This window comes from Streptomyces sp. NPDC094147 (assembly GCF_044764265.1).
Taxonomy (GTDB): Bacteria; Actinomycetota; Actinomycetes; order Streptomycetales; family Streptomycetaceae; genus Streptomyces.
Map to the genome: position 1 here is coordinate 56,187 of NZ_JBIWHT010000009.1, position 56,833 is coordinate 113,019.

The 56,833-nt window shown below is 71.4% G+C and carries 50 protein-coding genes, 1 tRNA gene and 2 pseudogenes (2 of these 53 only partly in view); 36 read left to right on the forward strand and 17 right to left on the reverse strand.

Going from position 1 to position 56,833, the window contains the following annotated elements; all coding sequences use genetic code 11:
* From ACIQ8J_RS16230 to ACIQ8J_RS16260, 7 genes are all read left to right on the forward strand, one after another.
* Positions 1 to 98 carry the end of an ester cyclase gene (locus ACIQ8J_RS16230; RefSeq protein ID WP_403271363.1) on the forward strand. The gene continues 337 nt to the left of window position 1, outside the view, so 98 of the gene's 435 nt are visible here — the last part of the coding sequence; its start codon lies beyond the left edge, outside the window; its stop codon occupies positions 96 to 98.
* 153 nt (positions 99 to 251) lie between these two features.
* Positions 252 to 1,370, forward strand: coding sequence for an MFS transporter (locus ACIQ8J_RS16235; protein ID WP_403271365.1), 1,119 nt, complete (start codon positions 252 to 254; stop codon positions 1,368 to 1,370).
* Positions 1,367 to 3,667, forward strand: coding sequence for a molybdopterin oxidoreductase family protein (locus tag ACIQ8J_RS16240; protein ID WP_403271367.1), 2,301 nt, complete (start codon positions 1,367 to 1,369; stop codon positions 3,665 to 3,667). Before ACIQ8J_RS16235 ends, ACIQ8J_RS16240 begins: the two co-directional genes overlap by 4 nt.
* An 8-nt stretch (positions 3,668 to 3,675) precedes the next feature.
* Positions 3,676 to 4,278, forward strand: coding sequence for a 4Fe-4S dicluster domain-containing protein (locus ACIQ8J_RS16245; RefSeq protein WP_403271369.1), 603 nt, complete (start codon positions 3,676 to 3,678; stop codon positions 4,276 to 4,278).
* Entirely contained in the window at positions 4,275 to 4,943 is a 669-nt protein-coding gene (locus ACIQ8J_RS16250) for a ubiquinol-cytochrome c reductase iron-sulfur subunit (protein ID WP_403271371.1), read from the forward strand. The genes ACIQ8J_RS16245 and ACIQ8J_RS16250 overlap by 4 nt, the downstream gene beginning before the upstream one ends.
* A gap of 80 nt (positions 4,944 to 5,023) precedes the next feature.
* The gene (locus ACIQ8J_RS16255; RefSeq protein WP_403271647.1) at positions 5,024 to 5,425 is read left to right on the forward strand and encodes a hypothetical protein; all 402 of its coding nucleotides are present in this window, start codon (positions 5,024 to 5,026) and stop codon (positions 5,423 to 5,425) included.
* A gap of 45 nt (positions 5,426 to 5,470) precedes the next feature.
* Positions 5,471 to 5,674 carry a hypothetical protein gene (locus ACIQ8J_RS16260; RefSeq protein ID WP_403271373.1) on the forward strand — a complete coding sequence of 68 codons (204 nt, stop codon included), beginning with the start codon at positions 5,471 to 5,473 and terminating at the stop codon, positions 5,672 to 5,674.
* A gap of 23 nt (positions 5,675 to 5,697) precedes the next feature.
* Here ACIQ8J_RS16260 and mscL read toward each other — a convergent pair.
* From mscL to ACIQ8J_RS16290, 6 genes and pseudogenes are all read right to left on the reverse strand, one after another.
* A pseudogene (gene mscL, locus ACIQ8J_RS16265) lies at positions 5,698 to 6,147 on the reverse strand (large conductance mechanosensitive channel protein MscL); the annotation flags it as partial.
* Between the two features lie 123 nt (positions 6,148 to 6,270).
* Positions 6,271 to 6,834: a hypothetical protein gene (locus ACIQ8J_RS16270; protein ID WP_403271375.1), complete on the reverse strand. Its 564-nt coding sequence runs from the start codon at positions 6,832 to 6,834 to the stop codon at positions 6,271 to 6,273.
* A gap of 226 nt (positions 6,835 to 7,060) precedes the next feature.
* Positions 7,061 to 7,894 carry an S-methyl-5'-thioadenosine phosphorylase gene (locus tag ACIQ8J_RS16275; protein WP_403271377.1) on the reverse strand — a complete coding sequence of 278 codons (834 nt, stop codon included), beginning with the start codon at positions 7,892 to 7,894 and terminating at the stop codon, positions 7,061 to 7,063.
* Between the two features lie 76 nt (positions 7,895 to 7,970).
* A complete protein-coding gene (locus ACIQ8J_RS16280) occupies positions 7,971 to 8,273 on the reverse strand; it encodes an FmdB family zinc ribbon protein (RefSeq protein WP_403271379.1) in 303 nt (100 codons plus the stop codon).
* Between the two features lie 68 nt (positions 8,274 to 8,341).
* Positions 8,342 to 9,613, reverse strand: a complete 1,272-nt coding sequence (locus ACIQ8J_RS16285; protein ID WP_403271381.1) for an MFS transporter — start codon at positions 9,611 to 9,613, stop codon at positions 8,342 to 8,344.
* Between the two features lie 274 nt (positions 9,614 to 9,887).
* Entirely contained in the window at positions 9,888 to 11,471 is a 1,584-nt protein-coding gene (locus ACIQ8J_RS16290) for a potassium/proton antiporter (RefSeq protein WP_403271649.1), read from the reverse strand.
* Between the two features lie 238 nt (positions 11,472 to 11,709).
* On the opposite strand from ACIQ8J_RS16290, the gene ACIQ8J_RS16295 reads away from it, so the two are divergent.
* Positions 11,710 to 14,457, forward strand: coding sequence for a penicillin acylase family protein (locus ACIQ8J_RS16295; protein ID WP_403271382.1), 2,748 nt, complete (start codon positions 11,710 to 11,712; stop codon positions 14,455 to 14,457).
* Between the two features lie 9 nt (positions 14,458 to 14,466).
* On the opposite strand, the gene ACIQ8J_RS16300 is transcribed toward ACIQ8J_RS16295, so the two are convergent.
* Positions 14,467 to 15,060, reverse strand: coding sequence for a 5-formyltetrahydrofolate cyclo-ligase (locus ACIQ8J_RS16300; protein ID WP_403271384.1), 594 nt, complete (start codon positions 15,058 to 15,060; stop codon positions 14,467 to 14,469).
* 92 nt (positions 15,061 to 15,152) lie between these two features.
* Between ACIQ8J_RS16300 and galU the strand changes: the two genes are divergently transcribed.
* The 7 genes from galU (at position 15,153) to ACIQ8J_RS16335 (ending at position 20,705) form a co-directional block, all read left to right on the forward strand.
* Positions 15,153 to 16,064 (forward strand): UTP--glucose-1-phosphate uridylyltransferase GalU, encoded by a 912-nt coding sequence (gene galU, locus ACIQ8J_RS16305; protein ID WP_403271386.1) that lies wholly within the window; start codon positions 15,153 to 15,155, stop codon positions 16,062 to 16,064.
* Positions 16,061 to 17,362, forward strand: a complete 1,302-nt coding sequence (glp, locus tag ACIQ8J_RS16310; RefSeq protein WP_403271388.1) for a gephyrin-like molybdotransferase Glp — start codon at positions 16,061 to 16,063, stop codon at positions 17,360 to 17,362. The genes galU and glp overlap by 4 nt, the downstream gene beginning before the upstream one ends.
* 59 nt (positions 17,363 to 17,421) lie before the next feature.
* On the forward strand, positions 17,422 to 17,925 hold the full coding sequence (gene moaC / locus ACIQ8J_RS16315; RefSeq protein ID WP_399054707.1) for a cyclic pyranopterin monophosphate synthase MoaC: 504 nt from the start codon (positions 17,422 to 17,424) through the stop codon (positions 17,923 to 17,925).
* 92 nt (positions 17,926 to 18,017) lie between these two features.
* A complete protein-coding gene (locus ACIQ8J_RS16320; protein ID WP_403271651.1) occupies positions 18,018 to 18,524 on the forward strand; it encodes a molybdenum cofactor biosynthesis protein B in 507 nt (168 codons plus the stop codon).
* Entirely contained in the window at positions 18,521 to 19,147 is a 627-nt protein-coding gene (locus ACIQ8J_RS16325) for a GNAT family N-acetyltransferase (protein ID WP_403271653.1), read from the forward strand. Before ACIQ8J_RS16320 ends, ACIQ8J_RS16325 begins: the two co-directional genes overlap by 4 nt.
* Positions 19,148 to 19,299: 152 nt before the next feature.
* Entirely contained in the window at positions 19,300 to 20,556 is a 1,257-nt protein-coding gene (gene glpR, locus ACIQ8J_RS16330) for a gephyrin-like molybdotransferase receptor GlpR (RefSeq protein ID WP_403271390.1), read from the forward strand.
* Between the two features lie 75 nt (positions 20,557 to 20,631).
* A tRNA-Ala gene (locus tag ACIQ8J_RS16335) sits at positions 20,632 to 20,705 on the forward strand.
* 264 nt (positions 20,706 to 20,969) lie between these two features.
* Here the strand turns inward: ACIQ8J_RS16335 and ACIQ8J_RS16340 are convergent.
* Together ACIQ8J_RS16340 and ACIQ8J_RS16345 are read right to left on the reverse strand one after the other, a co-directional pair.
* A complete protein-coding gene (locus ACIQ8J_RS16340) occupies positions 20,970 to 22,709 on the reverse strand; it encodes a hypothetical protein (protein WP_403271392.1) in 1,740 nt (579 codons plus the stop codon).
* A 56-nt stretch (positions 22,710 to 22,765) separates the two neighbouring features.
* Complete coding sequence (locus ACIQ8J_RS16345) at positions 22,766 to 23,698, reverse strand: hypothetical protein (protein WP_403271394.1); 933 nt, start codon at positions 23,696 to 23,698, stop codon at positions 22,766 to 22,768.
* A 72-nt stretch (positions 23,699 to 23,770) separates the two neighbouring features.
* On the opposite strand from ACIQ8J_RS16345, the gene ACIQ8J_RS16350 reads away from it, so the two are divergent.
* Positions 23,771 to 24,085 (forward strand): helix-turn-helix domain-containing protein, encoded by a 315-nt coding sequence (locus tag ACIQ8J_RS16350; protein WP_403271396.1) that lies wholly within the window; start codon positions 23,771 to 23,773, stop codon positions 24,083 to 24,085.
* Positions 24,086 to 24,288: 203 nt separating this feature from the next.
* On the opposite strand, the gene ACIQ8J_RS16355 is transcribed toward ACIQ8J_RS16350, so the two are convergent.
* From ACIQ8J_RS16355 to ACIQ8J_RS16365, 3 genes are all read right to left on the reverse strand, one after another.
* A complete protein-coding gene (locus tag ACIQ8J_RS16355) occupies positions 24,289 to 24,828 on the reverse strand; it encodes a hypothetical protein (RefSeq protein ID WP_403271398.1) in 540 nt (179 codons plus the stop codon).
* Between the two features lie 218 nt (positions 24,829 to 25,046).
* The gene (locus tag ACIQ8J_RS16360) at positions 25,047 to 25,715 is read right to left on the reverse strand and encodes a hypothetical protein (protein WP_403271400.1); all 669 of its coding nucleotides are present in this window, start codon (positions 25,713 to 25,715) and stop codon (positions 25,047 to 25,049) included.
* Positions 25,716 to 25,948: 233 nt separating this feature from the next.
* Positions 25,949 to 26,434, reverse strand: a complete 486-nt coding sequence (locus ACIQ8J_RS16365) for a GNAT family N-acetyltransferase (RefSeq protein WP_403271402.1) — start codon at positions 26,432 to 26,434, stop codon at positions 25,949 to 25,951.
* A gap of 58 nt (positions 26,435 to 26,492) precedes the next feature.
* Here ACIQ8J_RS16365 and ACIQ8J_RS16370 point away from each other — a divergent pair, with 58 nt between their 5' ends.
* The 4 genes and pseudogenes from ACIQ8J_RS16370 to ACIQ8J_RS16385 form a co-directional block, all read left to right on the forward strand.
* Complete coding sequence (locus tag ACIQ8J_RS16370) at positions 26,493 to 27,296, forward strand: exodeoxyribonuclease III (RefSeq protein WP_403271404.1); 804 nt, start codon at positions 26,493 to 26,495, stop codon at positions 27,294 to 27,296.
* A gap of 162 nt (positions 27,297 to 27,458) precedes the next feature.
* Complete coding sequence (locus tag ACIQ8J_RS16375) at positions 27,459 to 27,806, forward strand: hypothetical protein (RefSeq protein ID WP_403271406.1); 348 nt, start codon at positions 27,459 to 27,461, stop codon at positions 27,804 to 27,806.
* The gene (locus ACIQ8J_RS16380) at positions 27,803 to 28,126 is read left to right on the forward strand and encodes a hypothetical protein (RefSeq protein WP_403271408.1); all 324 of its coding nucleotides are present in this window, start codon (positions 27,803 to 27,805) and stop codon (positions 28,124 to 28,126) included. Before ACIQ8J_RS16375 ends, ACIQ8J_RS16380 begins: the two co-directional genes overlap by 4 nt.
* A gap of 19 nt (positions 28,127 to 28,145) precedes the next feature.
* Positions 28,146 to 28,448: pseudogene (locus ACIQ8J_RS16385) on the forward strand (UTRA domain-containing protein); the annotation flags it as partial.
* An 88-nt stretch (positions 28,449 to 28,536) separates the two neighbouring features.
* On the opposite strand, the gene ACIQ8J_RS16390 reads toward ACIQ8J_RS16385, so the two are convergent.
* A complete protein-coding gene (locus ACIQ8J_RS16390) occupies positions 28,537 to 29,157 on the reverse strand; it encodes a MerR family transcriptional regulator (protein ID WP_403271654.1) in 621 nt (206 codons plus the stop codon).
* A gap of 229 nt (positions 29,158 to 29,386) precedes the next feature.
* On the opposite strand from ACIQ8J_RS16390, the gene ACIQ8J_RS16395 reads away from it, so the two are divergent.
* Genes ACIQ8J_RS16395 through ACIQ8J_RS16405 form a run of 3 tightly spaced genes read left to right on the forward strand, consistent with a single transcriptional unit; the run spans position 29,387 to position 32,723 of the window.
* Positions 29,387 to 30,916 (forward strand): flavin-containing monooxygenase, encoded by a 1,530-nt coding sequence (locus ACIQ8J_RS16395; RefSeq protein WP_403271410.1) that lies wholly within the window; start codon positions 29,387 to 29,389, stop codon positions 30,914 to 30,916.
* Positions 30,913 to 31,851, forward strand: coding sequence for an alpha/beta fold hydrolase (locus ACIQ8J_RS16400; protein WP_403271412.1), 939 nt, complete (start codon positions 30,913 to 30,915; stop codon positions 31,849 to 31,851). The genes ACIQ8J_RS16395 and ACIQ8J_RS16400 overlap by 4 nt, the downstream gene beginning before the upstream one ends.
* Positions 31,848 to 32,723 (forward strand): SDR family oxidoreductase, encoded by an 876-nt coding sequence (locus ACIQ8J_RS16405; protein WP_403271414.1) that lies wholly within the window; start codon positions 31,848 to 31,850, stop codon positions 32,721 to 32,723. The genes ACIQ8J_RS16400 and ACIQ8J_RS16405 overlap by 4 nt, the downstream gene beginning before the upstream one ends.
* Before the next feature lie 33 nt (positions 32,724 to 32,756).
* Here the strand turns inward: ACIQ8J_RS16405 and ACIQ8J_RS16410 are convergent, their stop codons facing one another.
* The gene (locus ACIQ8J_RS16410; protein WP_403271416.1) at positions 32,757 to 36,056 is read right to left on the reverse strand and encodes a S41 family peptidase; all 3,300 of its coding nucleotides are present in this window, start codon (positions 36,054 to 36,056) and stop codon (positions 32,757 to 32,759) included.
* A 151-nt stretch (positions 36,057 to 36,207) separates the two neighbouring features.
* Here ACIQ8J_RS16410 and ACIQ8J_RS16415 point away from each other — a divergent pair, with 151 nt between their 5' ends.
* Positions 36,208 to 36,786, forward strand: a complete 579-nt coding sequence (locus ACIQ8J_RS16415; protein WP_403271656.1) for a TetR/AcrR family transcriptional regulator — start codon at positions 36,208 to 36,210, stop codon at positions 36,784 to 36,786.
* Between the two features lie 117 nt (positions 36,787 to 36,903).
* Positions 36,904 to 39,135 carry an MMPL family transporter gene (locus ACIQ8J_RS16420; RefSeq protein WP_403271417.1) on the forward strand — a complete coding sequence of 744 codons (2,232 nt, stop codon included), beginning with the start codon at positions 36,904 to 36,906 and terminating at the stop codon, positions 39,133 to 39,135.
* Between the two features lie 142 nt (positions 39,136 to 39,277).
* Here ACIQ8J_RS16420 and ACIQ8J_RS16425 read toward each other — a convergent pair whose 3' ends face one another.
* Positions 39,278 to 39,679 (reverse strand): SsgA family sporulation/cell division regulator, encoded by a 402-nt coding sequence (locus tag ACIQ8J_RS16425; protein WP_403271419.1) that lies wholly within the window; start codon positions 39,677 to 39,679, stop codon positions 39,278 to 39,280.
* A 215-nt stretch (positions 39,680 to 39,894) separates the two neighbouring features.
* On the opposite strand from ACIQ8J_RS16425, the gene ACIQ8J_RS16430 reads away from it, so the two are divergent.
* Positions 39,895 to 41,064 (forward strand): serine hydrolase domain-containing protein, encoded by a 1,170-nt coding sequence (locus tag ACIQ8J_RS16430; RefSeq protein WP_403271421.1) that lies wholly within the window; start codon positions 39,895 to 39,897, stop codon positions 41,062 to 41,064.
* Entirely contained in the window at positions 41,061 to 41,843 is a 783-nt protein-coding gene (locus ACIQ8J_RS16435) for an SDR family NAD(P)-dependent oxidoreductase (protein ID WP_403271423.1), read from the forward strand. The genes ACIQ8J_RS16430 and ACIQ8J_RS16435 overlap by 4 nt, the downstream gene beginning before the upstream one ends.
* A gap of 89 nt (positions 41,844 to 41,932) precedes the next feature.
* Here the strand turns inward: ACIQ8J_RS16435 and ACIQ8J_RS16440 are convergent, their stop codons facing one another.
* Positions 41,933 to 43,561: a penicillin-binding transpeptidase domain-containing protein gene (locus ACIQ8J_RS16440; RefSeq protein WP_403271425.1), complete on the reverse strand. Its 1,629-nt coding sequence runs from the start codon at positions 43,559 to 43,561 to the stop codon at positions 41,933 to 41,935.
* A 131-nt stretch (positions 43,562 to 43,692) separates the two neighbouring features.
* Positions 43,693 to 45,510 (reverse strand): dolichyl-phosphate-mannose--protein mannosyltransferase, encoded by a 1,818-nt coding sequence (locus ACIQ8J_RS16445; RefSeq protein ID WP_403271427.1) that lies wholly within the window; start codon positions 45,508 to 45,510, stop codon positions 43,693 to 43,695.
* A 272-nt stretch (positions 45,511 to 45,782) separates the two neighbouring features.
* Here ACIQ8J_RS16445 and rsmI point away from each other — a divergent pair, with 272 nt between their 5' ends.
* The 9 genes from rsmI to ACIQ8J_RS16490 all read left to right on the forward strand — a co-directional run.
* Positions 45,783 to 46,670, forward strand: a complete 888-nt coding sequence (gene rsmI, locus ACIQ8J_RS16450) for a 16S rRNA (cytidine(1402)-2'-O)-methyltransferase (protein ID WP_403271429.1) — start codon at positions 45,783 to 45,785, stop codon at positions 46,668 to 46,670.
* Between the two features lie 192 nt (positions 46,671 to 46,862).
* Positions 46,863 to 47,228 carry a hypothetical protein gene (locus ACIQ8J_RS16455; protein WP_403271431.1) on the forward strand — a complete coding sequence of 122 codons (366 nt, stop codon included), beginning with the start codon at positions 46,863 to 46,865 and terminating at the stop codon, positions 47,226 to 47,228.
* A gap of 32 nt (positions 47,229 to 47,260) precedes the next feature.
* Positions 47,261 to 48,136 carry a TatD family hydrolase gene (locus ACIQ8J_RS16460; RefSeq protein ID WP_403271433.1) on the forward strand — a complete coding sequence of 292 codons (876 nt, stop codon included), beginning with the start codon at positions 47,261 to 47,263 and terminating at the stop codon, positions 48,134 to 48,136.
* A 136-nt stretch (positions 48,137 to 48,272) separates the two neighbouring features.
* On the forward strand, positions 48,273 to 49,619 hold the full coding sequence (locus tag ACIQ8J_RS16465; RefSeq protein ID WP_403271435.1) for a ubiquitin-like domain-containing protein: 1,347 nt from the start codon (positions 48,273 to 48,275) through the stop codon (positions 49,617 to 49,619).
* The gene (gene rsmA, locus ACIQ8J_RS16470; RefSeq protein WP_403271437.1) at positions 49,616 to 50,476 is read left to right on the forward strand and encodes a 16S rRNA (adenine(1518)-N(6)/adenine(1519)-N(6))-dimethyltransferase RsmA; all 861 of its coding nucleotides are present in this window, start codon (positions 49,616 to 49,618) and stop codon (positions 50,474 to 50,476) included. Before ACIQ8J_RS16465 ends, rsmA begins: the two co-directional genes overlap by 4 nt.
* A complete protein-coding gene (locus ACIQ8J_RS16475; protein ID WP_403271439.1) occupies positions 50,473 to 51,363 on the forward strand; it encodes a 4-(cytidine 5'-diphospho)-2-C-methyl-D-erythritol kinase in 891 nt (296 codons plus the stop codon). The genes rsmA and ACIQ8J_RS16475 overlap by 4 nt, the downstream gene beginning before the upstream one ends.
* Before the next feature lie 103 nt (positions 51,364 to 51,466).
* Positions 51,467 to 53,272, forward strand: coding sequence for an ABC-F family ATP-binding cassette domain-containing protein (locus ACIQ8J_RS16480; RefSeq protein ID WP_403271440.1), 1,806 nt, complete (start codon positions 51,467 to 51,469; stop codon positions 53,270 to 53,272).
* Between the two features lie 306 nt (positions 53,273 to 53,578).
* A complete protein-coding gene (locus ACIQ8J_RS16485; RefSeq protein WP_403271442.1) occupies positions 53,579 to 55,273 on the forward strand; it encodes a PQQ-binding-like beta-propeller repeat protein in 1,695 nt (564 codons plus the stop codon).
* A gap of 46 nt (positions 55,274 to 55,319) precedes the next feature.
* Positions 55,320 to 56,833 carry the 5' portion of a PQQ-binding-like beta-propeller repeat protein gene (locus ACIQ8J_RS16490; protein ID WP_403271443.1) on the forward strand. The gene runs 346 nt beyond the window's last position, so 1,514 of the gene's 1,860 nt are visible here — the first part of the coding sequence; the start codon lies at positions 55,320 to 55,322; its stop codon lies off the right edge, out of view.

Sequence of the window (56,833 nt, forward strand, 5' to 3'; positions counted from 1 at the left end):
AGGACGGCAAGCTCGCCGAAAAGTGGTCGGACAAGGACCTCCTCCGCCTCCTTCAGGAGCTGGGTGTCGTCCCGGCTTTCGGCGGGGAAGCGGGTTAGCGGGTTGGCTCAGGGCGGCGCCGCGCTCCCAGCGCGCCGCCTGTCGCACCAGCCGTCGCTCGGAGGGTGTGCCGGGGCCTTCGGGGTGGGCTCACTCACCCTGTTGACCATTAAAACGGGTGATATTCGCCTAAATATCCCTAACGTGGCGGAGTGACCGAGCCACCCGCACCCCTCGCCGCACCACCGGACGCGTCCTTGCCGGATGCGCCGCCACCGGTGCCGGTCCTGGCCGCCGCGTCCGCCCCGCGTTCCGTGGCGCTGCGCGCGTCGCTGGCCGGCACAGCCGTCTCCCTCCTTCTCGTCCTGGCCATCGTGTTCGGCAGCCGGCTGCTCAAGGACTTCGACTCCGCGCTCCTTCCGTACGCGGTCGCCACCGTGTTTCTGGCCTTCGGTGTCGCCTACCGCTACACCGTGTGGATCTCCTCTCCCGGCGCACGCCGCCTCTTCAAGCAGGGCTGGCGCAGCCTGTTCTCGGCCGCCAACTTCCGCAAGGCACCCACCGCCCTGCCGAGGATGATCGCCACCTATCTCGGCTTCCAGAAGTTCCTCGGCGCGCGTTCGCACGCCCGCTGGGCCGCCCACCAGCTGATCTTCTGGGGCTGCATCCTGGCCGCCGCGATCACTTTCCCCCTCACCTGGGGCTGGTTCACCTTCACCGCGGTCTCCGGCGCGGGCCCCGGCTACGAGATGCGCATCTGGGGGTTCAAGGTCCTCGGCTTCGACTCGCTGAGCTTCGTCGGCTGGCTGATGTTCCACGGCCTGGACATCGCCGCCGTCCTGGTGATCCCCGGCGCCTCGTACTTCCTGTGGCGGCGGATGAGGGACCGCGGGGCCATCACCGGCCAGCGCTTCGCCTACGACCTCGTCCCGCTGATCGCGCTGATCGTCATCTCCGTGACGGGGCTCCTCCTCACCTTCTCGTCGATCTTCCTGCACGGCGGCGGCTACCAGTTCCTGGCGGTGCTGCACATGGTGGCCGTGGTGTTCACCCTCATCTACATCCCGTTCGGGAAGTTCTTCCACATCGTGCAGCGGCCCGCCGCGGTCGGCATGCAGCTCTTCAAGTACACGGGCCGCCAGGACGAGCGGGTGTTCCCCTGCAAGCGCTGCGGTGAGCCCATCGACACCGCCCCGTACGTCGAGAACCTGCAGGGCACCATGCGCGACCTGAAGCTCGGCTTCGACGCCTGGGCCGCGTACTGCCCGCGCTGCAAGCGGGTGCTGCGCGGCTCCGCATACCTCGGCCATGTCAAGAAGGGCTTCAAGTGAGCAGCCGGCCCCTCCCGCTCGACCCTTCGATCGCCCCGCCCGGCACCCGCAACTTCCGCGACGCGGGCGGCATCCCCGCCGACCAGTGGCACGCCGACCAGAACGGCGAGACCCTCGTCCCCACCCACTGCTGCTTCTGCGGAGTGCAGTGCGGCATGTATCTGCGCGTCGACAGAGCGGGCAAGGTGTTCGGGGTCGAGCCACGCAACCACGACATCAACCGGATGCGGCTGTGCCCCAAGGGCATCAACGCCTACCAGCAGGTCAACCACCCCGACCGGCTGACCGCCCCGCTGATGCGCCGCTCCCGCGACGAGCCGTTCCGCGAGGTCTCCTGGGAGGAGGCGCTGGACTTCACGGTCGCCGAGATCCGCCGCATCCAGGCCGCCCACGGCAACGACGCCTTCGGGCTGCTCGGCGGTGCGAGCCTGTTCTCCGAGAAGACGTACCTGGTCGGCAAGTTCGGCCGCGTTGCGCTGAAGACGCGGCACGTGGACTACAACGGCCGGCTGTGCATGGTCTCCGCCGCCGGTGCCAACAAACTCGCCTTCGGCATCGATAGGGCCGGCAACCCGTTCTCCGACATCCTCCTCACCGACTGCCTGCTGATCGCCGGGTCCAACGTCGGGGAGTGCTTCCCCGTCATGACCCAGTACCTGTGGGGCGCCAGGGACCGCGGCGCCAGTCTCATCGTGGTCGATCCGCGCGAGACGGCCATCGCGCGCACCGCCGACATCCACGTCGCCCTCAAACCCGGCACCGACGCGGCCTTCTTCAACGCCGTACTGAACGTCGTCATCCACGAGGGACTCGCCGACGAGCGGTTCCTCGCCGAGCACACCACCGGCTGGGACGAGGTGCGCGCCGCCGTCACCCCCTACACCCCCGAGCGGGCCGCCGACATCTGCGGCATCCCCGCCTCCCAGGTCGTCCAGGTCGCCCGGGTCTTCGCGGGCGCCCCCCGGGCGATGGCCTGGCACGCCCGGGGCATCGAGCACCACTCCCAGGGCGTCGAGAACTGCCTGACCGTCATCAACCTCTGCACGGCCACCGGCAACCTCGGCAAGCCCGGCGCCGGTTACGGCACCATCACCGGCCAGGGCAACGGCCAGGGCGGCCGGGAGCACGGCCAGAAGGCCGATCTGCTGCCCGGCGGACGGTCGATCACCAACCCGGAGCACCGGCGGCAGATCTGCGAGATCTGGGGCATCGAGGAGTCCGAACTCCCGCCCGCGGGCACCTCGATGATGGAAATGGTCTGGCAGATGCAGCGCCAGGAGATCCGCGGCCTGATCGGCATCTGCAACAACCCGTTCGTCTCCCTGCCCAACTACGGGACGGTCAAGGACGGTTACGACACTCTGGAGTTCCACGCTCAATTCGACTTCTTCCTCTCCGAGACAGCGGCCAACGCGCACGTCGTCTTCCCCGTCACCACCTGGGCCGAGGACGAGGGGGTGATGGCCAACGCCGAGGCCAGGGTGGTCAAGCACAACAAGGCACAGGAGCCACCGGGCGGGGTGCGCACCGACACCTGGGTGATGTGCCAGCTCGCCCAACGCCTGGGTGTGGGCGACAAGTTCGCCTTTCCGGGCTCGCGCGAGGTGTTCGAGGAGCTGCGGAGCGCGTCGGCCGGAACGGTCAACGACTACTACGGCATCACCTACGAGCGCCTTGAGGAGACCGGCGGTATCGCCTGGCCCTGCCCCTCCACCGACCATCCGGGCACGCCCCGCCTGTTCGAGGGCGGGAAGACCTTCCACCCGGACGGCACGGTGCACATGCAGGTCGTCGAATGGCATCCGCCGATGGACCCGTACGACGAAGAGCACCCGATGTCGCTGACCACGGGCCGCACCGTGGCGCACTTCCTGTCCGGCAACCAGACCCGCCGGCTCGGCGCGCTGGTCGAGCAGACGCCGCGCCCCTGGGTGGAGGTCCACCCCTCGCACGGCTTCCGCAACGGCGACCCGGTCCGGGTCGTCACCCGGCGCGGCAGCGAGGTCTTCCCCGCTCTGGTCACCGAGGCCATCCGTCCCGACACCGTGTTCATCCCGTACCACTGGCCCGTTCCCACGGCCGCCAACGCGCTCACCATCGACGCCCTCGACCCCCGTTCCAAGATTCCCGAGTACAAGGTGTGCGCCTGCCGCATCGAGGCCGCCGAGCGGATCGACGAGGTGCCGGCGCCGCCGACCGCTCCGGGCCGGCAGGCGTATCCGGCCACCCAGGTCTCGCGCACCGACCCCCTGCCGCCCACGTCGCCGCAGGGCCGCGGCACCGCGGAGAGGAGCTGACGCCCGCCATGATGGGCAGAACGATCTTCATCGACCCGGGCCGCTGCATCGGCTGCCAGGCCTGTGTCTCCGCCTGCCGCGAGTGCGACTCGCACCGCGGCAAGTCCATGATCCATCTCGACTATCCCGACGAGGGCCATTCCGTCGCCTCCCTTCCCACCGTCTGCATGCACTGCGAGGACCCGGTCGCGCCGTGCGCCGAGGTCTGCCCCGCCGACGCGATCCTGGTGACCGCGGACGGAGTGGTGCAGCAGGCCGACACCACCCGCTGCATCGGCTGCGCGAACTGCGTCAACGCCTGCCCCTTCGGCGTACCGAAGATCGACCTCCAGGCGAAGCTGCAGATGAAGTGCAACCTCTGCTACGACCGCACCGCCTACGGCCTCGCCCCCATGTGCGCCACGGTCTGCCCGACCGGTGCGCTGTTCTACGGAACGCTCGAAGAGCTCCAGGCCGAGCGCCCCGGTGTGCGGGTCGCCGACTCCTTCTCCTTCGGCGATGTCGTCGTCTCCACCGGCGTGGCCATGGTCGTCCCCGCCGACAAGGTCCAGTGGCCGGTGCCCGGCGGCCTCCCGATCGTCGAGGTGAACGGGAAGGACGTCAGCCGATGAGCGTCACCGACCAGCCGCCGGGCTCCGACCACGGCACCGATCCGGCCCAGGCCGCCCTCCACGACCGCATCGCCGCCGACTCCCTCACCACCCGCCGCGACTACCTCCGCATCGTCGCCACCGTCTCCGGCGGCCTCGCCGTCGGCGGGGTCGCCGTGGCCGGGGGAGTGCTGCACCGGCACGGTGACAGCGACGCCCCGCCCGACCCCAAGCGGATCGCGGCCACGCTGGCCCCCGGCGAGTCCCTCGCCTTCCGCTTCCCCGGCGACGGCGACCGCGCGGTCGCCGTCCGCCTCCAGGACGGCACCCTCGTCGGCTACTCCGCCGTCTGTACGCATCTGGCCTGCGGGGTGCTGTGGCGCGGGGACCGGGGCAGCGAGGGCGAGCTGTACTGCCCCTGCCACGAGGGGGTCTTCGACGCCCGTACCGGTGAGGTCACCGCCGGCCCGCCGCCGCGTCCGCTGCCCAGGGTGCTGCTCGTCGAGCAGGCCGACGGCAGCGTCTGGGCGGTGGCCACGGCCCGCTCCGGGGAGAGCGTCGAGGGCGCCATGTGCAGGCAGTTCGCCGACAAGCGGCCCGACATGGCGGCCCGTATGGGCTGCCCCGGAGCGAACGCCGGATCGGCCGAGAACGCCAAGGCGGCCCAGAGGAGTGGACGGACATGAGCACCGACGGACACCTCGGGGCCGGCGCCGGTGGTGGCCCTGGCCCCGACGGGCGCCCCGGCCCGCGCGCCGGCGGGCACATCGGTCCGGGGCTCGGCGGGTCCTCCGGCCCCGCCGACGGACCCGCCGTCCCCCCGCGGCCCTCGTACACCCCGGGATCCGCGCAGCCCCGGCTCAACAGGCCGGTGCAGGAGCGCTATCCGCAGATCCGCGCGACCAGCGGTTACGGCGATCCCCGGATCAGGCACACCGGGCCCGGTCCGGGCGCGGGCAGTGAGCAGGAGCCGGAGCGGTCCTCGAAGCTGACGGCCCGGCTGACTCTGGCGATCACTGTCGTCATCGGCCAGCTCTGGGGCCTGACCGTGGTGGTCGACGAGTGGATGAAGGGCAATACCGGTACCGCCTGGTGGGGCGCCGGATTCCTCGGCCTGTCGTTCCTCGTGGTCCTCGGCCTCTGGCTGCTCGACCCGAAGGACCGCTGACCGGGCCGCCGCGTACACCGCCGCCACCCGCCGTACCCTTGACGTATGAGCACCGCCCCCGCCCCCGGACCGCGCGACTGGGAACCAGCGCCCAAGGAGCAGTCCAAGCCGACGCTGATCTTCGATGATCCGCTGGACCAGCAATCCGCGGACGACACGGACCGCGGGTGGGGCGAGCGGCCCGCTTCCGCGGGCAGCGCCGCCGATCTGGCGCGCTTCCTCGACGAGAAGCCGCCTCACCACATCTGAGCCGTACGGACCGCGCAGCGCTAGCCCGCGGCGCCCGAGCCGCGCTGGGCGATCAGGACGTCGCGGATCTCCTTGAGCACCTCCAGCTCGCTGATCTCCATGGTTTCCCGCACGCCTTCCTTCGCCTTCTCGTGCGCGGCCCGCCTGGCCAGGAACTTGGCCATCGGCAGCACCATCAGGAAGTACACGACGGCGGCCGTGATGATGAAGCTGAGCACCGCGCTCAGCACCCCGCCCCACAGGATCTGGATGCCGGAGTTCGCGGTGCAGGGCCCTTTCAGGCAGGAGCTGTAGCTCTCCAGGTCCTTGGTGCCGAACGCGCCGACCAGCGGGTTGATCACGCCCTTCACGACCGAGTTCACGATGTTGGTGAACGCGGCGCCGATGACCACGGCGACGGCCAGGTCGATCACATTGCCGCGTGTCAGGAAGGCCTTGAAGCCGGCCAGTACACCTGTCTTGTCCTCGCTCACCAATGAGCCTTTCTTCGCATGTGCGGGGGGTCGGGCAAATTCCTGCGCCACCTTGGGCAGCGCACACCCGCGCTGTCCAATCCGCACACGTAAATGGGGGACTTGACCGTTCGGCCGTGCGAATCAGCACAAGGTCACCGCCAGCCGGGAGGCGCTGCCCGCGCCGGCCAGTGCCGTGGCGGTCTCGCGCGGCACGGCAAGGAGGACGAGCGCTCCCGTCTCCGCGGAGGTGTCACGCGCAGCCGGAACTCCGGTCACCCGCACGTCCGTTGCCACCCTGCGGGCCTCGCCTCCGCCGCCCGAGGGGGAGCCGGCGGCGGCGATCACATCGACCCGGTCGCCGGGGTGCAGCAGCCGTACGGTTTCGGCGTCCGCGATCCGTACCGGTGCCGACACCATCGCGGCCGGCCGCGTGGGCCCGCGCTCCGGTGGCGCGGGTGCGGCGACCGGGTGCGGACGTTCTGCGGCCTGCGGGCTGGACACGGCGAGGGCCGCGGCCGTCACGGCGAGGCCGGCCGCCATGGCGCGCCGTCGCTTGCGCAGCGTGCGCCGCAGCCGGTGCCGTCCGCCGCGCACCCGCAGGGGAGGGAAGAACGGCACCCCGCCGGGCTCCGGCGCGGGCACGGGAGGCAGGTAGGGGAGCGGGCGGGGAGCGGGGGAGTCGGGCGATGCGGGGGTCGTGGACATGGCGGTCGCTGCCGATCGTGAGGAGCGAGTGCTGCTCGGACGCTGTCCACGATCCCCCGCCCGGCGGGATCGTGCCGGGGCCTGTGGACCACCGGCCGCTTGTGGACAACTCGCTCACCCGGAAGGGGAGTTCAGCCTGGCGGTCGCCCGAAGTCAGACCCCGCCCGGACCGGCTCCGGCCGGGCCTGCCCGCCCGGACCGGCCCCGTCCAGGACCGTCCTGCCCGTCACGGCAGCTCGATGCCCAGGTCCCAGCCCTCATGCGCCCGCCCGCACAGGCAGTTGCGGTCCTCGGCCGCCGGGAGGGCGGCGACCGCGTCGAAGAGGACCTCGCGCAGGCGCGCCACGTTCTCGCCGAACACCTTCAGGACCTCCGCGTGCGAGACGCCCTCGCCGGTCTCGGCGCCCGCGTCCAGGTCGGTCACCAGGGACAACGAGGTGTAGCAGAGCCCCAGTTCGCGGGCCAGGACGGCCTCGGGGTGCCCGGTCATGCCGACCACCGACCAGCCCATCGCCGCATGCCACCGCGATTCGGCGCGGGTCGAGAAGCGCGGGCCCTCGACGACGACCATCGTGCCGCCGTCCACGGCCTCCCAGCCGCGCCCGCCCGCCGCGGTCAGCGCGGCCTTGCGGCCGTCGGGGCAGTACGGGTCGGCGAACGTGGTGTGCACGACGTTGGGGACCGTGCCGTCCGGCAGGGGCAGCCCGTCGAAGAAGGTCTGGGTGCGAGCCTTCGTACGGTCCACCAGCTGGTCCGGCACGAGGAGCGTGCCCGGCCCGTACTCCTGGCGCAGGCCGCCCACCGCGCACGGTCCGAGGACCTGGCGCACGCCGACCGAGCGCAGCGCCCACAGGTTGGCACGGTAATTGATGCGGTGCGGCGGCAAGTGGTGGCCGCGGCCGTGGCGGGGGAGGAAGGCCACCCGCCGGCCGGCGATCTCGCCGAGGAAGAGTGAGTCGCTGGGGACGCCGTAGGGAGTGTCCACCTGGACCTCGGTGACGTCCTCAAGGAACGAGTAGAAGCCCGAGCCGCCGATGACGCCGATCTCTGCGTTAGCCATGCCGGTCACATTAACCGGGGGCGCTTATGCCAGAACCCCCGCCGTCGTGACGGCGGGGGTTCTGCGCGGGTGTGGGTCAGGCGGCCGGGCTCGAGCTGGACGAGGACGAGCCGGAGCTCGACGTCGAGGCGGCCGGCTTGGAGTCCGAACCGGACGAGCCCGACGACTTCGACGTCGACGCGGGCGAGCTGCTGGACGACGCGCCGCGGCTGTCGTTGCGGTAGAAGCCGGAGCCCTTGAAGACGATGCCGACCGCCGAGAACACCTTCTTCAGGCGTCCGTCGCAGTTCGGGCACACGGTCAGGGCGTCATCGGTGAACTTCTGCACCGCCTCGAGGCCCTCGCCGCACTCGGTGCACTGGTACTGGTAGGTCGGCACTTGTCTTCCTCCTGGCACTCTCACTCATTGAGTGCTAACGACGGTCCATAGTGACGTATTCCCGGGAATCAGTCCACCGTGACGGGGACACGGTGACCCACGCCACGCGCCACGGTACGTGCCGGGGCGCGCGGGGCGAGCCGGGAGCGCAGCGCGAGCAGCGTGACCAGGGCCAGCGCCGTGCCCGCCATCGGCACCAGGAATCCGGCGGTCGAACCGTGGGCGTCGGTCAGGCGTCCCGCCACGGTGACGGCGGCGGCCTGGCCCAGCGCGACCGCGCCGGTCAGCCAGGTGAACGCCTCGGTGCGCGAGGTGGCCGGAACCAGCGATTCGACCAGCGTGTAGCCGGTGATCAGGGCGGGCGCGATGCACAGGCCGACGATCAGGCCGAGGCCGCCGAGCAGCAGCGCGGAGTGCGCCGCCCACAGGCCGGAGGCCGCCAGGGTCAGCGCCGCGTAACCGGCGATCAGCCGGGTGCGGGGCGCCGACTTCCAGGCGATGGCGCCGCAGGCGATGCCCGCCAGCATGTTTCCGGCGGCGAAGATGCCGTAGAGGACGCCGTTGATGCCGGGGTTGCCGATCTCTTCCGCGAAGGCGGTCAGCGAAACCTGCATACCGCCGAAGACCGCGCCGATGCCGAGGAAGGCCATCGCGAGGACGCGTACGCCGGGGATGGACAGGGCCGAGGTGTGCTCGGCCTGCTCGCGCTCGGCGGCGCTGCGCACCGGCGGCTGCGTGCCGCGCCGGGCCGCGAACAGGAGGCCGCCGACGAGGGTCAGCGACGCCTCGGCGATCAGACCGGCCGCCGGGTGCACGCTCGTGCACAGGGCGGTCGCGAGGACCGGGCCGATGACGAAGGTGAACTCGTCCGTCACCGACTCGAAGGCGGCGGCGGTCGCCATCAGGGGCGAGCCGTCGAGCTTGTTGGCCCAGCGGGCCCGCACCATGGGGCCGACCTGCGGCACCGAGGCACCGGTGGGCACGGCCGCGATGAACAGCGCCCACAGGGGAGCGCCGGCCAGCGCCAGCGCGGTCAGCGCCGACACGGAGGCCGCGTGCACCAGCACGCCGGGCACCAGGACCGCGCGCTGTCCGAAGCGGTCCGCGAGCTTGCCGCTCTGCGGGGCGAACAGCGCCATGGACACGCCCGTGAAGGCGGCCACGGCACCGGCGCCGCCGTAGGAGCCGGTGGTGTGCTGGACGAGCAGGAGGATGCCGATGGTGAGCATCGCGAAGGGCTGCCGGGCCGCGAAGCCGGGCAGGAGGAAGGACAGTGCGCCAGGTGTGCGCAGAAGCTGCCCGTAGCCGGGCCGCTTGTCAGAAGTGACCGTGGATGCCACGGCCCCTTGCCTTTCTGCCGCCTGGTAGCGCGCCCCATGCACGGATTTGTGGGTGCGGGCGTTGCCGAGAGCTGTCCTCTTGCGCGGATCTGCGGTAGATGCCGGGGGCTGCTGCGGGGAGCTCCCGACCGCCATACGGTCGCGCCAGCTCTGCGTCAGGCAGAGTTGGTCGATCAGTGGTGTGCCTTCATGATACAGAGGTTTGGCACTCCGTGCCTGTGATTCAGCACGGAGTGCCAACTTTCGGCCTGTGTTTATTCGGCCGCAGCGCGGCTTAATGCGTCGTTCGCCTGCGCTTCGCATTCTTTGCGGGTTCGGTCACAGTGACGCCGGTGCCCAGCCAGCCGGCCAGCTTGCCGCCCTGGCCGACCGCGCGCAGCCGGGCCTCGGCCGCGTCCCGTACCGGATCGGTCGCGACCACCAGGAGCTCGTCGCCGTGCCGCAGCACCGTCGTGGGCCCCGGTACGAAGCTCTTGCCGTCGCGTACGACCAGGGTGACGGCGGCGCCCGGCGGCAGCCTCAGCTCGTGCACCTCGACGCCGTGCATCCGCGACTTCGGCGGGATCGCCACGGACAGCAGATGGCCGCGCAGTCGCTCCAGGGGGGCCGATTCGACGCCGAGGTCGGCGGCCTCGTCGGCGTCGGAGAGCTGGAGCCTGCGGGCCAGCCACGGCAGCGTCGGCCCCTGGACCAGGGTGTAGACGACGACCAGGATGAAGACGATGTTGAAGACCTTCTCGCTGCCGTCGATCCCGGAGACCATCGGGATGGTGGCGAGGATGATGGGGACGGCGCCGCGCAGGCCCGCCCACGACATCAGGGCCTTCTCCTGCCACGGAATCCTGAACGGCAGCAGGCTGAGCAGTACTTCCAGGGGCCGGGCGACCATGGTCAGGACGAGGCCGATGATCACGGCGGGCCAGAAGTCGGCGCCCAGGTTGTGCGGGGTGACCAGGAGGCCCAGCAGGACGAACATGCCGATCTGGGCGATCCAGCCGAGCCCGTCCGCGAAGCCGCGGGTGGCGGGCCAGTGCGGCAGCTTGGCGTTGCCGAGCACCATGGAGGCCAGGTAGACGGCGAGGAAGCCGGAGCCGTGGGCCATCGCGCCGGCCGCGTAGGCGGTCACGGCGATCGCCATGACGGCGATCGGGTAGAGGCCGGAGGCGGGCAGCGCCACATGGCGCAGTCCGAACGATCCGAGCCAGCCCACCGCGAGGCCGATCGAGGCGCCGATGGCCAGCTCCAGGGCTATCTTCCCGACGAGCAGGTACCAGGAGTCCACCGGTCCGGGCGTGGAGAAGGCGACGACCAGGATGACCACGGGGGCGTCGTTGAAGCCGGACTCGGCCTCCAGGACGCCGGTGATGCGGGAGGGCAGGGGCACCTTGCGCAGCACGGAGAAGACGGCCGCGGCGTCCGTCGAGGACACCACCGCGCCGATGATGAGCGCCTGCCGCCACTCCAGGCCCACCAGGTAGTGCGCACCCGCCGCCGTGACGCCCACGCTCACGGCGACGCCGACGAGCGACAGGACCACGGCCGCCGGCAACGCGGGCCGGATCTCCTTCCACTTGGTGCCCAGACCGCCTTCGGCCAGGATCACCACCAGTGCGGCATAGCCGATCACCTGCGTCAGTTCCGCGTTGTCGAACTTGACGTTGAAGATGCCGTCCTGCCCGATGGCGATCCCGATGCCGAGATACAGGAGCAGGCTGGGGAGCCCGCTGCGGGAGGAGATGCGCACCGCCGCGACGGCGATGAGCAGGACGAGCGAGCAGATGAGCAGGAGTTCGTTGAGCTGGTGGACAGTCAGTGGCCGATCCTTCCCCTCAGACGCCGTCGGGCGCCCCCTGAAAATCGTGCATCCCGGAGCGCCGGGCGCGCATCCGGGGGAGTCCTCGGGCGCACCTGATGAAACGTTCCGCCGCCCAAGGTACTTCGTTACCTTACCTAATCTTTGACGGTTTCTTTACGCTGGGGCTCCTTTGTTCGGCGCACGGGTGCGCCAACGGAGACACCGCGTCCGGCGCTGTCAGTGGCTGCGCCTATGGTTGCTCCCAGCACTCCTGGACCACCCTGCCCCGCGAAGGACAGCGATGCCCGCCACCACAACCGCCCCTTCCGCCGCTACGACGGCCGGCAAGACGAGCCGGAAGAGGGGGCGCCGCCTGCGGCTGTTCGTGCTCGTCCTGGTGCTGGCGCTCGTCGCGGGTGTCGCCTACGGCGCGTACTGGGGAGTGAGCACCGTGCGTGCCTCCTTCCCGCAGACCACCGGCACCATCAAGCTCCCGGGGCTGGTCGGCCAGGTCGAGGTCAAGCGCGACGACTACGGCGTCCCGCAGATCTACGCGGACAGCGACGCGGACCTGTTCACGGCCCAGGGCTACGTCCAGGCGCAGGACCGCTTCTGGGAGATGGACGTCCGCCGCCACATGACGTCGGGCCGGCTCTCGGAGATGTTCGGCAGCGGCCAGGTCGACACCGACGCCTTCCTGCGCACGCTGGGCTGGCGCAAGGTCGCGCAGCAGGAGTACGACACCAAGCTGTCGCCCGCGACGAAGAAGTACCTCCAGGCGTACTCGGCGGGGGTGAACGCGTATCTGAAGGGCAAGGACGGCAAGGACATCTCCGTCGAGTACGCGGCCCTCGGCTTCACCAACGACTACACACCGGAGGCCTGGTCGCCGGTCGACTCGGTGGCCTGGCTCAAGGCGATGGCCTGGGACCTGCGCGGCAACATGCAGGAGGAGATCGACCGCTCGCTGATGACCAGCCGGCTCAGCCCCCAGCAGATCAAGGACCTGTACCCGGCGTATCCCGCCGCCCACCGCCCCATCGTGGACGAGGGCTCGTACAACAAGGCCACCGGGAAGTTCGACCCCCAGAAGCCCGCCGCGAGCGGTGACGGCGCCTCCGGCACGGCCCAGGGCGCGCTCCAGGGCATGCAGAGCCAGCTCTCCGCGCTCTCCGACACCCTCGACAAGATCCCGGCGCTGCTCGGCCCCAACGGCAGCGGGATCGGCTCCAACTCCTGGGTGGTGTCCGGCAAGTACACGACGACGGGCATGCCGCTGCTCGCCAACGACCCGCACCTCGCGCCGATGATGCCCTCGCTCTGGTACCAGATGGGCCTGCACTGCAGGACCGTCTCCAGCAGCTGCGGCTACGACGTGGCGGGCTACACCTTCTCCGGCATGCCCGGCGTGGTCATCGGCCACAACCAGGACGTCTCCTGGGGCTTCACCAACCTCGGCGCCGATGTGACCGACCTGTACCTGGAGAAGATCTCCGGCTCCAACTACCTCTACGACAACGAGGAGAAGCCGCTCGCCACGCGCGAGGAGGTCATCAAGGTGGCCGGCGGGGCCAGCAAGACCATCACCATCCGCGAGACCAACAACGGCCCGCTGGTCTCCGACCGCAACGACGAGCTGGAGAAGGTCGGCCAGAAGGCGCCCGTCAACGCGGCGGCCCCCGACCGCGGCGACGGCTACGCGGTCGCCCTGAGATGGACCGCGCTGGAAGCCGGCAAGTCCATGGACGCCGTGTTCGAACTGGACCGGGCCACCGATTTCAAGTCCTTCCGGGCCGCGGCCAAGGACTTCGAAGTCCCCTCCCAGAACCTGATCTACGCCGACACCAAGGGCAACATCGGCTACCAGGCGCCGGGGAAGATCCCGGTGCGCGCCGAGGGCGTCGACGGCACGATGCCCGCCGCCGGCTGGGACTCGAAGTACACGTGGAAGAAGTACATCCCCTTCGACGCGCTGCCCTACGAGTACAACCCCCAGCGCGGCTTCATCGTGACCGCCAACCAGGCCGTGATCGACGACAAGAAGTACCCGTTCCTGCTCACCAAGGACTGGGGATACGGCACCCGCAGCCAGCGGATCAACGACCTCATCGAGTCGAAGACCAAGGGCGGCGGGAAGATCTCCACCGAGGACATGCAGAAGATGCAGATGGACAACAGCAGCGAGATCGCCGCGCTGCTGACGCCCGCCCTGCTCAAGATCGACGTGTCGGATCCCTCCGTCCGCGAGGCCCAGAAGCTCCTTGAGGGCTGGGACTACACCCAGGAGAACGACTCGGCGGCCGCCGCCTACTTCAACGCGGTGTGGCGCAACGTCCTGAAGCTGGCGTTCGGCAACAAGCTGCCCAAGGAGCTGCGCCCCAAGGGCGAGTGCCTGTACGTGACTCCGCCGGCCGGCACCGGCCCGGTCGACGACCCCAACCAGAAGGTCATGGAGTGCGGCGAGCGCGACGGCGACTCGGCGCAGCCGGACGGCGGCGACCGCTGGTTCGAGGTCGTGCGCAAGATCTTCAACGACCAGAACAACACCTGGTGGCAGTCGCCCCAGACCCGTACGGACAAGGCGACCACCACCCGCGACCAGCTGCTGGCGCGCGCCATGAAGGACGCCCGCTGGGAGCTGACCGCCAAGCTCGGCAAGGACACCACGACCTGGACCTGGGGCCGGCTGCACCAGCTGATGCTGAAGAACCAGACCCTCGGCAAGGAGGGTCCGGGCTTCCTGCAGTACATCCTCAACCGCGGCCCGTGGAACCTGAGCGGCGGCGAGGCCGCGGTCAACGCCACCGGCTGGAACGCGGCGAGCGGTGACTACGGCGTCACCTGGGTCCCGTCGATGCGGATGGTCGTGAACCTCAAGGACTTCGACAAGTCCAAGTGGATCAACCTCACCGGCGCCTCCGGCCACGCCTACAGCGCGCACTACTCGGACCAGACCGAGAAGTGGGCCAAGGGCCAGCTCCTGGACTGGTCGTTCAGCGCGAAGGCGGTCGACGGCGCGAGCGTGGACACGCTGAAGCTCACGCCGTAGTACGGAGCTTCACGCGGTGAAGCGCGTCACCCCGTAGGGGGTGACGACAGCCTGCACGGGGTGGTCGTGCGGTTCCTCGGGGACCCGCGCGACCACCTCGTGCGCGTACAGGAGCACCACCAGGGCGGGCGCCTTCCCGCAGGCGCTGATGCGGGCGAGGACCCGGTCGTAGGAACCGCCGCCCCGGCCGAGCCGCATCCCGCGGGCGTCCACGGCGAGGCCGGGCAGCAGCACGGTGTCCGCGGCCGTCACGGCGTCGGGGCCGAGCCGCGGGCCGTCCGGTTCGAGCAGCCCGCGCCCGGCCCGCACCAGGTGGCCGGGCCCCTCGTAGGCGGCCCAGTCCAGGTCGTTGTCGGCGAGCAGCACCGGAAGCAGCACCCGTACGCCCCGGGCGCGCAGCGCGTCGATGAGGGCGCGGGTGCCCGGTTCGCGGCCCACCGAGACATACGCCGCCACCGTGCCGGCCCGCGCGAGTTCGGGCAGCGCGAGGGCCTGGTCGGCGAGCGACCCGGCCGCGGCGCGCAGGTCCTCGTCGCTCAGCTGCTTCCTGGCGTCGAGGAGGCTGCGCCGCAAGAGGGACTTTTCGGATGTCTGATCACTCACCGTGCTTCTGCAATCCCCTCAAATGCGCGAGTAAGGGCGCGAATTCACCCGAGGACAATCTTGCGCACATACGCAGCGGATAGGGTGCCCGCATGACTCAGTCGCCCCCTCGGATCACCAAGGCTGTCATCCCCGCCGCCGGGCTCGGCACCCGGTTCCTTCCGGCCACCAAGGCCACGCCGAAGGAGATGCTGCCGGTGGTGGACAAGCCGGCCATCCAGTACGTGGTGGAGGAGGCGGTGGCGGCGGGCCTGTCGGACGTGCTCATGGTCACCGGCCGCAACAAGCGCCCCCTGGAGGACCACTTCGACCGGAACTACGAGCTGGAGTCGGCGCTGACCCGCAAGGGCGACGCCGACCGGCTCGCGAAGGTGCAGGAGTCCAGCGACCTCGCGACGATGCACTACGTACGCCAGGGGGACCCGCGAGGGCTCGGGCACGCGGTGCTGTGCGCGGCCCCGCACGTCGGCAGCCAGCCCTTCGCGGTGCTCCTCGGTGACGACCTGATCGACGCCCGGGACGAGTTGCTGTCGCGGATGGTGGAGATCCAGGAACGCCAGGGCGGCAGTGTGATCGCGCTGATGGAGGTCGATCCGGAGCAGATCCACCTCTATGGCTGCGCGGCCGTCGAAACCACCGCCGAGAGTGACGTCGTACGCGTCACCGGACTCGTCGAGAAGCCCGAGGCGTCCGAGGCGCCCTCCAACCTCGCCATCATCGGCCGGTACGTCCTGGACCCGGCCGTCTTCGACGTGCTGCGCACCACCGCACCCGGCCGGGGCGGCGAGATCCAGCTCACCGACGCCCTCCAGCAGCTCGCCGTGGACGAGTCGATCGGCGGCCCGGTGCACGGCGTCGTCTTCAAGGGCCGCCGCTATGACACCGGCGATCGCGGAGACTATCTGCGCGCCATTGTCAGACTGGCGTGCGAACGTGAAGACCTGGGCCCGGACTTCAAGGCCTGGCTTCGCCGGTACGTCACCGAGGAGATGCAGACACCGTGAGCAACCCGATCTGGTCGGTGGACGAGCACCTGGACGACATCCTCGCCGCGGTCAGGCCGCTCGAACCCATCGAGCTGCAACTGCCCGACGCCCAGGGCTGCGTCCTGGTCGAGGACGTCATGGTGCCCGTCGCCCTGCCGCCCTTCGACAACAGCTCGATGGACGGCTACGCGGTGCGCACCGCCGATGTCGCGGGCGCCAGCGAGGAGTTCCCCGCGGTGCTCACCGTCATCGGCGATGTCGCGGCGGGCAGCGGCGAACTGCCCACCGTGGGCCCCGGCCAGGCCGCCCGGATCATGACCGGCGCCCCGCTGCCGCCCGGCGCCGAAGCCGTCGTCCCGGTCGAGTGGACCGACGGCGGCACCGGCCAGGGAGCCGCCACCACCATGCGCCCGGCCGGCCACGCCCCCGAAGGGGCGAGCGGCGAAGTCCGGGTGCACCGCCCCGCCGGGGCGCGCGCCCACGTCCGCGCGCGCGGCAGCGACGTCCAGGCCGGCGACCTCGCGCTGCGCGCGGGCACCGTGCTCGGCCCGCCCCAGATCGGCCTGCTCGCCGCGATCGGCCGCGGCACCGTCACCGTACGGCCGCGCCCGCGCGTGGTGGTGCTCTCCACCGGGAGCGAACTGGTCCAGCCCGGCGAGGAGTTGGGCCAGGGCCAGATCTACGACTCCAACAGCTTCGCCCTCGCGGCGGCCGCCCGGGACGCGGGGGCCATCGCCTACCGGGTCGGCGCGGTCACCGACGACGCCGCGGTGCTGCGCGACACCATCGAGGACCAGCTGATCCGCGCCGACCTCCTGGTCACCACCGGCGGGGTCAGCGTGGGAGCGTACGACGTCGTGAAGGAGGCGCTGTCCTCCGTCGGCGACGAGGACGAGCCGGGCAGCGGCATCGACTTCCGCAAGCTGAAGATGCAGCCGGGCAAGCCCCAGGGCTTCGGCTCGATCGGCCCCGACCACACCCCGCTCCTCGCGCTGCCCGGCAACCCGGTGTCGTCGTACGTCTCCTTCGAGCTGTTCGTACGCCCCGCGATCCGCACCCTGATGGGTCTCGAAGACGTGCACCGGCCCACGGCGCGCGCCGTCCTGAAGGCCGACAAGGCGCTCCCCTCGCCCGCGGACCGGCGCCAGTTCCTGCGCGGCACCTACGACGCCGGGTCGGGCACCGTCAGCCCGGTCGGCGGGACCGGATCGCATCTGATCGCCGCCCTCGCGCAGGCCGACTGCCTGATCGTGATCCCCGAGGACACCACATCGGCGGAGCCCGGCAGCGAGGTCGAAGTGGTCCTGCTCGGCTGAGTGCCAGTCGGTGGGGGTACGGTGTCTGCCCACAGAAGCCGTACCGGGAGCGCCACCGAATGAGTACGACGCAAGGCAGGCTCACGCACATCGACGAGGCGGGCGCGGCCCGCATGGTCGACGTCTCCGCGAAGGACGTCACGGCCCGCACCGCCCGCGCGAGCGGCCGCGTGCTCGTCTCGCCGCGTGTGGTGGAGCTCCTGCGCGGCGAGGGCGTCCCCAAGGGCGACGCGCTGGCCACCGCACGGATCGCCGGCATCATGGGCGCCAAGCGCACCCCCGACCTCATCCCGCTCTGCCACCCCCTCGCGGTCTCCGGCGTGAAGCTGGACCTCAAGGTCGCCGACGACGCGGTGGAGATCCTCGCGACGGTGAAGACCACCGACCGCACGGGCGTCGAGATGGAGGCGCTGACCGCCGTGTCCGTGGCCGCCCTCACCGTCGTGGACATGATCAAGGCGGTCGACAAGGGCGCCGTCATCACCGACATCAGGGTCGAGGAGAAGACCGGCGGCAAGTCCGGCGACTGGCACCGGCCCGGCACCGAGGCGGCCGGCGCGTGAGCGCCCCCCAGCGGGACGCCCCGACCCCGCCGCGGCCGGGTCCGCAGGCCGCGGCGCCCTTCCCCGAGGGCGGCGGGGCGCTCGGGGCGGCCCTGCTCGCGCCGTACGCGGCGCTCGTGGTGACGGCCTCCAACCGCGCGGCCGCCGGTGTGTACGCGGACAAGGGCGGCCCGCTGCTCGCCGCGGGCCTCGCCGCGATGGGCTTCGCCGTGGACGGCCCGCTGGTCGTGCCGGACGGCGACCCGGTCGGGCAGGCGCTGCGCGCCGGAGCGGCCGCCGGGTACGACGTGATCGTCACCACCGGCGGCACCGGCATCTCGCCCACCGACCGCACGCCCGACGCCACCCGCGACGTCGTCGACTACGAGGTGCCCGGCATCCCCGAGGCCATCCGCGCCGAGGGCCTCGCCAAAGTTCCCACCGCCGCCCTCTCGCGGGGCCTGGCCGGAGTCGCCGGCGGGCGCACCCTGATCGTCAACCTGCCGGGCTCCACCGGCGGCGTACGCGACGGGCTCGCCGTCCTGGAGCGGATCCTGGTGCACGCCGTCGACCAGATCCGCGGCGGCGACCACCCGAGACCTGCGGGGAGCCCGAGCTGAACGTCCCTTCCTGGCCGGTCGAGCTGGCGGAGGGCGATGTGGTCCTCCGCCCCATAAAGATGCGCGACCAGCGGGCCTGGCGCGAGGTCAACCGGCGCAACCGCGACTGGCTGCGGCCCTGGGAGGCGACGGTCCCGCCGCCCGCGCCCGGCGCGCCCTTCGCCCAGCGCCCCACCTACCGGCAGATGGTCCGCCATCTGCGCGCCGAGGCCAACGCGGGCCGCATGCTGCCGTTCGTCATCGAGTACCAGGGCCGCCTGGTGGGCCAGTTGACGGTCGCGGGGATGACCTGGGGCTCGATGTGCTCGGGCCACGTCGGCTACTGGGTGGACCGGGAGGTGGCAGGCCGCGGCGTGATGCCGACGGCCGTCGCGCTCGCCGTCGACCACTGCTTCCGCACGGTCGGGCTGCACCGCATGGAGGTCTGCATTCGCCCCGAGAACGGGCCGAGCCGCCGGGTGGTGGAAAAACTCGGCTTCCGCGAGGAGGGCCTGCGCCCGCGCTATCTCCACATCGACGGCGCATGGCGCGATCACCTGGTGTACGCGCTCACCGCCGAGGAAGTCCCCGAAGGGCTCCTGGCCCGGTGGCAGCGGGCCAGGCAGTCGCACCACGAGAAATAAAATAAATGTTCGAATTCGATCGCGATCCGACCCCTTCGCTCCGTCGAACGATCTGAAGAATCACAAAAAAAGCCGGTGATATCAGCCAGATCGTGCGACACACCGGCTCAATTGGCGTATCCCCGCGCGCCCGTCCCTCTACGGTGTGGTGTGTGAGCAGCAGCGGCCTCATTTACGCAGTCATCGTCGGGGCCTGGGCCGCCTACTTGGTGCCGATGTGGCTCCGCAGGCAGGACGAGCTCAACGAGGCCCGACCGACGGAACGCTTCAGCACCGCCATCCGGCTGCTGTCCGGACGGTCGGCCATGGAGCGCCGGTACGCCAAGGAACTGCGGCAGCGGGCCGCCGAAGAGGCGGCGTCCGAGGCGGGACCCGCGGTCCCTCCGGACGCCCTGACGGAACCCCTCGCCACGCCCGGGGAGCCCGCGGGCGCCCGGGACTTCGCCGTGCCCCAGCCCCGCCCCCAGCGCCCCGCCCGCCAGGAGCAGCCGGAGCACCACGGGCACGCGGGAAACCAGGCGCACACGGAGCACCACACACACCCCGTGGACCACGGGCCCGCGGACCACCACGGGCACCAGGAACGTCAGGACCACCACGGGCACCCGGAACGTCAGGAGCGCCGCGAGCGCCCGGCCGAGGAGCCCCGGGGTGAGCGCCCCACGAACCGCGAGCGCGCCACGAACGCCGCCGCGGCCGAGCGGGCCCGGCGCGCCCAGCGCAGCGCGGTGCTCGCGCGGCGCCGGCGCACCACCGTCGTGCTCTTCCTCGCCTTCACCCTGGGTGCGGTCGTCGCGGCGGTCGGCGGGCTCGGCTTCCTGTGGGCGCCGGCCATCCCGGCCGCCCTGCTGAGCGCGTACATCGTGCATCTGCGCATCCAGGAGCGGCGCCGCTTCGCCTTCACCATGGACCGCCGCCGCGCCGAGGCCGCGGCCCAGCGGCTGCGCGAGAGCAGGCCGCGCGCCAGGGCCGCGGCGCCGAGTCCCGAGCCGGACGACGAAGCGGAGTCCCACCAGGCGCCGTCCGTGCCCGAACCCGCGCCCGCCCCGGCCGTCTCCCCGCAGGAGGCGGGACGGCGCGCCCTGGTCGAGCAGACCGATCACGCGGAGTGGGTCGACCAGCAGCGCGAGCGCGGGCCCGAGCGCGGCGACAGCTGGGACCCGGTGCCTGTCCCGCTGCCGACGTACGTCACCGCGCCGGTCGCCCCGCGCGCCACCGGCAGCATCGACTTCGGCGCCCCGGACACCTGGTCCTCGGCCCGCTCCTCGACGGCCGAGCCCACCCCGGCCGCCCAGCCCGGTCCCGCCGCCGAGCCGCCCCCGCGCCGGCGCTCGGGCCCAAATCGCCGCCGCACCCCGCTGTTCGACCAGTACGCGGACGAGGACCGGCCCCGCGCCGCCAATGAGTGAGCCGGCTCTCGCTGACCAGCGGGGAACGGATTTCCAAGCACTCCGATCGGGGTGCTAAGGTTTCACTCGTTGCAAGGGCCTGTGGCGCAGTCCGGTAGCGCACCTCGTTCGCATCGAGGGGGTCAGGGGTTCGAATCCCCTCAGGTCCACAACACGACTGTTCTTGAGTTCTCTCAAGGATTGTCACGAGATCCCGTTCAGCCGAGAGGCTGGGCGGGATCTCGGCGTTTGTGGGGTGTGTTCGAGGTGATGTCCGAATGTGGTCGGGGCCTCGATCGGCTGTCTGGCGGAGGATCGGCCTGGGTTTCGGGGTGGTTCGGGTGCGTGAGGGGTGCCAGGGCTGCTGCTGGACGTGCCTGAGCCCGGTGTGTGGTGCTGGGGTGTCACCTGCTGGTGTCGGCTGTTACTGGGGGCTAGGGCGGGGGCAGCCCGTTCGCGGTGATCGAGGCCGGCGTGGTTCCCTTAGGCTCCGTGATCGCGTCGGCAATGCCGCTGCTGGCCGTGGTGCCGGTGGTCTGGGTCCAGCTGAAGAGCATCTGCAGGTTGGCGCTGCAGATCATCAAGGCGAGAAGCACGGTTTGCGCGACGCGGCCGTGAGCGAGCCGCTTGCTCGGGTCGGCGATGTTGATGCGGTGGCTCTTGAGCCTCCCGTTTACGCCTTCGATGTTCGCTCGTTCGGGCTGGTAGGCGTCCTGCCAGGTGGGGTGGAGGTAGTGCCGGTCCTGGCGGAACTTGTCGAGCTTGCCGAGGTCGCCCGGGCGGACGGTGATCGTGGGTTTCTGGCAGATCTGCGGCAGTTCCTTCTTGGGCAGGGCCCGCAGGCGTTCGGCTTGGGGGATCGGGATGGTGGGTTTGGCCGCGGTGTGTGCGGTGGTGGCCCGCCGGTTGCTGAGGTCGACGACGGCCGGCCGCGGTGCGGGGACCTGGTGGACCTGGTTGAAGCGGGGACAGGCCACCCTGGGCGAGGGCCCGCTGGCTGGGCACTGGAGTCGGATCGCACCCCGTGCATCTGCGGATTCTTTGAGGCGGAGGAAGTACGGCTCGCGGGCGGCGATCTGCTCGCGGAGCCGGGTGTTGTCGTCGATGCCGCGTACGGCTTCGTCATCGAGGCCGAAGGTGGCCTGGGCCAGGGCAGTGGGCATGGCGGGGCAGGCGAGGCTTCCATCGACGAGCAGGGCACCTTGGTGGGTGCCCTGGACGCCTCGGTGCATTTTCTTGTAGTCGAGGACGAGCTGGTAGCCCAGGCGGCGGGCAGGCTGGGCGAAGTGCTCGGAGACCTGGTCGGTGTAGGCGCGGTCGGAGGCAAGGATCCCGGCGGGGAAGCCGAAAGGGACCAGCTTGGTCAGAGCGTGGACCGCATTCGGCCCGATCCGCCTGCCGGGGATGTCCAGGACCAGGCCGAGGACGAGCTGCGGGTGCCGGCTCACGCGCCTCCCGGCCTGCGGGTGGCCGGCTGGGTGCCTGCGGCTGGCGGCAACGAGGAGGGTGGCGGAGTGCCCGAAGATCCCTTCGGTGGAGCCGCCGCAGAAATGCCAGCCGGCGGTGATCTCGACGGAGGCGAGGCCGCGCCGTTTGCAGGGCTCGTGGTGCCAGGCGGGAACCGGGGTGGTGTCGACGCCGATGTCGCCCCGCCAGCCCTTGAACAGGCCCCGCCGGTGGGCAAGGTGCACCGTGGTCAGGACCAGGCGGTCGCTGATCTCCTGGAGCACGGCCCGGCGGCGCATGCGTTCGGCATCAGTGTCCTCCCAGGCCGCAACAGCGGCCGCTGCCTCATCGGCGGGCAGCCGACGGCGCCGGTCACAGCGGAACGGGTCCAGGGCAGTGGTCAGCCGGTCGAAGGACCGGTAGACCCGCCGGGTGAACGCGTGCCGTCCGTGATCGTCGAGCAGTCCGGGATCCGGAACCCCCAGCCAGCCCCGGGCAGGGGCCCGCAGTTCGTCCAGCAGGACGCGGCAGACGTCCGCGAGGCTCGCGCTGCGGTGGTAGTGCAGAGACAGCAGCAGCCCCACCAGCACCGTCCGGATGGGCAGGCCCTTCGGGCCGGGGCGGTCCTCCAGTTCCGTGTCGATCAGCTCGATGGCTCCGGACTCGTGCAGGAGCGCATCGAGCTGGCCGACCTTGGAGTCGGGGATCTCCGCGGGTGCGTCGGTCACCGGCCGCGGACGGCACCTTCTGATCTTCTCCGGGCTTCGCCAGGCCCTGGGTTTGGTCACCTCTCCTCCGGGCCCCGCAACAGCCGGGCCGCCGTCACCTCATCCACGGGCGGCACCAGGTGCTGCCAGCGGGCCAGGGACGCGGCGGAGGCGAGCCCGGCCGCCTGGGCGATCAGATGGTGATCGATGTGGGCACGCATCAGCTCGACGATCCACGTCGCCCGCAGGCGGCCCACCGACAACTCCGGCAGGCCCTGGGGCGGCCGGTGGATCAGGGACCAGGAGCCGATCAGGTTCTTGGAGTACTCGACGGTCCGCCGGGGCCGAAACATGTAGCCGTCACCCGCCAGGTGGGCCAGCTCGCCCAGCACCGAGTCCCAGGCCGCACGGGCCACGAGCGGGACCAGGCGGTCGACCCCTTTGTGCAGCAGCGGCCCGTCCGCGCTCGGGCGCCGCAGATCCGGTCCCCGGCTGGCCGCCACCTCCTTCGGTGTCAGCCCCAGACCGGCGCCCAGACCCAGCAGCGCGAGCGCATCGGTCTTCTGCTGCCCGGGCAGATGAGTGGCCCAGTGCCGCAGGCCCTCCAACTCGGCTGCGGTGTAGGGCTGGTGGGGACTGGCGTCGGCATGCATCCGTGCCGGGGCCGCCTCACCGCGCTCACTCCAGGCCAGAGCGTCCCGCACCCGCAGCAGCCACGTCCGGTACGTCCGCACCGACGACGCTTCGATGTCCCCGGCCCGCGAGAGAACAAACGCGTCGATCACCTCGTTGCGCAACCACGCATCCGCAGAGCGCTCGATCCCCGCCGCCTCGGCCCACAACGCCAGCCGGCCGGTGACGTGCAACAGCCTCTCCACGTCATAGGGAACCGCCATCACGGTCGCGGCGACCACCGACCTGACCAGCGGCGCGACCTCCTCCCAGACCGGCTGCGCGGCCCGCGGCCGATACCGGGTGATCTTCGCGGACGTAACGGGATCAAGGACCACAGTCCATGCATACCGGCTGGACAAGCAGCCATTCCACAGCTGATCAACCTCAACAGACAAGGTGGTGCGCGCATGGTCGGCGGACACGCCCGCGCACGCTCCCCCAGGGAGCACACCGACGATCCGGAAACCTGGCCCGAACAACCGAGCCCCGATGTGGCCGCCGAAGCGGTCCGCCACATCGCACGGACCCTCGCCCAGGCGCTGGCCGACCAGAACCTGAGCTTGCGTGCGGCCGCCGGCTCCGGAGTGAACCGGCAGGCCATTGCCGACCTGCTCGCAGGACGGTCCTGGCCGGACGTGGCCACCGTCGCCCGCCTCGCCCGCTTCACCGGCATCAACCTGTGGCCGGACAACACCAACATCGATCGGAAGAGAACGCATTGAGCCTCGATCCACGCCCGAAGACGCCAAACAGCGACCGGGCATGACGAAGTTCGTGGCTCCACGCGTCGAGCGGAGAAAGTCTCTACTACGCTCGAAAACGCGCGGAGCCACCTGTCAGATGGCGCTCACGCACCGGCACCGCCGAGTCGATTGGTAGTCCCTCGGCGGTGCCGCCTGGAATGCCGCGCTCTCGCGGCCCCGGTTCACTCCCCGGCGGCCTCCTGCCGTTGTTCACCGGCATTGACCGGAACGATCATGAACCAGGCCGTCGGGCCCTCCGCTACCAAGCCCTCCTTCACCAAGCGCTTCAGCCGGGACCGAGTGGTCTCCACGCGCCGTCCCTTCGACGTATCCGAGACGTCCTCCCCGATCGCGGCGGTGATGTCCTGCACCTTCATCGCCCGACCAGCCCCCGCCAGCAGCACCAGCATTCGCTCTCGCGCCACTTCCCACTCCAACGGCCCAGCAGACGCGGGCCCGTTGGGAGGTACTTCTGCACCGGAGGGCCGGGAACCGGGGGGAGGGCCGTTCGGAGTCGGCTTGTCCGCAGTTTCCTCTGGCGGCTGTTGCGTGGCGTCGCCCTGCTTGAGGTACTCCTCGCCGCCCAGGGACAACAGCGTCTCCCGCGTGATCGTCAGGTGAGCCAGCCGTTCCTCGGCCGCCGTGGTCTTCTCGCGCAGTGTGGCCAACTCGCCACGAACGACCGCCTCTTCCTGATCCAGACGCTCGAACAGTGGCGTCATACGGGCCCCGCCTCCACATGCCGATCACCGGGGCCCGATGGCACTCAAAGCCCCAGCCAAACGTAGGGCCAGCCGCAGCAAGATCGCAGAGGGTGACCGCAGATGCTCCCAACCGACCGTAGGCGATCGCCTTGCGCTCGCTGCCCTCCGCAGAAAGACCACACGAGTTCACGCCTTGGGGGAGGGGTACTCCGACCGACAGCGTGATCTCCGTGAAGTCAGAGCGTTGCCTGGTCCTGGACGGTATAGCCCAGTGCGCGGGCTTGCCCGGCCACAGTCGCGAAGTCCGCTGCCGGCGACAGGGAACTCACCATCTGTCGGCTCAGCGGTGCTTGAGCCAGAACCGCTGCCACTGCGTCACGGTCGATCCTCCGCTCAAGGTAGTCCTCGGCGAAGCCGACGTATGCATCCGCGCTGCCGTCGGCGAGAAGCCCGAACAGCCAGTCAGCCCCGTCCGACTCGTCAGCGGCGAACTCGACCGGACCGCACCCCCAGGCCTCTGCATCCTTTTCCCGCCACGCGCACACCGTCGCGTCGAAGAACCCGTCGAAGTCGAACTCCGGCGCCGCCGCGTAGTGCGCGAGCGACGAAGGTAGGCCCTCAAGAAGTCCAGGCCAGTGCGCTCGGGGCGATTCGCGCCAGGGAGTGGCGGCACTTTCGTGATCGAACCCGTAGAGGAACACCCCAGCCGGATCGAACACAACGGCGTACTGATCGCCAGAACCGTTTTCCATACAGGCCAGATGCACGCCTCCACGCCAGTCGGAGAAGAACGTGTGTGTCGGAGCTCCTGCGTCAAGGATGGAATCGAGCAACGCCAACGCCCGGCATCGGGCAAGCAGAACATCAGGAGCGGGAAGCAACGGCAACAGCGCATGGACAGTCATGGCCCTCATTCAACTGCCAGCCACTGACAACAGCCCGCCTTCAGATCCGGGAAACGATCACCCGCTGCACGGGAAGCGATCTCCATCACCGCGCTACGTCGCAGATCAACAGCGCTCGTGAACACCCCACAACAACAAGACGGAATCCCGTCCGATCAATCGATCGGACGGGATTCCGCCGTTTCCGGGGGAGGTTGCCGCGCCACGGCGCCCTGGCACTCCGGCGCCCGTCGTCAGGAATGGTTCAGCGGCTTGGCGAAACAGCGGCTGGAGTCGTGCAGCCGGTAGTGGCCGAACTTTTCGCAGGGCTCGTAGCCCGTCGAGCCGTAGAGGGCGATGGCCTCCGGCTGCTTGGTGCCGGTCTCCAGGACCATGCGGGTGCGGCCGGCCGCGCGGGCGTCGGCCTCCAGGGCGGCCAGGATGCGGCGGGCGAGGCCCAGGCCGCGCGCTTCGGGGACGACGTACATGCGCTTCAGTTCGGCGTCGCCGTCGCGGTAGTTCTCCTCGTTGGCCTCCTGGCTGCGCCAGCCGCCGGTGGCGACCGGGCGCCCCTCGGTGTCGTACGCCATCAGGTACAGGCCGCGCGGGGGTATGAACATGGCGGCGTCGAGCGGTGTGACATCGCCCTCGTCCTCGTACCGTTCGGCGTATTCGAGCTGGACCTGGTCGTTGAGCTTGACGGCATCGGGGTGGTCGTAGCGGACCTGACGGATAAGCATGCGCTCCATCGTACGTCTATGCGCTGGGTGGGGTGTGTGGGGTCGGTAGGGTGCCGGGATGCTCACTGTTACCTCTGTGAATGTGAACGGGCTGCGGGCCGCCGCCAAGAAGGGCTTCGTGGAGTGGCTCGGGGGGACCGGGGCCGATGTGATCTGCCTGCAGGAAGTACGGGCCGAACCCCACCAGCTGCCCGCCGAGGCGGGGGCGCCCGAAGGCTGGCACGTCGTGCACGCGCCGGCCGCCGCCAAGGGCCGTGCGGGTGTGTCGCTGCTCACCCGTCGCGAGCCCGAGCGGGTGCGGGTCGGGTTCGCGAGCGCGGAGTTCGACGGCAGCGGGCGTTACGTCGAGGCGGACCTGCCCGGTGTGACCGTGGCCTCGCTGTACCTCCCGTCCGGCGAGGTCGGCACCGAGCGGCAGGACGAGAAGATCCGCTTCATGGCCGAGTTCCTGGAGTACCTGCGCGAGCTCAGGGTACGGGCCGCCGCCGACGGGCGCGAGGTCGTGGTGTGCGGCGACTGGAACATCGCCCACCAGGAGGCCGACCTCAAGAACTGGCGCGGCAACAAGAAGAACTCCGGCTTCCTGCCCGAGGAGCGGGAGTGGCTGACGCGGGTCTTCGACGCGGCGGACGGCGGCTACGTCGACGTGATGCGTGCCCTGCACCCGGACGTGGAGGGCCCGTACTCGTGGTGGTCCTACCGGGGCCGCGCCTTCGACAACGACACGGGCTGGCGCATCGACTACCAGGTCGCCACACCCGGCCTTGCCAGGCGGGCGGTGAAGGGGCAGGTGGAGCGGGCCGCGAGCCACGGGGAGCGGTGGTCGGACCATGCGCCGGTGACGGTGGTCTACGACCTGTAGGGGGCGGCGGTACGAAGCCCCGCCCCGGCGACGGCCCTGCCTCCACCGCGCCGGGGCTCGGTTCGGATTCACCCTGTCTCCCTCGCCCACGGCCGGCGCGGCGATAGGCTGCACAGGCGGTACCGCGCACCAGGAAGCACGGGCCGGACAAAGGAGGGCACCATGGGCACTGCTGCCGTGGGCGAGCCAGGCATCCCGCCCATGCCGGAGAGAACCCCGAAGGCCCTCCGCGAAGCCATCACCCGGCACGCTCCCCAGCTCCTGCCCGATTTCGACGCGCACTGGAAGCGGTACGTCGCCGACGCGTACGACATCAGCATCGTGTCCGCCTTCATGGCCCGGTGGTGGGGCGAGTACGCAATCGCCCGCGACCCACGGCTCGACGCCCACGTCACCGGCCTCGAACACCGCGCCGCTTATGAGTGCACCGACCTGGCCGAAGCCAAAGCGCTGCTGGAAGAAGCTTCCAACATCCGCCACATGGCAGCCCGCACGGAGCCCGGCCAGTGACCAACGGGTTCATGGGCCCGCCCTGGCAGATGGATTGGACTCTCAAGGCCCAGGCCGCACGCGACGCGCTGCCCGAGCCTGTGCGGAAGATGATCGACGCGGCTCGTGCAGAGCTGGTCACGGCGGACGACCCGTACTTCCGCGGGAGCGACGCGGATGTCGACCTGCCCGAAGACATGCTTGTCGAACCCGCCAGGTCCAGCGATCCGAAGGGCCCTCGCATTCTGCACTTCGACAATGGGCACGGCTGGTTGAAGTACACGTTCGTGCGGCGGACCGAGGACCCGCAGATTGTTGTGGAAGAGATCTTCTGGCAGTGACCTGTCAGGTGAGTGCGGTGCGGTCACCTGGTATCCGACGCCGCTCGCCGCTCTGGTCCCCGATCTGCTCAACACCGCCCCGGGCCGGAACCACGGGCTCACGGCGAGAGTCCTGGAAGCCACGGGGCGCACGATCACGCACGCCAGGGACGACATGCACGCCAGGGAGGCCGACGCCCGCGAGGCGATCGCGCTGGGGCTTTCCCCGGGATCTCCCATCCTGGCCGGCGCCCACCGCTGGTCGGATGCGGAAGGCGTCATCGAGTACGGGGAGTGGTGCCTTCCGCCCCGCTTCACGATCGGGTACGAGTACCGGCCCTGAAGTCCGTATGGCACAGCCCGACTTGGGGAAGGGCGAGTCTGCGGTACGGGCTGGGCCAGGCCCGTACCTCGGCCACCGGCAGCCCCCCTCAACCCTCCCCCGACAAATGCCGGTCCAGCGCCAGGGACAGTTCCGCGTCGACCACTGCCTTCGCCAGGGGGCGCATGCGTTCTGCGTTGCCGGCTGGGGTGTGGGTGTGGAGGAGGTCGGTGAAGAGGGTGGCCAGGGCGTCGGTGTGGTGTCTCACCTCTCGGGCCGCTGCCAGCACCGCGGCCAGGGGGACGCCCTCGCGGACCAGGGAGGACGAGACGTCCAGGAGGCGGCGGCTGATGTGGACGATCTCCTCGCCGGAGACGGTGAGGTAGCCCAGGTCCAGCGCGGCCGCGAGGTTCTCGGGGGTGACCTCGCCCGCGAAGTGGTCGGCCAGCGCCTCGGGGGTGAGGCGGACCGGGGTCTCCTCGGTGGGCTCGACCAGGCCGAGCGCCTCGCCCGCGTCGCGGCCCGACTCGAAGGCGGAGGTGAGGTCGGCGATGCCGGACAGGGTGTGGCCCCGGTCGAGCAGCGCCGAGATGGTGCGCAGGCGGGCCAGGTGGCGGTCGTCGTACCAGGCGATCCGGCCCTGGCGGCGGGGCGGCGGGATCAGGCCGCGCTCGCGGTAGAAGCGCAGGGTACGTTCGGTGATGCCGGCCTTCTCGGCCAGTTCCGACATGCGGTACTCGCGGACGCCCTCGCTCGTACCCGTACTGCTTGTGCCTGTACCTGTCTGGTCTTCTGCCACGGCCGTCAGCCTATGCGGTGGCCCCGCGGCGGGGGCCCGCGTTGTACCGGCGGTAACTTCCCGCCCCGGACCCCTACCGCTCGGTATGCGACTGCTCTACCCTCCCAACAGTGCCAGTGATTGCTGGCAGAGTTGTGGGACCGACCGTGGAGGCGGTGGCATGGCCCAGCACGAGCATGTACGTGTGGCGGTGATCGGGTCGGGGTTCGGCGGGCTCGGGGCGGCGGTCCGGCTGCGCCGCGAGGGGATCACCGACTTCGTCGTCCTGGAGCGGGCCGGTTCCGTCGGCGGCACCTGGCGCGACAACAGCTACCCGGGGTGCGCCTGCGACGTCCCCTCGCACCTGTACTCGTTCTCCTTCGCGCCCAATCCGGACTGGCCCCGCACCTTCTCCGGGCAGAAGCACATCCGCGCCTACCTGGAGCACGTCGCCGACGTCTTCCGGCTGCGCCCGCACATCCGCCTCGACCACGAGGTGACCATGATGCGGTGGGATGCCGAGCAGGTGTGGTGGGAGATAGAGACGGCCCATGGCCGCACGCTCACCGCTGATGTCGTCGTGTCCGCCACCGGACCGCTCTCCGACCCCAAGATGCCGGAGATCCCCGGGCTCGCCGACTTCCCCGGGAAGGTGTTCCACTCCGCCCGCTGGGACCACGACTACGATCTGCGCGGCAAGCGCGTCGCCATGGTCGGCACCGGTGCCTCCGCCATCCAGATCGTGCCCTCCATCCAGCCAGAGGTCGCCGAGCTGACGCTCTTTCAGCGGACGCCGCCGTGGGTCATGCCCCGAATGGACCGTGCGATCACGGGAGTTGAGCGCTGGTTGCACCGCCAGGTGCCGGCCACCGGAGCCGCCCGGCGCGGACTCCTGTGGGGCATACGGGAGTTGCAGGTCAGCGCGTTCACCAAGCGGCCCAATGAGCTCGGCCTCGTCGAGTCGCTCGCCAAGGCCAACATGGCCCGCGCCATCAAGGACCCGGCCCTGCGCGCCAAGCTGACCCCGGACTACCGGATCGGCTGCAAGCGGATCCTGCTGTCGAGCTCGTACTATCCGGCGCTCGCCGAGCCCAATGTGGACGTCGTCGCCTCCGGGCTCGCCGAGGTGCGCGGCTCCACCGTGGTCGCCGCCGACGGGACCGAGGCCGAGGTCGACGCGATCATCTTCGGCACCGGGTTCCACGTCACCGACATGCCGATCGCCGACCGGGTCGTCGGCGCGGACGGGCGCACGCTCGCCGAGGCGTGGAAGGGCGGCATGGAGTCGCTGCGCGGCGCGACCGCCGCCGGGTTCCCCAACTGGATGACCGTCATCGGGCCCAACACCGGCCTCGGGAACTCCTCCATGATCTTGATGATCGAGTCCCAGCTCAGCTACATGGCCGACTATCTGCGGCAGTTGGACGTGCTCGGCGGCCGGGTCGCGCTCGCCGCCCGGCCGTCCGCCGTCGGCGCCTGGAACCGGCGGGTGCAGGAACGCATGAAGCGGACCGTGTGGAACACCGGCGGCTGCACCAGCTGGTACCTCGACGCGAGCGGCCGCAACACCACCATCTGGCCGGGCACCACCAGCGAGTTCCGCCGCGCGACCCGGGAGGTGGACCTCGCGGAGTACGAGGTCGTACGGGCCCGGCCCGCCGCGGAGCCCGCCGAGGACGCCGCCGTCGGCGAGCGGGCGGTGTCGGCATGAGCCGGAACAGCGCGGTGCGGACCGGGAGGTACGCCCCGCCCGTCGCCGACCGCGAACTGAGCGCCGTCTCCGCCGACGGAACCCCGCTGCACGTCGAGGTGCACGGTCCCGCCGACGCGCCCGCCGTCGTCCTCGCGCACGGCTGGACCTGCTCGACCGCGTTCTGGGCGGCGCAGATCCGGGCGCTGGCCGGTGCCTGCCGGGTCATCGCCTACGACCAGCGCGGCCACGGCCGTACGCCCGCATCCGGAGTCTGCTCCACCGGCGCGCTCGCCGACGATCTCGAAGCGGTGCTCGGCGCGACCCTCGCGCCGGGCGAGCGGGCGGTCCTCGCCGGGCACTCCATGGGCGGCATGACGCTGATGGCGGCCGCCGCGCGCCCAGGGTTCCGCGCACACGCGGCGGCCGCCCTGCTGTGCAGCACGGGCAGCTCGCGCCTGGTCGCCGAGGCGCGGGTGGTGCCGCTGCGGGGCGGCCCGGCGCGGACCCGGCTCACCGGGCACATCCTGGGATCCGGGGCGCCGCTCGGCCCCGTCACACCGCTCGCCAAGAAGGTCCTGCGGTACGCGACGATGGGGCCCGGCGCCGCGCCGGACCGTATCGAGGCGTGCGCCCGCATCGTCCACGCGTGTCCGCGCGGAGTGCGGCAGGACTGGTCACGGGTCCTCGCCGAGCTCGAACTCGACGCTCTGGTCCGGGAGTTGAGGGTGCCCACTGCCGTGGTGGCCGGTGCCGCGGACCGGCTCACGCCGCCCGTGCACGCCCGGCGGCTCGCGGACGCGCTGCCCGAGTGCCGCTCGCTCGACGTGCTGACCGGCGTCGGGCACATGACGCCCGTCGAGGCGCCCGAGTTCGTCACCGAGAAGATCCATGAGCTGGTGCGTACGCATCTCGTCGCCCCGGCCGCCGTCGACGCCGAGGAGAGTGCCGTATGAGCAGGGTCGGTCTGGAAGGACAGGTCGCGGTCGTCACCGGCGCGGCGCGGGGCGTGGGCGAGCTCCTCGCGCGCAAGCTGTCGGCGCGCGGCGCCAAGGTCGCGCTCGTCGGGCTCGAACCCGACGAGCTGAAGCGGGTCGCGGCCCGGCTGCACACCGAGGCGGAGTCCTGGTACGCGGACGTCACCGACCACGAGGCGATGGCGCGGGTCGCGGCCGAGGTCAAGGAGCGGTTCGGGAAGGTCGACATCGTCGTCGCCAACGCGGGGGTCGCCTCCGGCGGGCCGTTCGTCGACTCCGACCCGGACGCGTGGCGCCGCGTGATCGAGGTCAACCTGATCGGCGGGGCGGTGACGGCCCGCGCCTTCCTGCCCGTACTGATGGAGTCGCGCGGGTACTTCCTGCAGATCGCCTCGCTCGCCGCGATCACCCCGGCGCCGATGATGACGGCGTACTGCGCCTCCAAGTCCGGGGTGGAGGCGTTCGCCCACAGCCTGCGCGCCGAGGTCGGCTACAAGGGGGTGCGGGTCGGCGTCGGGTACCTGTCGTGGACCGACACCGACATGGTGCGCGGGGCCGACCAGGACGACGTGATGCGGGAGTTGAGGTCGCGGCTGCCCTGGCCGTCCAACCGCACGTATCCGCTCGGGCCCGCCGTCGACCGCATCGTCGCCGGGATCGAACGGCGCTCCTCGCATGTGTACGCGCAGTGGTGGCTGCGCGGGATGCAGTCCGTGCGGGGGTATCTGCCCGGGGTGATCGGGGCGGTGGGTCAGCGGGAGATGCGGCGGTTCGAGCCGCGGCTCGGTGGGGTTTCGCGGGGGCTCGTCGGCGCGGGCGGCGCGGCGGACGAAGAGGCCCGTCGGGGCTGAGGACCCGGGGGCGCTGCCCCGGACCCCCGTTCCTCAAGCGCCGGAGGGGCTTGAGGAACGCGGCGGCAGCACCGGCCTCTGGCGGTTCGGGGTTGTCTTGTAGCCCGGCGGGGTCGACGCGGGGTGGGTCTTCAGGAGGTCAAGGGCCAGGCACACCGCGTCGTCCAGCTGGGCGTAGCGGCCCTCCGCCCAGTCCAGGGGGGTGCGCAGGATCTCCAGGTCCGGTTCCACGCCGTGGTTCTCCACGGACCACCCGTACTCGTCGAACCAGGCCGCGTTCATGGGGACGGTGATGACCGTGCCGTCGCCCAGGGTGTGGCGGCCCGTCATGCCCACCACGCCGCCCCAGGTGCGCTGGCCCACCACCGGGCCCAGGTTCAGGAGGCGGAAGGCCGCGGTGATCATGTCGCCGTCGGACGACGTCGCCTCGTCGGCGAGGGCAACCACCGGACCCCGTGGGGCGTTCGACGCGTACGACACGGCCTGGGCGTTGCGCGTCAGGTCCCAGCCCAGGATGCGGCGGGTCAGCTTCTCCACGACCAGCTCGCTGATGTGACCGCCCGCGTTTCCGCGCACGTCCACGATCAGGGCGGGGCGGCTCACTTCCAGGCGCAGGTCCCGGTTGAACTGGGCCCAGCCCGAACCGCCCATGTCCGGGATGTGTAGATAGCCGCACTTGCCGCCGCTCAACTCCCGTACCACTTCACGGCGTTTGGCCACCCAGTCCTGGTAGCGCAGCGGGCGCTCGTCCACCAGGGGGACCACCGCCACCCTGCGCGAGCGGCCCTCGCCCTCGGCCGGATGGAAGGTCAGCTCGACCGTCGTGCCGCCGGTGCCCGCGAGGAGGGGGAAGGGGCCCGCCGCCGGGTCCACCGGGCGGCCGTCGACATGGGTCAGGATCGCGCCCTCGCGGATGCCCGAACCCGCCAGCGGCGAGCGCGCCTTGGAGTCGGAGGAGTCGCCGGGCAGGATGCGGCGGACCATCCAACCCCCGTCCCGGCAGACCAGGTTGGCGCCGAGCAGGCCCTGTGCCCGCTGGTAGTGCGGGGGGCCCTCGTTGCGGCGGGCGGCCGTGACGTAGGCGTGCGAGGTGCCCAGTTCGCCGAGGACCTCGCGCAGCAGGTCCGCGAACTCGTCGGGGGAGGCGACCCGTTCGACCAGCGGGCGGTACTGGTCGAGGACCGCCGACCAGTCGATGCCGCACATCCTCGGCTCCCAGAAGTACGCGCGGATGATGCGGCCCGCCTCGTCGTAGGCCTGGCGCCACTCCAGGGCCGGGTCGACCTCGTGCAGGATGCGGCGCAGGTCGACGTAGACCGTGGAGTCGCTGTCGCCCGACTCGGTGGAGGGCACCGCCCGCAGCTCGCCCTCGTCCATCACGACCAGGCGGCTGCCGTCGCCGCTGACCGCGAAGTAGTCGAGGTGGTCGACCAGTTCGGTCTTGCGGGCCTTGGAGATGTTGAAGTGCTCCAGGGTGGGCCGGCCCGAGGTGTCGGCGGGGTTGGCGAAGGTCTCGCCGAGCGCGCCCGAGATGGGCCAGCGCAGCCAGACCAGGCCGCCGCCCGTGACCGGGTGCAGCGCGGAGTACTTGGACGCGGAGACGGGGAACGGCGTGACCCGGCTCTCCAGGCCCTCCACCTCCACCGTCACCGTGCCGTCGCCCGAGTCGTCCAGCGGGTCGAGCCCGCCCGCCGCCGGCCGCCCGTCCGGTGACAGCGCGAACGGCGAGGGCGTCGCCGAGGACAGCGGGACCAGATAGGGGCGGCAGCCCAGCGGGAACGACAGGTCCCCGGTGTGCACGTCGTACACCGGGTCGAAGCCGCGCCAGGACAGGAACGCCAGATAGCGGCCGTCGCTGGTGAACACCGGGTTCTCGTCCTCGAAGCGGCCGTTGGTGACGTCCACGACGGTGCGGGCGCCGGGGCCCGAGATGCGGGCCATCTTGATCTGCCGCAGGGAGCGGCCGATGCCCGGGTGCGACCAGGTCAGCCAGACGCCGTCGGGCGAGAACGCGAGGTCGCGAACCGGGCCGTTGAGGGAGCGGATCAGCTCGGTGACCTCGCCTTCCCCGGACTCCGCAGGGGAGGTGTCCCCCGCTTCCTCCGTCGCGTCGATGAGCAGGAGGCGGCCGTCGTTCGCGGCGACCGCCAGGCGTTCGCCGTCGGGGTCGGACACCATCTCGTGCACCCGGCCCAGCTCGCCCGCCGCGAGCCGCCGCGGCGCGCGGTCGCCGCTCGCCCGCGGCAGATAGGCGATCTCCACCGCGTCCTCGCCGTCCGCGTCCGTGATGTAGGCGACCTGCCCGCCGCTGCCCAGCATCTCCGGCATCCGCACCCGTACCCCCGGGGTGTCCGAGATGGTGCGGGCCGGGCCGTCGCGGTGGGTCAGCCAGTACAGGCTGCCGCGCACCACGACGGCGCTGGCCCGGCCGGTGGTGTCGACGGACAGCGCGTCCACGTGGTTGGCGGCCGGGACCTGGTAGCTGCGGCGCCCGGCGCGCGGCCCGCCCAGGCGTACGTCCAGCTTGCGCGGCGCCGAGTCGGGGGTGAGCGCGTCCACGATCCACAGGTCGCCGCCGCACTGGTACACCACCCGGCGGCCGTCGCTGGAGGCGTGCCGGGCGTAGAACGCGTCGTGGTCGGTGTGCCGGGTCAGATCGCTGCCGTCGGGCAGGCAGGAGTACAGGTTGCCGACGCCCTCGTGGTCGGAGAGGAAGGCGATGCGGCCGTCCACGAACATCGGCGCGTCGAGGTGGCCGCCGAGGTCGGGCAGCAGCCGCTTGCCGTGCAGCCACAGCCGGCCGGTGGCGCCGCCGCGGTAGCGCTTCCAGGCGGCCGGCTCGTGCGGCGGCTTTCCGGTGAGCAGCAGGGTGCGGCGCTCGCCGTCGACGTCGGTGACCGCGATGTCGGAGACCGGGCCCCAGGGGAGCTTGCCGCCGGGGGAGCCGTCGGTGGGCACGCTGTAGGCCCAGGAGAAGTACGAGAACGGCTGGCCGTGGGAGGACACCGCGAGGATGTGGCCGTCGGGCGTCCAGCCGCACACCCGGGTGTCGGACGAGCCCCAGTAGCCGAGCCGGCGGGCCGCGCCGCCGGTCACCGGGGCCAGATGGATCTCCGGATCGAGGCTGCGCCAGGTCGTGTACGCGATCTGGCTGCCGTCGGGCGAGAACCGGGGGTGGCCGATCTTGGTGCGGTCGACGGTGACCCGCCAGGCGCGCGAGGGACTGTGCCCGGCCGGTACCAGCGGGGCGACCCACAGGTCGTCCTCGGCGGCGAAGCACAGCAAGTCGGCGTGCAGATGCGGGAACCGGAGGTACGCGGCGTCGTCACTCACCCCCCAATGCTTTCCGCGGGAAGGGGGCGCGGCAACTTGTGGGAGGGGTTTATTCCGTTCCGACACCTGTGGTCAGGAACACAAGCGAAACGGTTTCGTTTCGCTTGGGGGTGAGGTTACCTTCGTACGGTACGCACAGGAAAGGAGGTCGATCATGGCGGGCAGGCTCACCCCGGAACGCGCGGGGGAACTCTACGAAGCCGTGCTCGGCCTGCTGCGCGAGGTCGGTTACGACGCCCTCACCATGGACGCCGTCGCCACCCGCACCCGCTCCAGCAAGGCCACCCTCTACCGCCAGTGGGGGAGCAAGCCGAAGCTGGTCGCGCGCGCCCTGCGGCACAACAAGCCGGTCTCCCTCGCCGAGATCGACACCGGCTCGCTGCGCGGCGACTTCCACGAGCTGGTCTCCCGCGAGGACGACTGCAAGATGGAGCAGGACTCCGCGCTGATGCGCGGTCTGATGCGTGCCGTCCACGACAATCCCGATCTCCACCAGGCGCTGCGGGAACTGCTCATCGAGCCGGAGATCACCGGTCTCGACGCGGTGCTGCGGCGCGCGGTGGAACGCGGCGAGGTCCGCGCGGACAACCCCGCGCTCTCCTACGTCGTCCACATGCTGGTCGGCGCCTTCGTCGCCCGGCAGCTCATCGAGGACCGGCCGGTGGACAAGGCCTTCCTCTCCGACTACATCGACGCCGTGGTCCTCCCCGCCCTCGGCGCCCCCGGCTAGGCGCCCCGCCCGGCTTCCCCACGCAGTACCGCCCCACCTGACGTACGCCGCTCTCGTCGTCGGGCTGGATTCCCATGCCCTGCTGGTTCCACACGACTTGACCGGGAGTACGCCCTCGTGGCCACGTTCCTCTACCGCCTAGGCAGGTTCGCCTTCCGGCGCCGCCGCTATGTCGCCCTGGTGTGGGTGGCGCTGCTCGCCCTCGCCGGGTTCGGCGCCGCCTCCGCGACCACCGCCACCTCCTCCTCGTTCTCGATCCCGGGCACCGAGGCGCAGCGCGCCTTCGACCTGCTCAAGGAGCGGTTCCCGAACGCCAGCGCGGATGGCGCCACCGCACGGATCGTCTTCAAGGCGCCCGAAGGCCAGAAGATGGCCGACGCCCCCAACAAGGCCGCGGTCGAGAAGACCGTCGCCACCCTCAGGGCGGGCTCCGACCAGGTCGCGTCGGTGACCGACCCGTTCAAGGCCAACGCCGTCTCGAAGAACGGCCAGGGCCCGATCGCGTACGTCCAGGTGTCGTACAAGGCCAACGCGATGCAGCTGACCGACGACACCCGCAACGCGCTCAAGAAGAGCGGCGATGCGGCGAAGTCGGCCGGGCTCACCGTGGAGATCGGCGGTGACGCGCTCCAGGCCATGCCGGAGACCGGTTCGGGCGAGATCGTCGGTGTGGTCATCGCGGGCCTCGTCCTGGTGATCACCTTCGGATCGCTGGTGGCGGCGGGCCTTCCGCTGCTCACCGCGCTCATCGGCGTCGGCATCGGCGTCTCCACCATCACCGCGCTCGCCAACGTCCTGGACCTCGGGTCGACCACGTCCACGCTCGCGATGATGATCGGGCTCGCGGTCGGCATCGACTACGCGCTGTTCATCGTCTCCCGCTACCGGGCCGAGCTGGCCGAGGGCAGGGAGCGCGAGGAAGCCGCCGGACGGGCCGTCGGAACCGCCGGTTCCGCCGTCGTGTTCGCCGGTCTGACCGTGGTCATCGCGCTGGTCGGCCTCTCCGTCGTCAACATCCCGATGCTCACCAAGATGGGCGCCGCGGCGGCCGGCACGGTCGTCATCGCCGTCCTCATCGCGCTCACCCTCATCCCGGCGCTGCTCGGCTTCGCCGGCAAGCGGGTGCTCGGCCGCAAGGCCCGCAAGGCGTACGAGAAGGGCGAGGCGCCCGCCGCGGGCAAGCCCAACATGGGCACCCGCTGGGCGAGCTTCGTGCTGCGCAAGCCGGTCTGGGTGCTGCTCGTCGGCGTCCTCGGCCTCGGCGCGATCGCGCTGCCGGCCGGCTCCCTGCAGATGGGCCTGCCGGACGACGGCTCGCAGCCCACCTCCACCACCCAGCGCCGCGCCTACGACACGCTCTCCGAGGGCTTCGGGCCGGGCTTCAACGGGCCGCTGATGGTGGTCCAGGACATGAAGGGCGTGGCCGACTCCAAGGCCGCGTCCGACCGGACCGTCTCCGAGATCAAGAAGCTCGCGGACGTCGCGGCCGTCACGCCCGCCGTGCCCAACAAGGCCGGCGACGCGATGATGTTCACCGTCGTACCGAAGTCGAAGCCGTCGTCCACCGAGACCGAGGACCTGGTCCACGCGATCCGGGACACCGGCAGCACCATCAAGTCCGACACCGGCGCGACGACGCTGGTCACCGGCTCGACCGCGATGAACATCGACTTCTCGCAGAAGATGAACGACGCGCTGCTGCCCTACCTGGCACTCGTCGTCGGCCTGGCCTTCCTGCTCCTGATGGTGGTCTTCCGCTCGGTCCTCGTCCCCCTGAAGGCGGCCCTCGGCTTCCTGCTCTCGGTGGTCGCGGCCCTCGGCGCGGTCGTCGCGGTCTTCCAGTGGGGCTGGCTCGGCTCGCTGTTCGGGGTCCAGCAGACCGGCCCGATCATGTCGATGATGCCGATCTTCATGGTGGGCGTGGTCTTCGGCCTCGCGATGGACTACGAGGTCTTCCTCGTCACGCGGATGCGCGAGGCGTACGTCCACGGCGAGCGGCCGGGGCAGGCGATCGTCACCGGGTTCAAGCACGGCGCCCGGGTGGTCACCGCCGCCGCCGTCATCATGATCGCGGTCTTCTCCGGCTTCATCGGCTCCAGCGAGCAGATGATCAAGATGATCGGCTTCGGCCTGGCCATCGCGGTCTTCTTCGACGCGTTCATCGTCCGGATGGCGATCGTGCCCGCGGTGCTCGCGCTGCTCGGCGCGAAGGCCTGGTGGCTGCCGCGCTGGCTGGACCGGGTGCTGCCGAACGTCGACGTCGAGGGCGAGGGCCTGCGCGAGCGGCAGGAGGCCGCCGAGCGCGACGGGGACGGCGACGCCGACCGGCGCGCGCTGGTGGGGGTCTGATCCCCGCCCCCTGAACGCCGGGGCCGTCCGACATGAGCGGCGGAGGGCCCCGGCCGACGCCGGCGGCCTGTGGGGACGGGTCCGGTGGCGCCCCTTGGCCCCCCGTGCGTCATGCGCACGGGGGGCCTCCGCGCTGCTCGGCTCAGGGTGTGCCCGCCGGGTGCGGGGCGGCCCTCGCGTCGGTGGCGTACGTGTGGCGCAGGAAGCGGACCAGGGGCGAGCTGTCGAACTGGACCACGGCCACCCCGTCCGGCGAGTGGAATTCGAGCACCGTCTGGGCCCGACCGCACGGCCAGACCTCCACGTCGCCGCGGCGGGCGGGCGCGCGCAGCCCCGACTCCAACAGGGCGCGCGGGAACGTCCACTCGGTGCCGCCGGGGAAGGCGAAGCAGACCGCCCCGGGGGAGTCGGCGGGGTCGTAGCGCAGGGCCACCGGGACGGGGTTGGACAGCGGGGCGTCCGTGACGATCCGGGCCCTGGCGTGGTCCTCGACGCCGCGACCCGCGGGATGGTCCTCGGCGTGGTTCTCGGCTGCGGGGGACATCGATCGCTCCTCACGCTGGGTGCTGCCGGTCATCAGTTCGCGTTATTAGTCTTCAATGTCCCATATTTACCTGACGAAACCTCTGCGTGTCGGCTTGTGATCCATCGCTCAGCCGCTCTCGTGCCGCCGGAGGGGCCGGCTTTCCGCCGAGCGGGGGTCGGGCACCATGGAAGGGTGCGTCAGTGTGGCGCGGGGGCGTGGCTGGGAGCAGAGCAGTGGTTGACGTGTGCGGGACGGTTGCGGCCGGGTTCGAGCCGGTCAGGGATGCCTTCGTGCGGAACTTCTCGCAGCGCGGCGAACGCGGGGCCGCCGTCGCCGTGTACCGGGACGGGCGCAAGGTCGTCGATCTGTGGGCCGGTACGAAGGATGTCGACGGCACCGCCGGCACCGCTCCCTGGGCCGTCGACACCGCCCAGATCGTCCACTCGGCCACCAAGGGCGTGGCCGCCGCCGTCCCCCTGCTCCTGCACCAGCGCGGCCGGCTCGACCTCGATGCGCCGGTGTCCACGTACTGGCCCGAGTTCAAGGCCAACGGCAAGGAGCGCGCCCTGGTGCGGCACCTGCTGTCGCACCGGGCCGGTGTGCCCGCCCTGGACCGGCCGCTGACCCCCGCCGAGGCCGTCGACGGCGAGTCGGGCCCGGCGGCCGTCGCCGCGCAGGCCCCGTTCTGGGCGCCCGGCACCGCGCACGGCTACCACGCGCACACCTACGGCTGGCTGCTCGGCGAGCTGGTCCGGCGCGTCACCGGGCGCACCATCGGCCGCTGGGTCGCCGAGGAGATAGCCGGGCCGCTCGGCCTGGACTTCTGGCTCGGGGTGCCGGACGAAGAGGCGCACCGGGTCGGCCGGATCGGCCCGGTCGAGGCACCCGAGGGCGACGGCGGGCTGCGGCTGCGGCCCAAGCGGGGCGTCACCGAGGCCTACCGGGACCCTGGCTCGCTGACCCGGCGCGCGTTCGGGGCGATCGATCCGCCGCCGGACCAGAACGACCCCGCCTACCGCGCCGCCGAACTCCCCGCCTCCGCGGGCATCTGCACCGCCCGCGCCCTGGCCCGCTTCTATGCCGCGACCATCGGCGAAGTGGACCGTGGGGCACGGCTGTTCGCGCCCGGGACGCTCACCCTGGCCCGCACCGAGGAGAGTTCGGGCCCGGACCGGGTCCTGGTCGTCAACACCCGCTTCGGCCTTGGATACATGCTGCACGGCTCGGCATCGCCGCTGCTCGCCCCCGGGTCCTTCGGGCATCCGGGCAGCGGCGGCTCGCTCGGCTTCGCCGACCCCGAGTCGGGGACCGCGTTCGGGTACGTCACCAACGGCCTCCAGAAGGGAGTGACCGCCGATCCCCGCGCCCAGGCACTGGTGCGGGCGCTACGTTCGGTGGCATGACGCATCCTCAGACGGCACGCTTCGAAGGACACGCGGTACTGATCACCGGCGCGGGGCGCGGCATCGGCGCCGCCACCGCGCGCAGGCTCGCCTCCGAGGGCGCCCAAGTCCTCGTCACCGACGCCGACTTGGACCGGGCCGCCGCGACCGCCGCCGACCTGAAGGGCGCCCTCGCCCGGCAGTGCGACGTGTCCGACCGGGACTCCGTGGAGGCCGCGGTCGCCTGCGCGGTCGCCGAGTTCGGGCGGCTCGACGTCCTCGTGAACAACGCCCACTCCTGCCATCCCGACACCCCGCTCTTCGAGGACCAGGGCGACCAGACATGGGCCCGTGACCTCGACGTCACCCTCACCGGCGCCTTCCGCTGCGCCCGCGCCGCCCTCCCGCACCTCGCCGCCTCCGGCCGGGGCGCGATCGTCGGTATCGGCTCGGTCAACGGCGAGCAGGACTTCGGCAACCACGCCTACAGCGCGGCCAAGGCGGGCCTCGCGTCCTTGACCCGTACGCTCGCCGGGGACGCCGCGCCGCGCGGTGTGCGGGTGAATCTGGTGCAGCCCGGCACGGTCCGCACCCCCGGCTGGGACGGCCGCGAGGCCCACCTCGACCGGCTCGCCCGGGTGTACCCGCTGGGCCGGGTCGGCGAACCCGAGGACATCGCGGCGGCGGTCGCGTTCCTGGCCTCGGCGGACGCGTCCTGGATCACGGGCACGACGCTGCGGGTCGACGGTGGCCTGCTCGCCGTCAACGCGGGGTTCCAGCAGGTGCTCCGGGACGCGTGAGCAGCGCCGGCAGGCGAAATCCAGCCCCTCACGGGGTCCTCCCCTGGCCCCCGCACCTTGGTGGTGGCGTACGGGCCGTGCGAGGCGGTTTACCCGGCGCTCAGCACCTGCGCGACGACGGGGCCCGCCGCGTCGCCGCCGTGGCCGCCGGACTGGACGAGGGCGGCGGCCGCGAGGTCGTCGCTGTACGCGGTGAACCAGCTGTCGGACTTGTTCTGGCCGTCCTTCTCGGCGGAGCCGGTCTTGGCGCCCTTGGTGCCGCCGACGGACGCCATGGCGTTGGTGGCCGTGCCGTAGGGGGCGGTCGCCGTGATGTGCATCATCTCGCGCAGCTGGGCGGCGATGCCCGACGGCAGCGGATCGGCCTGGGCCAGCTGCCGTCCGTCCAGCGACTGCGGCACGAGCACCGGCTGGCGGAACTGGCCCGACTTCGCGGTCGCGGCGATGGACGCCATGTCGAGCGGGCTCATCTGCACCTTGCCCTGCCCGATGTACGCCGCCGCCGTCTCGGCGCCCGCCGACGCGGGCACGCTGCCGTCGAAGGACGGCACGCCGACCTTCCAGTCCTGGCCGATGCCGAAGTAGTTCTGCGCCACCCGGCCCAGCGCCCCGTCGTCGGCCACGTCGTCGACGAGCTTGATGAAGGCGGTGTTGCAGGACCGGGCGAAGCTCTTGGAGAAGAGCTGGCCGTCCATCGAGAAGTTGTTCAGGTTGTGGAAGGTGACGCCCTGCCAGACGGCGTTCTGCGGACACTCGGCCGGCTTGTCCGCGGCGGCCTTGCCCTTCTCGATCAGCATCGCCGCGGTGACGATCTTCATCGTGGAGCCGGGGGCGACCCGGGCCTGCAACGACGCCGGGAACTTGTCGTCGCGGTGGTCCGCGACCGCCCGGATCTCGCCCGTGCTCGGCCGGACGGCGACCACCGACGACTCCCCGAAGCCCTTCACCGCCTTCTCCGCCGCCGCCTGCACATCCGCGTCCAGCGTCGTCCTCAGCTTGCCGGGGGTGCCCTTCTGGAGGGTGATCAACGTGCGGGCCGGGGTGCCGTTGCCCTGGATCTGGAGCTCGATGCCCGGCGTGCCGTTCACCTTCGCGCCGTACTTCTCGCGCAGCCCGTCCAGGATCGCGCCCAGCGAGGGGTACTGCTCCTTGGTCAGCGGGCGGTCCTTGTGGTCGACGGCCTGGATCTCGGGGTTCTGCGCCTGGCCCGTCTCCAGCCGTTCGCCCGCCTTCAGCTGCGGGTACAGCACCGCGGGCTGCCAGTCCACGAGCGGTTTGCGCGTGGACTGGCCGCGTACGACGGTCAGTTGGGAGGCGTAGGACAGCGGGGCCGTCTTGTCCTGGAAGGAGACCTCGGCCTTCACCGTGTACGGCACGACCGCCCCGTTCGGCGTGCCCGGGGTGACCGTCACGTTGGTGATGTGCGCCCGGTCGCGGAAGCCGGACAGCGCGGTGGCGGCTCCCGCCTGATTGTTGGTCAGGGCGGCGGCGCCCTGTGCGTCGCCCTTCGCCCAGGCCTCCAGGAAGCCCGTCGAGGCCTGCTTGATCTCGTCCGCGCTCAGCGGCCCGGTGCGCGGCGGCGCCCCCTGCGTGCTGCGTTTCCCGCCCGGCCCCGGGTCACTGGCCCCGCCCACCAGCGTGTAGCCCCCGTACGCGACACCTCCGGCGGCCACCACGAACACGCCGCCGACGATGGCCACCTTCGCTCCACTGCGCATCCCGCAGTCCCCTCCCCAGGAGTCCCCGAACATCTTGAACGTGTTCAAGGCTTGCTTGGGGGCGACTCTACGGGACAGCAGTGACAGCGGGGCTCGCTGTTGTCCGAACGGTTACCGGAACGCGACCGGCCTCACACCCAGCTGTCCAGCCACATCCGGCTGCGCCAGGAGTCCAGCGGGATGGGCGTGCCGGTGTAGATCGGCCAGAAGTACACGAAGTTCCAGACGATCAGCAGCACGAGCACGCCCGCGCCGATCGCCCCCACCGCGCGCCGCCTTTCCCCGGGGGCAGGCCCCGGCTCCACCGGAGCGGCTGCGCCGCGCGTCACCTGCGGCGGCCCGATGATCGCGCCGATCATCATCGCCACCGCCAGACACAGGAACGGCACGAACACCACCGCGTAGAAGAAGAAGATCGTCCGCTCCTGGTACAGGAACCAGGGCAGGTACCCGGCCGCGATGCCGCAGGCGATGGCGCCGGCCCGCCAGTCGCGGCGGAAGATCCAGCGCCACAGGACGTACACGATGGCGAAACAGGCGGCCCACCACAGCAGCGGGGTGCCGAGCGCGAGGACCTCGGCGGCGCACTTGCCGCCCGCGTCCGAGGGGCAGCCGCCGGTGCCGGGGCTCGGGCTCTCGTAGTAATACGAGACGGGTCGACCCAGGACGATCCAGCTCCACGGGTTCGACTGGTAGGTGTGGCCCTCGGTGAGGCCGACGTGGAAGCTGTAGACCTCGGTCTCGTAGTGCCAGAAGCTGCGCAGCGCCGCCGGCACCCAGCTCATGTCGAACTGGGGCAGGTGGTTGACGGTGCCGATGACCGGCAGCTTGATGTGGTCGGGGGAGAGCCCGGCCCGGCCGTCCGCCCAGTGCCGGCCGTACCCCTTGTCGGTGACGAACCAGCCCGTCCACGACACCATGTACGTGCCGATCGCCACCGGCACCGTCGAGAGGAACGCCCAGAAGGCGTCCCGGCGCAGGACCGCCCGGTAGGGGCTGACCGCGCCCGCCGTGCGCCGGGCGCCCGCGTCCCACAGCACGGCCATCACGCAGAAGAAGACCAGGATGTACAGGCCGTTCCACTTGGTGCCGCAGGCCAGGCCCAGCATCACCCCGGCGGCGATCCGCCACGGCCGCCAGCCGAACCTCAGCGTCGCGGCGATGTGCGCGTCGGGGCGCAGCTCGCCGTCCTCGCCCTCGGGCAGCGCCGCCGCGAGTCTCGCCCGCGTACGGTCGCGGTCGACCAGGAGACAGCCGAAGGCGGCGACCACGAAGAACATCAGGACGGTGTCGAGCAGCGCGGTGCGGCTCATCACGAAGTGCAGCCCGTCCACCGCGAGCAGCGCGCCCGCCAGGCAGCCCAGGAACGTCGAGCGGAACAGGCGCCGCCCGATCCGGCAGAGCAGCAGCACCGACAGGGTGCCGAGCACCGCGACCATGAACCGCCAGCCGAACGGCGTGAAGCCGAACATCTTCTCGCCGATGCCGATGAGGTACTTGCCGACCGGCGGATGCACCACATAGCCGGGCGCGGTCGGCACCGAGATCAGATCGGGGTTGGCGAGGATCGACTTGTCGATGTCCTTGGGCCAGTCGCCCTCGTAGCCGTGGTTGATGAGCGCCCAGGCGTCCTTGGCGTAGTACGTCTCGTCGAATATCACCGCGTGCGGGGCGCCCAGGTGCCAGAACCGCATGAGGCCGGCGACCAGCGTGACCAGGAGCGGCCCCGTCCACGCCGACCAGCGCACGATGCGCGCCGCCCACAGCGGGGAGACGCCGAGCACCGTCCAGAGCTGGCCGGAGGGCCGGGTGAAGGGCGGTACGAGGCGGTCGCGCAGCCCGGTTCTCGGCCGCGCGGCATGGCCGAATCGGCGCATGCGCAGCTGCCAGGAGGGCGGTTCTTCCCCGGCGTCATGGCCCGGCAGGGTCGGTGGCGCAGTACTGGTCACCGCGCCATCGTAGGGAACACGGCTGTGCTGGGGGGTGTGCGGTGGATCGTGGCCGGGGGCGCGGTGGCTGGCACGGCACCTCGCCGCGTTGCCGAAACGTCCCCATAGCTCCTCCCCCAAGGCCTTAAAGGCCAGGGGGGACCCCCATTGAAGACGCTCCGGCGCCTTGCGATGCACCGCACCAGCCACCGCGCCCTGTCCGACCCTGATCCACCGCACACCCCCTTGTCCCGTGCCCGGCCCGGCGGCTCCAGGGTCTCGGGGCTGCGAGGATGGTCGGTGTGACCGGAATTCTCGTACTCGCAGGCACCCCCATCGGCGACACCGCGGACGCCCCGCCCCGGCTCGCCGCCGAACTGGAGCGGGCCGACGTCGTGGCCGCCGAGGACACCCGGCGCCTTCGCCGGCTCACCCAGGCGCTCGGCGTGCACCCGCAGGGCCGGGTCCTGTCCTACTTCGAGGGCAACGAGTCGGCGCGCACGCCCGAACTGGTGGAGGCCCTGGAGGGCGGCGCCCGGGTGCTGCTGGTGACCGACGCGGGCATGCCGTCGGTCTCCGACCCCGGGTACCGCCTGGTCGCGGCGGCCGTGGAGAAGGACATCAAGGTCACTGCCGTGCCGGGGCCCTCGGCGGTGCTCACCGCGCTCGCCCTGTCCGGGCTGCCCGTGGACCGCTTCTGCTTCGAGGGCTTCCTGCCGCGCAAGGCGGGCGAACGGCTCGGGCGGCTGCGCGAGGTCGCGGACGAGCGGCGCACGCTGGTCTACTTCGAGGCCCCGCACCGGCTCGACGACACCCTCGCCGCGATGGCCGAGGTGTTCGGCCCGGACCGGCGCGCCGCGGTGTGCCGGGAGCTGACCAAGACGTACGAGGAGGTCAAGCGCGGTCCGCTCAAGGACCTCGCGGCGTGGGCGGCCGAGGGGGTGCGCGGCGAGATCACCGTGGTGGTCGAGGGCGCGCCCGAGGCGGCACCGGCCGAGCTGGACGCCGCCGAGCTGGTCAGACGCGTACAGGTCCGAGAAGAGGCGGGGGAGCGGCGCAAGGAGGCCATCGCGGCCGTCGCCGTCGAGACGGGTCTGCCCAAGCGGGAGGTCTTCGACGCGGTGGTGGCGGCAAAGAACGCGGCACGCCAGGGCCCCGTGGACGGTAAAGGACTATCGTAAAAAGTAAAACGCAGGCCGCGCACCAGGGCGAATAAAAGGACGCAGCCCTAGGAAAGGCCAAGACCGCGCCAACTCTCGACAGCCCCTGATGCGTTTTGGCAGCGAAAGGCGTCTCCTGGATCAGGGACGCTTTCGCCCCCGCTCGCAAGAGCGCTCGCAAGAGCTTGTCCAGCGGACAAGAGGAGCCGGCACATGAGTGAGATCGCTGAGACCACGGCACACGAGGCGTATGCCTTCGCGTGTATGAGGTGTGGATACGGCTGGGAGCAGGCGTACGAAATAGAGCACCACACAGACGCCAGTGGCCAGGCATTCGTCGTGTACAAGGCCGACGGCGAACGGGTGCCGTCCCCGCTGTCCGCCCCCACGTGCCTCAACTGCGGCGGTCACGTGGTGCGCATCATGCGAGCCGGGCGCGTATCCATCGCACAGCAGTGGTTCAAGGACCACGAAGCGAAGCCGGCCGAGTCCGAGCCGGAGGGCGCGGCGCCGAGCGACCCGAAGCCGGAGCACCACTGGCACCTCTCCGACCTCCTGCACCCCTTCCACCGCAAGTGACCGGGGGCGCGCGCCTTTCGTAGGATCGGCCCATGAGCGCCGCCACGAAGGACACCCCGCCGCCGCTGCCCGAACCGCTCGCGGTGGCGGTGGCCGATTCACACACCCACCTGGACATGCAGGACGGCACGGTCGAGGAGGCCCTGGAGAAGGCCGCCGCGGTCGGTGTCACCACCGTGGTCCAGGTGGGCTGTGACGTGAAGGGCTCCCAGTGGGCGGCGGACACCGCCGAGGCGTACGCGAACATCCACGCGGCCGTCGCCCTGCACCCCAACGAGGCCCCGCGGATCGTGCACGGGGACCCCGACGGCTGGTCGCGGCAGGGTGCCCGCGGGCCCGGCGGCGACACCGCGCTGGACGACGCGCTCGGCGAGATCGAGCGGCTCGCGGCGCTGGAGTGGGTGAAGGCCGTCGGCGAGACCGGCCTCGACAACTACCGCACCGGACCCGAGGGCCGGGCCGCCCAGGAGCGGTCCTTCCGGGCGCACATCGAGATCGCCAAGCGGCAGGGCAAGGCCCTCGTCATCCACGACCGCGAGGCGCACGCCGATGTGCTGCGCATTCTGCGCGAGGAAGGCGCCCCCGAACGGACCGTGTTCCACTGTTATTCCGGCGACGCGGAAATGGCCGAACTCTGCGCGAAATCCGGGTACTTCATGTCCTTCGCGGGAAACGTGACCTTCAAAAACGCCCAGTCGTTGCGCGACGCGCTCGCCGTCGCCCCGCCGGAACTCGTACTCGTGGAGACGGATGCGCCGTTCCTCACACCGGCGCCCTACCGCGGACGGCCCAATGCGCCGTATCTCATTCCGGTCACGGTACGCGCCATGGCGGCTGTGAAGGGCATCGGTGAAGAGGTGCTGGCCGCGGCGATCGCGGACAACACCGCGCGCGCGTTTGATTACTGACCGATAACAGAATCAGGCCACCGCGGGGCGGCGCACAGGGTAGCGGTGCGACGCTGCGTAGTCGAATCGCTTTGGAGAGTGACCACGGCTCCGCTATTGTCCCGGCCCGCATCATCGGACCGGACCCGGGAGCGTCGTGAGCAATTCGCAGGGCAGTCACCGTGCCGCACGCGGCAGCCACCGCGGCGCGAGCGCCACGGCAACACCCCCCTTCGGAAGCGCCGCCGTGCCGCCCGGGTACGCCGACAGCGGGACCCGCGGCGACCGGACGCAGATCGCCCAGATCCCGTTCCCCGGGCCGCGTGAACCGGCGCCCGACCGCCGGCGAGCGGAGAGCGGCGGGCGGGGCGGATCGCGGCGGGCGGCGCGCCGCCGCAAGACGTCGGGCGGGCCCGACGCGCTGCGCCGCCTGATCCCGCAGGCCCTCGTCGTCGCGTTCCTGGCGGGCGGCACCTCCGCCTTCCTCGCCAGCGACAAGGCGGTCAGGCTGACCGTCGACGGCGTACCGCGCTCCCTGCACACCTTCGCAGGCAGCGTCGAGGAACTCCTCGCCGACGAGCACGTCCCCATCGGCGCGCACGACATCGTGGCGCCGGGCGGCGGCGCCGCGCTCGCCGCGGGCGACGAGGTCGTGGTGCGCTACGGCCGCCCCGTCCGGCTCACCCTCGACGGGCAGCGCCGCGAGGTGTGGACCACCGCCCGCACCGTCGACGGCGCGCTGCGCCAGCTCGGCGTGCGCGCCGAGGGCGCCTACCTGTCGGCGTCCCGCTCCTCGGAGATCGGCCGCGCGGGCCTCGCCCTGGACGTACGCACCGAACGCTCGGTGACCTTCCTCGCCGACGGCCGCCAGCGCACCATCCGCACCAACGCGGCCACCGTCGCCCAGGCCCTCCAGGAGGCCGGGGTCACCCTTCAGGGCCAGGACACCACCTCCGTGGCGCCCACCTCCTTCCCGCGCGACGGGCAGACCGTCACCGTCATGCGGATCAGCGGTACCAAGGAGGTGCGCGAGGAGCCGATCCCCTTCGATGTCGACAAGACCAAGGACGCCACCCTGTTCGCGGGCACCCAGGTCGTGGTCCGCCAAGGAGAGCGGGGCGCCCGCAAGGTCACCTACGCGCTGCGGACCGTCAACGGGGTCAGGCAGAAGCCGAAGAAGATCGCCGAGGAGATCCTCCGCGAACCGGTCACCCAGCAGGTCAAGGTCGGCACCAAGGCGCTGCCCTCCTCGGTCGGCGGCGCCGAGCACCTCAACTGGAGCGGCCTCGCGCACTGCGAGTCCGGCGGCCGCCCCGGCGCCCTGGATCCCTCGGGCACCTACGGCGGGCTCTACCAGTTCGACCCGGGCACCTGGCACGCGCTCGGCGGCAGCGGGCGGGCCGAACAGGCACCGGCCGGCGAGCAGACGTACCGGGCGAAGAAGCTCTTCGTGAAGCGGGGGTCGAGCCCGTGGCCGCACTGCGGCCGTAGGCTGTATCGGTGAGCACCACTGAGCCCGACGCACTCCTCGGCCCCGCCGACATCCGTGAACTGGCCGCAGCGCTGGGCGTACGCCCCACCAAGCAGCGCGGCCAGAACTTCGTCATCGACGCCAACACCGTCCGCCGGATCGTGCGGACGGCCGAGGTCCGCCCCGACGACGTGGTGGTGGAGGTGGGGCCCGGCCTCGGCTCGCTGACCCTGGCCCTCCTGGAGGCGGCGGACCGGGTGGTCGCGGTCGAGATCGACGACGTGCTGGCGGCCGCGCTGCCCGCGACCGTCGCCGCCCGGATGCCCGCGCGGGCCGGCCGCTTCTCCCTCGTGCACTGCGATGCGATGGCCGTCCAGGAACTGCCGGGCCCCGCGCCCACCGCCCTGGTCGCCAACCTCCCGTACAACGTGGCGGTCCCCGTCCTGCTGCACATGCTGGACCGCTTCCCGACGATCGAGCGCACCCTCGTCATGGTCCAGGCCGAGGTCGCCGACCGGCTCGCCGCGAAGCCCGGCAACAAGGTGTACGGAGTGCCGTCGGTCAAGGCCAACTGGTACGCGGACGTCAAGCGGGCCGGGTCCATCGGGCGCAACGTGTTCTGGCCCGCGCCGAACGTCGACTCCGGGCTCGTCTCGCTGGTCCGGCGCGCGAAGCCGGTCGAGACGACCGCCTCCAAGGCGGAGGTGTTCGCGGTCGTCGACGCGGCGTTCGCGCAGCGCCGCAAGACCCTGCGGGCGGCGCTCGCGGGCTGGGCGGGTTCGGCGCCCGCCGCCGAGGCCGCCCTGGTCGCCGCGGGCGTCTCGCCGCAGGCGCGGGGCGAGGCCTTGACGGTGGAGGAGTTCGCGCGCATCGCGGAGGCCAAGCAGTGAGCGTCACGGTGCGCGTCCCCGCCAAGGTCAACGTCCAGCTCGCGGTGGGCCCCGCCCGCCCCGACGGCTTCCACGACCTCGCCAACGTCTTCCTCGCCGTGTCGCTGTACGACGAGGTCACCGTCACGGCCGCCGACGAACTGCGCATCACCTGCGCCGGGCCCGACGCCGCCCAGGTGCCCCTGGACCGTACGAACCTGGCGGCCCGCGCGGCCGAACTCCTCGCCGCCCGGCACGGCATCGACCCCCGCGTGCACATCCACATCGCCAAGGACATCCCCGTCGCGGGCGGCATGGCGGGCGGCAGCGCGGACGGAGCGGGCGCGCTGCTCGCCTGCGACGCGCTGTGGGGCACCGGCGCCTCGCAGGCCGAACTCCTCGACATCTGCGCCGAGTTGGGCAGCGACGTGCCGTTCAGCCTGGTCGGCGGCGCCGCGCTCGGCACCGGGCGCGGCGAGCGGCTGACGCCGCTGGACGTCGGCGGCGCCTTCCACTGGGTGTTCGCCGTCGCCGACGGCGGGCTCTCCACCCCCGCCGTCTACCGGGAGTTCGACCGGCTGAGCCCGGACGCCGCCGCCCCGGCCGCCTCGCCCGCCCTGCTCGACGCACTGCGCACGGGCGACGCGAAGGCGCTCGCGGCCGCGCTCACCAACGACCTCCAGCCCGCCGCCCTGTCCCTGCGCCCGGCGCTGGCCGACACCCTGGCCGCCGGGGTGGCCGCGGGCGCCCTCGCGGGCATCGTCTCCGGCTCGGGCCCGACCACGGCGTTCCTGACGCAGGACGCCGCCCGTGCCCACGAGGTCGCCGCCGCCCTGACCGCCTCCGGCACCTGCCGCAGCGCGCGCGTGGCCTCCGCCCCGGCCGGGGGCGCGACCGTACTCGGCTGAAACGACAGCACCCTCACGAAGAGTGACGGCAGCCGTCCGTACGGCCCCCCGGCCCGCAGGGCCTAGGCTGGGAGGTCGATCCAACCCCCTGCTCAGGAGTGAAATGGCCGTCAATCTGGTCAATGTCGAGGCAGTCAGCAAGGTGTACGGCACCCGTGCCCTGCTCGACGGGGTCTCCCTCGGCGTCTCCGAGGGGGACCGGATCGGCGTCGTCGGGCGCAACGGAGACGGCAAGACGACCCTGATCCGGATGCTCGCCCAGCTGGAGGAGCCGGACACCGGCCGGGTCACGCACGTCGGCGGGCTGCGCCTGGGCGTGCTCACCCAGCACGACTCGCTCGACCCCCAGGCCACCATCCGGCACGAGGTGATCGGCGACCTCGCCGACCACGAGTGGGCCGGCAACGCCAAGATCCGGGACGTACTCACCGGTCTGTTCGGCGGTCTGGACCTGCCCGGCTTCGCGCAGGGACTCGACACCGTCATCGCGCCCCTGTCCGGCGGCGAGCGGCGCCGCATCGCGCTCGCCAAGCTGCTCATCGCCGACCCCGACCTCATCGTCCTGGACGAGCCGACCAACCACCTCGACGTGGAAGGCATCTCCTGGCTGGCCCGCCACCTCCAGGCCCGCCGCTCCGCGCTGGTCTGCGTCACCCACGACCGCTGGTTCCTGGACCAGGTCTGCACCCGCATGTGGGACGTGCAGCGCGGCTCGGTCTTCGAGTACGAGGGCGGCTACTCCGACTACGTCTTCGCCCGCGCCGAGCGGGAGCGCATCGCCGCGACCGAGGAGGCCAAGCGGCAGAACCTGATGCGCAAGGAGCTCGCCTGGCTGCGCCGCGGCGCCCCGGCCCGCACCTCCAAGCCGCGCTACCGCATCGAGGCCGCCAACGAGCTCATCGCCGACGTGCCGCCGCCGCGCGACACCTCCGAGCTGATGAAGTTCGCCAACGCCCGGCTCGGCAAGACCGTCTTCGACCTGGAGGACGTGACCGTCCAGGCGGGCGAGAAGCTGCTGCTCAAGCATCTGACCTGGCAGCTCGGCCCCGGCGACCGCATCGGCCTGGTCGGCGTGAACGGCGCGGGCAAGACCTCGCTGCTCCGCGCGCTCACCGAGGCCTGGCGCACCGCGGGCGAGGCCCAGCCCGCCGCGGGCCGAGTCGCGGTCGGCAAGACCGTGAAGCTGGCCTACCTCTCCCAGGAGGTCGCCGAGCTCAACCCGGCCCTGCGCGTCCTGGAAGCCGTCCAGCAGGTACGCGACCGCGTGGACCTCGGCAAGGGCCGCGAGATGACGGCCGGTCAGCTCTGCGAGCAGTTCGGCTTCTCCAAGGAGAAGCAGTGGACGCCCGTCGGCGACCTCTCCGGCGGTGAGCGGCGCAGGCTCCAACTGCTGCGCCTGCTCATGGACGAGCCCAACGTGCTCTTCCTGGACGAGCCCACCAACGACCTCGACATCGAGACCCTCACCCAGCTGGAGGACCTCCTCGACGGCTGGCCCGGCTCCATGGTCGTCATCTCCCACGACCGGTTCTTCATCGAGCGCACCACCGACCACGTGTGGGCGCTGCTCGGCGACGCCACGCTGCGGATGCTGCCGCGCGGGATCGACGAGTACCTGGAGCGGCGCCAGAAGATGATCGAGTCGGCGCCCGCCGCCACCGCCGCGCCCGCCGCCAAGCCCGCGAGCGCCGTCTCCGCGCAGGACGCCCGCGCCGCCAAGAAGGAACTCCAGAAGGTGGAGCGGCAGCTGAACAAGATCTCCGACCGCGAGACCAGTCTGCACGCGCAAATCGCTGATAACGCCACGGACTTCGGGAAGGTGGCGAAACTGGATGCCGAGCTGCGCGAACTGCTCGCCGAGCGCGACGAGTTGGAGATGCGCTGGCTCGAACTGGCCGAAGAGGCCTGAGGCATATGCGTACGAACGTCTTGCGACGCTTGCGTAGAGACGGCGTACAGAGTCAGTAACGGCGGCATCACGGGCCGGTTCTCCCTTGGGAACAGGGGTGGACCGGCCCGTGGTGCGCGGTGCTCCGAGTGATAGAAAGTAGCTCCGTTCGACTGACGTAAAGACGCAAAGACGCAAATTCGGGGGTATCTCGCTGTGACTCAGCCGCCCAGTTCGCAGCCTCCGCAGGGGGGCTTCGGAGCACCGCAGGACCAGCCTCAGGGACCGCCTGCCCCGCCGCAGGGGCCGCCGCCCCAGCCGCCGCAGATGCCGGCCGCGCCGCCGGTCCCGCCCGGCCGGCCGCCGCAGATGCCGCCGACTCCGCCGGCCGGCGCTCCCGGCTACGGCTACCCGCAGCCGCCCCAGCCCGGCTACGGCTACCCGCAGGCCCCAGGCCAGCCGCCCACGCAGGGCAATCCGTATGCGCAGACCCAGCAGGGCGGTTACGGATATCCGGGCCAGCCCCAGTACCCCGGCGCCCCGGTGCCGCCGCCCGGCGGCGGCGGCAAGAACCCGTTCAAGGGCAAGCCCGCGGCCATCGTGGCCGCGGCGGTCGCGGGCCTCCTGGTCATCGGCGGCGGCGTGTACTTCGCGACGAGCGGCGGCGGCGACAGCAAGAAGCCCGTCGCCGGCAAGAGCAACAGCGCGGCCCCCAGCGGATCCGCCTCGGTCGACCAGGGCAACGGCAGGGGCAACGGAGGCAGCGACAGCAACGACATCAACGCCGGGATCAAGGACGGCGAGGCGCGCGCCTGGCTGCACGAGAACGACACCCCGCTGACCCAGGACGGCGCCGCGCAGTATGGCCCCTGGCTGCTCGGCGACACCGTCGTCAAGGCGATGTACAAGGAAGTCGTCGGCTACTCGGTGGCCGACGGCAAGGAGAAGTGGAAGGTGTCCCTGGACACCCCCATCTGCGGCGCCCCGCACAACCCGACCACGGACGGAAAGATCGTCCTCGGCGTCCAGGAGAACAACACCAAGAACGCCAAGTGCAACACCATGCAGATGGTCGACCTCACCGCGGGCAAGGCGGGCTGGAAGGCGCCGGTGCCCTCCGAGGGCGCCTTCGACATCATGGTCAGCTTCGACATGGCGATCAGCGGCAACACCGTGGCGCTGGCCCGGATGGGCGGCGCGAGCGGCTTCTCCATCACCGACGGCAAGAAGCTCTTCGGCACCCCGAAGACCGGCAACTGCCGCTCCGACGCCTTCGCGGGCGGCCCCAAGCTCATCACCGTCGGCACCTGCACCGACCCCAACAACACCAGCATGGACGCGCCACAGTCGGAGCTGCTCCAGGAACTCGACCCGGCCACCGGCAACTCCAAGTGGAACTACCAGTACGACAAGGGCTGGTCGATCCGCCGCATCTACTCGATGGACCCGCTGGTCGTGTACGCGACCAACAAGGACAAGAAGACGTGGAACATCTCCACCTTCACCGCTGACGGCAAGGTCCGCTCGCAGGTGGACTCCACGTCCCAACTCACCGCGAACTGCAGCGGCTTCGGCATCATCGACCGCCAGCTCCAGGACTGCTGGGGCATCGCCGCCGACGCCAACACCCTCTACATCTCCACCGAGGGCAAGCAGAGCGGCGACCTCGGGGTCGGCCAGAGCAACGACGTGGTCGCCATCGACCTGGGCACCGGCAAGGAGAAGTGGCACGCGGCCGCGCCCAAGGGCCGGATGATGGCGCCGCTGACCGTCGAGGGCGGCAAGGTCGTGCTCTACGTGCAGCCCGGCGTCGAGGAGGCGGCCGCGATCGCGAGCCTGCCCACCACCGGCGGCACCCCGCAGATCACCATGCAGAGCCCGGCGGCGGCCGCCAGCACCGAACGCAACTTCTTCAGCCCCCGCCTGGCGTGGGCGAGCGGGCGCGTCTTCGTCCTCAACGACAGGGTGAAGAGCCCCAAGGGCGACCAGAAGGACAACGCGCTCCTGTCCTTCGGCAAGTGACGCCCCAACTCCCCGCCCCCGCCTTCCAGTCAGAGGTCCCTACGCCATGAGCCAGCCACCCCAGCCGCCGAACGACGCACCCAAGGGCTTCGGCGCCCCGCAGGAGCCCCCCGCGTCCGGCTTCGGCGCACCCCAGGAGCCCCCGGCCGGCGGCTTCGGAGCGCCCACCCCGCCGCCGCCCAACTCCCCGCCGCCCACCCCGCCCCAGCCCAGCGCCCCGCCGAGCACCCCGGCCCCCGCGGCCCCGCCCGCCTACGGCTACCCGCAGGCGCCCGGCACCCCGCCGCCGGCCGGCGCTCCCGGCTACGGTTACCCGCAGACCCCGCCGCAGCAGCCCGGCTACGGCTACCCCGGCCAGCCCGGCGGCCAGCCCGGGTACGGCTACCCGACCCAGCCGCCCACCCAGCCGATGGCGCCGCAGTACGGGGCGCCGGGCGCGCCCGGACCCGGCGGCAAGAAGCCGAACACCCAGCTGACGATCATCATCGCGGCGGCCGTCGCGGTGGCCCTGATCGTCGGCGGCGGCATCTGGTACGCCACCGGCAAGGACGACGGCAAGAAGAACGACGCCACCTCCGGCACCGGCGGCGACAAGGGCGCCGCGGGCGGCAGCGCGACCGGTGGCGGCGGCAAGGAGAAGGCCCCCGCCAACACCTCCGCCAAGGTGCTGTTCCAGACGCCCCAGCCCCAGGTCACCGACCTCGCCTCGGTGCACGGTTCCTGGCTCACCGACAAGGTGTACGTCAAGTCCGGCGTCAAGGAGATCGTCGGCTACGACCCCGCCAAGGGCACCCAGCTCTGGAAGCTCCCGCTGACCGGCAACGTCTGCCAGGCGACCACGCACGTCTCGGCCGACGGCAAGACCGCGTTCGCCTTCGAGACCATGGAGAACGGCAGCAAGTACGCCTCGTGCACCGAGGTCGCCGGACTCGACCTCAACACCGGCAAGCTGCTGTGGCAGAACGACATCAAGGGCGCCAGCGGCGACCGCAAGTCCCGGTTCGACGAGGTCACCCTCGGCGCGGGCACCGTCGCCGCGGGCGGTCTCGACGGCGGCGCGGCCTGGGACCTGAACACCGGCAAGGAGCTGTGGAAGCCCACCACCACCACCGACCAGTGCAAGGACGTCGGCTACGGCGGCGGTGACGCGCTCGTGGCCGTCCGCAAGTGCGGCGACTACGACCACCCCACCATCAACGTGCAGCCGCTCGACCCCAAGACCGGCCAGCCCGCCTCCACGTACAAGATGCTGCCCGGCATCCAGTACGCCCACATCGTCTCCACGAAGCCGCTGGTGCTCGCCGCCGACGTCGGCGACACCGCGGGCGACGGCAGCGGCATCTCGGACTTCTTCTCCGTCGACGACAAGACCGGCAAGCTGCTCGCCCGCATCCCGGTCCCCGGCGCCAAGTACGCGGCCAGCTGCGACAGCACCTCCGTCGAGAAGTGCAAGATGGTCACGGCCGGCAACGGCAAGCTGTACGTGCCCACCGAGCAGCACGCGAACGCCGCGAGCGGCGCCGACTCGCTCGGCCGGACCAACGAGATCGTCGCCTTCGA

Bases quoted from the DNA above. Each gene is read 5' to 3' on its own strand.
- ACIQ8J_RS16390 (WP_403271654.1), bottom strand. From the start codon at position 29,157: ATGTCGGAACTGGCCGAGAAGGCCGGCATCACCGAACGTACCCTGCGC.
- ACIQ8J_RS16350 (WP_403271396.1), top strand. From the start codon at position 23,771: ATGGTCGGCGGACACGCCCGCGCACGCTCCCCCAGGGAGCACACCGAC.
- ACIQ8J_RS16375 (WP_403271406.1), top strand. From the start codon at position 27,459: ATGGGCACTGCTGCCGTGGGCGAGCCAGGCATCCCGCCCATGCCGGAG.
- ACIQ8J_RS16360 (WP_403271400.1), bottom strand. From the start codon at position 25,715: ATGACTGTCCATGCGCTGTTGCCGTTGCTTCCCGCTCCTGATGTTCTG.
- ACIQ8J_RS16480 (WP_403271440.1), top strand. From the start codon at position 51,467: ATGGCCGTCAATCTGGTCAATGTCGAGGCAGTCAGCAAGGTGTACGGC.
- ACIQ8J_RS16460 (WP_403271433.1), top strand. From the start codon at position 47,261: ATGAGCGCCGCCACGAAGGACACCCCGCCGCCGCTGCCCGAACCGCTC.
- ACIQ8J_RS16270 (WP_403271375.1), bottom strand. From the start codon at position 6,834: ATGTCCACGACCCCCGCATCGCCCGACTCCCCCGCTCCCCGCCCGCTC.
- ACIQ8J_RS16295 (WP_403271382.1), top strand. From the start codon at position 11,710: ATGCCCGCCACCACAACCGCCCCTTCCGCCGCTACGACGGCCGGCAAG.
- ACIQ8J_RS16400 (WP_403271412.1), top strand. From the start codon at position 30,913: ATGAGCCGGAACAGCGCGGTGCGGACCGGGAGGTACGCCCCGCCCGTC.
- ACIQ8J_RS16355 (WP_403271398.1), bottom strand. From the start codon at position 24,828: ATGACGCCACTGTTCGAGCGTCTGGATCAGGAAGAGGCGGTCGTTCGT.
- ACIQ8J_RS16275 (WP_403271377.1), bottom strand. From the start codon at position 7,894: ATGGCTAACGCAGAGATCGGCGTCATCGGCGGCTCGGGCTTCTACTCG.
- ACIQ8J_RS16405 (WP_403271414.1), top strand. From the start codon at position 31,848: ATGAGCAGGGTCGGTCTGGAAGGACAGGTCGCGGTCGTCACCGGCGCG.
- ACIQ8J_RS16245 (WP_403271369.1), top strand. From the start codon at position 3,676: ATGATGGGCAGAACGATCTTCATCGACCCGGGCCGCTGCATCGGCTGC.
- ACIQ8J_RS16250 (WP_403271371.1), top strand. From the start codon at position 4,275: ATGAGCGTCACCGACCAGCCGCCGGGCTCCGACCACGGCACCGATCCG.
- ACIQ8J_RS16260 (WP_403271373.1), top strand. From the start codon at position 5,471: ATGAGCACCGCCCCCGCCCCCGGACCGCGCGACTGGGAACCAGCGCCC.
- ACIQ8J_RS16435 (WP_403271423.1), top strand. From the start codon at position 41,061: ATGACGCATCCTCAGACGGCACGCTTCGAAGGACACGCGGTACTGATC.
- galU (WP_403271386.1), top strand. From the start codon at position 15,153: ATGACTCAGTCGCCCCCTCGGATCACCAAGGCTGTCATCCCCGCCGCC.
- rsmI (WP_403271429.1), top strand. From the start codon at position 45,783: ATGGTCGGTGTGACCGGAATTCTCGTACTCGCAGGCACCCCCATCGGC.
- moaC (WP_399054707.1), top strand. From the start codon at position 17,422: ATGAGTACGACGCAAGGCAGGCTCACGCACATCGACGAGGCGGGCGCG.
- ACIQ8J_RS16485 (WP_403271442.1), top strand. From the start codon at position 53,579: ATGCCGGCCGCGCCGCCGGTCCCGCCCGGCCGGCCGCCGCAGATGCCG.
- ACIQ8J_RS16365 (WP_403271402.1), bottom strand. From the start codon at position 26,434: ATGCTTATCCGTCAGGTCCGCTACGACCACCCCGATGCCGTCAAGCTC.
- ACIQ8J_RS16455 (WP_403271431.1), top strand. From the start codon at position 46,863: ATGAGTGAGATCGCTGAGACCACGGCACACGAGGCGTATGCCTTCGCG.
- ACIQ8J_RS16370 (WP_403271404.1), top strand. From the start codon at position 26,493: ATGCTCACTGTTACCTCTGTGAATGTGAACGGGCTGCGGGCCGCCGCC.
- ACIQ8J_RS16395 (WP_403271410.1), top strand. From the start codon at position 29,387: ATGGCCCAGCACGAGCATGTACGTGTGGCGGTGATCGGGTCGGGGTTC.
- ACIQ8J_RS16440 (WP_403271425.1), bottom strand. From the start codon at position 43,561: ATGCGCAGTGGAGCGAAGGTGGCCATCGTCGGCGGCGTGTTCGTGGTG.
- ACIQ8J_RS16425 (WP_403271419.1), bottom strand. From the start codon at position 39,679: ATGTCCCCCGCAGCCGAGAACCACGCCGAGGACCATCCCGCGGGTCGC.